General features: G+C 70.2%; 47 protein-coding genes, 2 tRNA genes and 2 pseudogenes (2 of these 51 running past the window's edge). 17 read left to right on the top strand and 34 right to left on the bottom strand.

Annotated features, from left to right (window positions below):
* The 10 genes from OHT74_RS25565 to folC form a co-directional block, all read right to left on the bottom strand.
* Window positions 1-1,445, bottom strand: the 5' portion of a protein-coding gene (locus OHT74_RS25565) for a TIGR03960 family B12-binding radical SAM protein (RefSeq protein WP_328621508.1). It extends 481 nt beyond the left edge of the window; only the first 1,445 of its 1,926 coding nucleotides appear in the window; the start codon lies at window positions 1,443-1,445; its stop codon lies beyond the left edge, outside the window.
* Between the two features lie 80 nt (window positions 1,446-1,525).
* Entirely contained in the window at window positions 1,526-3,049 is a 1,524-nt protein-coding gene (locus tag OHT74_RS25560) for a CYTH and CHAD domain-containing protein (RefSeq protein ID WP_328621507.1), read from the bottom strand.
* Window positions 3,050-3,132: 83 nt separating this feature from the next.
* Window positions 3,133-4,332: a rod shape-determining protein RodA gene (gene rodA / locus OHT74_RS25555; protein ID WP_266667081.1), complete on the bottom strand. Its 1,200-nt coding sequence runs from the start codon at window positions 4,330-4,332 to the stop codon at window positions 3,133-3,135.
* A 15-nt stretch (window positions 4,333-4,347) separates the two neighbouring features.
* Complete coding sequence (mrdA, locus tag OHT74_RS25550) at window positions 4,348-6,528, bottom strand: penicillin-binding protein 2 (RefSeq protein ID WP_328621506.1); 2,181 nt, start codon at window positions 6,526-6,528, stop codon at window positions 4,348-4,350.
* A gap of 13 nt (window positions 6,529-6,541) precedes the next feature.
* Complete coding sequence (gene mreD / locus OHT74_RS25545) at window positions 6,542-7,246, bottom strand: rod shape-determining protein MreD (RefSeq protein ID WP_266667077.1); 705 nt, start codon at window positions 7,244-7,246, stop codon at window positions 6,542-6,544.
* Between the two features lie 12 nt (window positions 7,247-7,258).
* Window positions 7,259-8,209, bottom strand: a complete 951-nt coding sequence (gene mreC / locus OHT74_RS25540) for a rod shape-determining protein MreC (RefSeq protein WP_266667075.1) — start codon at window positions 8,207-8,209, stop codon at window positions 7,259-7,261.
* 127 nt (window positions 8,210-8,336) lie between these two features.
* Window positions 8,337-9,356, bottom strand: coding sequence for a rod shape-determining protein (locus OHT74_RS25535; RefSeq protein WP_008738981.1), 1,020 nt, complete (start codon window positions 9,354-9,356; stop codon window positions 8,337-8,339).
* A gap of 293 nt (window positions 9,357-9,649) precedes the next feature.
* A complete protein-coding gene (ndk, locus tag OHT74_RS25530) occupies window positions 9,650-10,063 on the bottom strand; it encodes a nucleoside-diphosphate kinase (protein WP_266667073.1) in 414 nt (137 codons plus the stop codon).
* Between the two features lie 75 nt (window positions 10,064-10,138).
* Window positions 10,139-10,483 (bottom strand): DUF4233 domain-containing protein, encoded by a 345-nt coding sequence (locus OHT74_RS25525; RefSeq protein WP_328621505.1) that lies wholly within the window; start codon window positions 10,481-10,483, stop codon window positions 10,139-10,141.
* A 3-nt stretch (window positions 10,484-10,486) separates the two neighbouring features.
* Window positions 10,487-12,016, bottom strand: coding sequence for a bifunctional tetrahydrofolate synthase/dihydrofolate synthase (gene folC, locus OHT74_RS25520; RefSeq protein WP_328621504.1), 1,530 nt, complete (start codon window positions 12,014-12,016; stop codon window positions 10,487-10,489).
* A 117-nt stretch (window positions 12,017-12,133) separates the two neighbouring features.
* Between folC and OHT74_RS25515 the strand changes: the two genes are divergently transcribed.
* Complete coding sequence (locus OHT74_RS25515) at window positions 12,134-13,183, top strand: rod shape-determining protein (RefSeq protein ID WP_328621503.1); 1,050 nt, start codon at window positions 12,134-12,136, stop codon at window positions 13,181-13,183.
* A 6-nt stretch (window positions 13,184-13,189) separates the two neighbouring features.
* Here the strand turns inward: OHT74_RS25515 and OHT74_RS25510 are convergent, their stop codons facing one another.
* From OHT74_RS25510 to OHT74_RS25485, 6 genes are all read right to left on the bottom strand, one after another.
* Window positions 13,190-14,338, bottom strand: a complete 1,149-nt coding sequence (locus OHT74_RS25510; RefSeq protein WP_328621502.1) for a sensor histidine kinase — start codon at window positions 14,336-14,338, stop codon at window positions 13,190-13,192.
* A 96-nt stretch (window positions 14,339-14,434) separates the two neighbouring features.
* The gene (locus OHT74_RS25505; RefSeq protein WP_328621501.1) at window positions 14,435-15,751 is read right to left on the bottom strand and encodes a glycoside hydrolase family 113; all 1,317 of its coding nucleotides are present in this window, start codon (window positions 15,749-15,751) and stop codon (window positions 14,435-14,437) included.
* Window positions 15,752-15,768: 17 nt separating this feature from the next.
* Complete coding sequence (locus OHT74_RS25500) at window positions 15,769-17,217, bottom strand: glycosyltransferase family 2 protein (RefSeq protein ID WP_266667061.1); 1,449 nt, start codon at window positions 17,215-17,217, stop codon at window positions 15,769-15,771.
* Between the two features lie 21 nt (window positions 17,218-17,238).
* The gene (locus OHT74_RS25495) at window positions 17,239-18,009 is read right to left on the bottom strand and encodes a hypothetical protein (RefSeq protein ID WP_328621500.1); all 771 of its coding nucleotides are present in this window, start codon (window positions 18,007-18,009) and stop codon (window positions 17,239-17,241) included.
* An 8-nt stretch (window positions 18,010-18,017) separates the two neighbouring features.
* On the bottom strand, window positions 18,018-19,427 hold the full coding sequence (locus OHT74_RS25490) for a glycoside hydrolase family 26 protein (RefSeq protein WP_266667057.1): 1,410 nt from the start codon (window positions 19,425-19,427) through the stop codon (window positions 18,018-18,020).
* Window positions 19,428-19,582: 155 nt separating this feature from the next.
* On the bottom strand, window positions 19,583-22,204 hold the full coding sequence (locus OHT74_RS25485; protein ID WP_328621499.1) for a valine--tRNA ligase: 2,622 nt from the start codon (window positions 22,202-22,204) through the stop codon (window positions 19,583-19,585).
* A 129-nt stretch (window positions 22,205-22,333) separates the two neighbouring features.
* Between OHT74_RS25485 and OHT74_RS25480 the strand changes: the two genes are divergently transcribed.
* Window positions 22,334-23,269, top strand: coding sequence for a hypothetical protein (locus OHT74_RS25480; RefSeq protein ID WP_328621498.1), 936 nt, complete (start codon window positions 22,334-22,336; stop codon window positions 23,267-23,269).
* Window positions 23,270-23,321: 52 nt separating this feature from the next.
* Here OHT74_RS25480 and OHT74_RS25475 read toward each other — a convergent pair whose 3' ends face one another.
* The 6 genes from OHT74_RS25475 to OHT74_RS25450 form a co-directional block, all read right to left on the bottom strand.
* Window positions 23,322-23,597, bottom strand: a complete 276-nt coding sequence (locus OHT74_RS25475) for a hypothetical protein (RefSeq protein WP_328621497.1) — start codon at window positions 23,595-23,597, stop codon at window positions 23,322-23,324.
* A 167-nt stretch (window positions 23,598-23,764) separates the two neighbouring features.
* Window positions 23,765-25,051: an ATP-dependent Clp protease ATP-binding subunit ClpX gene (gene clpX, locus OHT74_RS25470; protein ID WP_030159377.1), complete on the bottom strand. Its 1,287-nt coding sequence runs from the start codon at window positions 25,049-25,051 to the stop codon at window positions 23,765-23,767.
* Window positions 25,052-25,204: 153 nt separating this feature from the next.
* Window positions 25,205-25,876, bottom strand: coding sequence for an ATP-dependent Clp protease proteolytic subunit (locus tag OHT74_RS25465; RefSeq protein ID WP_323139594.1), 672 nt, complete (start codon window positions 25,874-25,876; stop codon window positions 25,205-25,207).
* Window positions 25,877-25,961: 85 nt separating this feature from the next.
* Window positions 25,962-26,579: an ATP-dependent Clp protease proteolytic subunit gene (locus OHT74_RS25460; RefSeq protein ID WP_266667049.1), complete on the bottom strand. Its 618-nt coding sequence runs from the start codon at window positions 26,577-26,579 to the stop codon at window positions 25,962-25,964.
* 323 nt (window positions 26,580-26,902) lie between these two features.
* The gene (tig, locus tag OHT74_RS25455) at window positions 26,903-28,306 is read right to left on the bottom strand and encodes a trigger factor (RefSeq protein ID WP_266667047.1); all 1,404 of its coding nucleotides are present in this window, start codon (window positions 28,304-28,306) and stop codon (window positions 26,903-26,905) included.
* A gap of 163 nt (window positions 28,307-28,469) precedes the next feature.
* Window positions 28,470-28,546: transfer RNA gene (locus OHT74_RS25450), tRNA-Pro, on the bottom strand.
* A 169-nt stretch (window positions 28,547-28,715) separates the two neighbouring features.
* Here OHT74_RS25450 and OHT74_RS25445 point away from each other — a divergent pair.
* A tRNA-Gly gene (locus OHT74_RS25445) sits at window positions 28,716-28,786 on the top strand.
* Between the two features lie 568 nt (window positions 28,787-29,354).
* On the opposite strand, the gene OHT74_RS25440 is transcribed toward OHT74_RS25445, so the two are convergent.
* The gene (locus tag OHT74_RS25440) at window positions 29,355-29,804 is read right to left on the bottom strand and encodes a hypothetical protein (RefSeq protein ID WP_328621496.1); all 450 of its coding nucleotides are present in this window, start codon (window positions 29,802-29,804) and stop codon (window positions 29,355-29,357) included.
* Between the two features lie 686 nt (window positions 29,805-30,490).
* On the opposite strand from OHT74_RS25440, the gene OHT74_RS25435 reads away from it, so the two are divergent.
* Window positions 30,491-30,697 carry an Imm32 family immunity protein gene (locus tag OHT74_RS25435; RefSeq protein ID WP_266667044.1) on the top strand — a complete coding sequence of 69 codons (207 nt, stop codon included), beginning with the start codon at window positions 30,491-30,493 and terminating at the stop codon, window positions 30,695-30,697.
* A 533-nt stretch (window positions 30,698-31,230) separates the two neighbouring features.
* Here the strand turns inward: OHT74_RS25435 and OHT74_RS25430 are convergent.
* Window positions 31,231-31,485 carry a hypothetical protein gene (locus OHT74_RS25430; protein WP_266667043.1) on the bottom strand — a complete coding sequence of 85 codons (255 nt, stop codon included), beginning with the start codon at window positions 31,483-31,485 and terminating at the stop codon, window positions 31,231-31,233.
* Between the two features lie 311 nt (window positions 31,486-31,796).
* On the opposite strand from OHT74_RS25430, the gene OHT74_RS25425 reads away from it, so the two are divergent.
* Entirely contained in the window at window positions 31,797-32,291 is a 495-nt protein-coding gene (locus tag OHT74_RS25425; protein ID WP_328621495.1) for a DUF4231 domain-containing protein, read from the top strand.
* 7 nt (window positions 32,292-32,298) lie between these two features.
* Here OHT74_RS25425 and OHT74_RS25420 read toward each other — a convergent pair whose 3' ends face one another.
* From OHT74_RS25420 to OHT74_RS25410, 3 genes are all read right to left on the bottom strand, one after another.
* Entirely contained in the window at window positions 32,299-32,493 is a 195-nt protein-coding gene (locus tag OHT74_RS25420; protein ID WP_030297273.1) for a hypothetical protein, read from the bottom strand.
* A gap of 176 nt (window positions 32,494-32,669) precedes the next feature.
* Window positions 32,670-33,134 (bottom strand): HD domain-containing protein, encoded by a 465-nt coding sequence (locus OHT74_RS25415; RefSeq protein ID WP_266994473.1) that lies wholly within the window; start codon window positions 33,132-33,134, stop codon window positions 32,670-32,672.
* The gene (locus OHT74_RS25410) at window positions 33,131-34,519 is read right to left on the bottom strand and encodes a pyridoxal phosphate-dependent decarboxylase family protein (protein ID WP_328621494.1); all 1,389 of its coding nucleotides are present in this window, start codon (window positions 34,517-34,519) and stop codon (window positions 33,131-33,133) included. The genes OHT74_RS25415 and OHT74_RS25410 overlap by 4 nt, the downstream gene beginning before the upstream one ends.
* Window positions 34,520-35,030: 511 nt before the next feature.
* Between OHT74_RS25410 and OHT74_RS25405 the strand changes: the two genes are divergently transcribed.
* Window positions 35,031-35,408 carry a DUF4232 domain-containing protein gene (locus OHT74_RS25405; RefSeq protein WP_328621493.1) on the top strand — a complete coding sequence of 126 codons (378 nt, stop codon included), beginning with the start codon at window positions 35,031-35,033 and terminating at the stop codon, window positions 35,406-35,408.
* Window positions 35,405-35,533 (top strand): annotated as a pseudogene (locus OHT74_RS25400) (ATP-binding protein); the annotation flags it as partial. The gene OHT74_RS25405 and the pseudogene OHT74_RS25400, both read left to right, overlap by 4 nt.
* A 55-nt stretch (window positions 35,534-35,588) precedes the next feature.
* On the opposite strand, the gene OHT74_RS25395 reads toward OHT74_RS25400, so the two are convergent.
* Both OHT74_RS25395 and OHT74_RS25390 read right to left on the bottom strand, forming a co-directional pair.
* A complete protein-coding gene (locus OHT74_RS25395; protein ID WP_328621492.1) occupies window positions 35,589-36,452 on the bottom strand; it encodes an ABC transporter ATP-binding protein in 864 nt (287 codons plus the stop codon).
* 125 nt (window positions 36,453-36,577) lie between these two features.
* Window positions 36,578-37,720 carry a SpoIIE family protein phosphatase gene (locus OHT74_RS25390; protein ID WP_266667037.1) on the bottom strand — a complete coding sequence of 381 codons (1,143 nt, stop codon included), beginning with the start codon at window positions 37,718-37,720 and terminating at the stop codon, window positions 36,578-36,580.
* Between the two features lie 117 nt (window positions 37,721-37,837).
* Between OHT74_RS25390 and OHT74_RS25385 the strand changes: the two genes are divergently transcribed.
* On the top strand, window positions 37,838-39,073 hold the full coding sequence (locus OHT74_RS25385) for a GNAT family N-acetyltransferase (protein WP_266667036.1): 1,236 nt from the start codon (window positions 37,838-37,840) through the stop codon (window positions 39,071-39,073).
* Window positions 39,074-39,098: 25 nt separating this feature from the next.
* Here the strand turns inward: OHT74_RS25385 and OHT74_RS25380 are convergent, their stop codons facing one another.
* Window positions 39,099-39,905 (bottom strand): Fpg/Nei family DNA glycosylase, encoded by an 807-nt coding sequence (locus OHT74_RS25380; protein ID WP_266667035.1) that lies wholly within the window; start codon window positions 39,903-39,905, stop codon window positions 39,099-39,101.
* 72 nt (window positions 39,906-39,977) lie between these two features.
* Complete coding sequence (locus OHT74_RS25375) at window positions 39,978-40,463, bottom strand: ribose-5-phosphate isomerase (protein ID WP_266629240.1); 486 nt, start codon at window positions 40,461-40,463, stop codon at window positions 39,978-39,980.
* Between the two features lie 221 nt (window positions 40,464-40,684).
* On the opposite strand from OHT74_RS25375, the gene OHT74_RS25370 reads away from it, so the two are divergent.
* A complete protein-coding gene (locus OHT74_RS25370) occupies window positions 40,685-42,118 on the top strand; it encodes an amino acid permease (RefSeq protein WP_266667034.1) in 1,434 nt (477 codons plus the stop codon).
* Window positions 42,119-42,202: 84 nt separating this feature from the next.
* On the opposite strand, the gene OHT74_RS25365 is transcribed toward OHT74_RS25370, so the two are convergent.
* The gene (locus OHT74_RS25365) at window positions 42,203-42,784 is read right to left on the bottom strand and encodes a biotin transporter BioY (protein WP_266667033.1); all 582 of its coding nucleotides are present in this window, start codon (window positions 42,782-42,784) and stop codon (window positions 42,203-42,205) included.
* A 285-nt stretch (window positions 42,785-43,069) separates the two neighbouring features.
* Between OHT74_RS25365 and OHT74_RS25360 the strand changes: the two genes are divergently transcribed.
* Window positions 43,070-44,485, top strand: a complete 1,416-nt coding sequence (locus tag OHT74_RS25360) for an amino acid permease (protein ID WP_443047536.1) — start codon at window positions 43,070-43,072, stop codon at window positions 44,483-44,485.
* A 71-nt stretch (window positions 44,486-44,556) separates the two neighbouring features.
* Here OHT74_RS25360 and OHT74_RS25355 read toward each other — a convergent pair whose 3' ends face one another.
* Window positions 44,557-45,339: an SDR family NAD(P)-dependent oxidoreductase gene (locus OHT74_RS25355; protein WP_328621491.1), complete on the bottom strand. Its 783-nt coding sequence runs from the start codon at window positions 45,337-45,339 to the stop codon at window positions 44,557-44,559.
* Between the two features lie 182 nt (window positions 45,340-45,521).
* Between OHT74_RS25355 and OHT74_RS25350 the strand changes: the two genes are divergently transcribed.
* Window positions 45,522-46,922 carry an amino acid permease gene (locus tag OHT74_RS25350; RefSeq protein ID WP_328621490.1) on the top strand — a complete coding sequence of 467 codons (1,401 nt, stop codon included), beginning with the start codon at window positions 45,522-45,524 and terminating at the stop codon, window positions 46,920-46,922.
* A 185-nt stretch (window positions 46,923-47,107) separates the two neighbouring features.
* A complete protein-coding gene (locus OHT74_RS25345) occupies window positions 47,108-47,764 on the top strand; it encodes a superoxide dismutase (protein ID WP_266667030.1) in 657 nt (218 codons plus the stop codon).
* 153 nt (window positions 47,765-47,917) lie between these two features.
* Here OHT74_RS25345 and OHT74_RS25340 read toward each other — a convergent pair whose 3' ends face one another.
* Window positions 47,918-48,565, bottom strand: a complete 648-nt coding sequence (locus OHT74_RS25340; protein ID WP_266629226.1) for a mycothiol-dependent nitroreductase Rv2466c family protein — start codon at window positions 48,563-48,565, stop codon at window positions 47,918-47,920.
* Between the two features lie 124 nt (window positions 48,566-48,689).
* On the opposite strand from OHT74_RS25340, the gene pepN reads away from it, so the two are divergent.
* From pepN to OHT74_RS25315, 5 genes and pseudogenes are all read left to right on the top strand, one after another.
* Window positions 48,690-51,248 (top strand): aminopeptidase N, encoded by a 2,559-nt coding sequence (gene pepN, locus OHT74_RS25335; RefSeq protein ID WP_266667029.1) that lies wholly within the window; start codon window positions 48,690-48,692, stop codon window positions 51,246-51,248.
* A gap of 156 nt (window positions 51,249-51,404) precedes the next feature.
* Complete coding sequence (locus OHT74_RS25330; protein ID WP_328621489.1) at window positions 51,405-52,364, top strand: hypothetical protein; 960 nt, start codon at window positions 51,405-51,407, stop codon at window positions 52,362-52,364.
* A 68-nt stretch (window positions 52,365-52,432) separates the two neighbouring features.
* Window positions 52,433-52,861 (top strand): annotated as a pseudogene (locus OHT74_RS25325) (ABATE domain-containing protein); the annotation flags it as partial.
* 306 nt (window positions 52,862-53,167) lie between these two features.
* Window positions 53,168-56,497: a S8 family serine peptidase gene (locus tag OHT74_RS25320; protein WP_266667025.1), complete on the top strand. Its 3,330-nt coding sequence runs from the start codon at window positions 53,168-53,170 to the stop codon at window positions 56,495-56,497.
* A gap of 221 nt (window positions 56,498-56,718) precedes the next feature.
* Window positions 56,719-57,444, top strand: the 5' portion of a protein-coding gene (locus tag OHT74_RS25315) for an aspartate-semialdehyde dehydrogenase (protein WP_266667023.1). Its footprint extends 303 nt past the window's final position; 726 of the gene's 1,029 nt are visible here — the first part of the coding sequence; it begins with the start codon at window positions 56,719-56,721; the stop codon falls past the right edge of the window.

The following is a 57,444-nucleotide window of genomic DNA, read 5'->3' as shown; positions in this document are numbered from 1 at the left end:
AGGCGGGCGTCCGTCTCCTCGGCCGACAGCTGCGGCGCCCACTGGAACGGGGTGTGCGGCTTCGGCACGAACCCGCCGATGGACACCGTGCAGCGGATGTCGTTCTGTCCGGAGACCTCGCGGCCCTTGGCGATGACGTTGACCGCCATGTCGCCGATCTGGAGGACGTCCTCGTCGGTCTCGGTCGGCAGGCCGACCATGAAGTACAGCTTCACCTGGCGCCAGCCGTTGCCGTACGCGGTGGCCACCGTCCGGATCAGGTCCTCTTCCGAGACCATCTTGTTGATGACCTTGCGCATGCGCTCGGAGCCGCCCTCGGGGGCGAAGGTCAGACCGGAGCGCCGCCCGTTGCGGGTCAGCTCGTTCGCCAGGTCCACGTTGAACGCGTCCACGCGGGTCGACGGCAGGGACAGGCCCACCTTGTCGTCCGTGTAGCGGTCCGCGAGGCCCTTGGCGATGTCCGCGATCTCGGTGTGGTCCGCCGAGGAGAGCGACAGGAGGCCGACCTCTTCGAAGCCGGTCGCCTTCAGACCCTTCTCGACCATCTCGCCGATGCCGGTGATGCTTCGCTCCCGCACGGGGCGCGTGATCATGCCGGCCTGGCAGAAACGGCAGCCGCGGGTGCAGCCGCGGAAGATCTCGACGGACATCCGCTCGTGGACGGTCTCGGCGAGCGGGACCAGCGGCTGCTTGGGGTACGGCCACTCGTCGAGGTCCATGACCGTGTGCTTGGACACGCGGTACGGGACGCCCGACTTGTTCGGGGCGACGCGCGCGATGCGGCCGTCGGGCAGGTAGTCGACGTCGTAGAAGGCCGGCACGTAGACCTGGCCGGTCCTGGCCAGGCGGAAGAGGACTTCCTCGCGCCCGCCCGGACGGCCCTCGGCCTTCCACGTGCGGATGATCTCGGTCATGTCGAGAACGGCCTGCTCGCCGTCGCCGATGATCGCGCAGTCGATGAATTCCGCGATCGGCTCGGGGTTGAAGGCCGCGTGGCCGCCCGCGAGGACGATCGGGTGGTCGACCGTACGGTTCCTGGCCTCGAGCGGGATGCCCGCCAGGTCCAGGGCCGTGAGCATGTTCGTGTAGCCCAGCTCCGTGGAGAAGGACAGGCCGAACACGTCGAAGGCACCCACGGGGCGGTGGCTGTCCACGGTGAACTGCGGCACCTTGTGCTCGCGCATCAGCTCTTCGAGGTCGGGCCACACGCTGTACGTGCGCTCCGCCAGCACGCCCTCGCGCTCGTTCAGCACCTCGTACAGGATCATGACGCCCTGGTTGGGCAGCCCGACCTCGTACGCGTCCGGGTACATGAGCGCCCAGCGGACGTCACACGAATCCCACGGCTTGACGGTGGAGTTGAGCTCACCGCCGACGTACTGGATGGGCTTCTGCACATGCGGGAGCAGAGCTTCGAGCTGTGGGAAGACCGACTCGGACATCACGCGACTTTCGTGAAGCGGGCAGGGGGCGACTCTCAAGCGTAACCCGAGGCGCAGCCGCCGCCTGCCGCCAAGATCACCGCCTAGGTGGCGAGGTCCGCCCGGAGCGCGGGATCGGAGGCCTGCGCCCATACGTCCGGAAGTTCCCGTTCGCGCCGCTCGGCCAGGGCCTCCTCGCGGGCGTAGAGCACGCCCCAGGTGAAGGCGGACTCTCCCGCTCCGGCCGCTTGGACGCCGAGGCCGTGCAGGGCTTCGCGGGCGACGACGCTGTCCTGGTGGTCTCCGAGCAGGGTCTGGACCGACTTCATGGCCTTGGCCAGCTGTTTCGCCGGTTGACCGAGCGCGGGTGCGGCGGCCTCCGCCGCGTAGCGGGCGCGTTTGGCGGCCTTGCGTGCTTCGTGGAGGGCCAGGTCGCGCTCGTGGCCCGGTTCCAGGTCGAGGGCGTTCCCGACGCGGGTGGCGAGCCGCCCGTAGTCGCGCAGGGCGGCCTTGGGCAGGGCCCGGACGGCGGGCCTGGCCGCGCCGGGGAGCAGGGGCGGGTCGGCCAGCAGGGCGTCGAGGGCGTCGAGCAGGGCGGCGTACCGCTTGGCGTCGAGGGCGGCGAGGGCGCGGCGCCGGGTTCCCGAGCGGCGGGCGTTGTTCCAGACCCGCAGGCGCCCGCGGACGGGTCCGAGCATGAGGGTGCGGGGGAGCTCGGTGATGCGGGTCTGGATGCGCTCGGACAGGACTTCCTGGTCGCGGTCGAGGCCGAGCTCGGCGGCCAGCCAGCGCAGCTCTTCGCCGAGGGGGTCGGTGGCGGTGCGGTCGAGGACCTTGCGGTGGGTCTTGAAGGCGCTGCGCATGCGGCGGCAGGCGACCCGCATCTGGTGGACGGAGTCGGGCAGGTTGCGGCGGACGGCGGGGTCCTGGGCGACGAGGGCGTCGCGCTGTTCGCGCAGGTACGCGAGGACGTGCGCGCCCGCGGTGTCCTCGGCGGGGGCGGGTCCGGGCCGGGGAGGCGGTGCGGTGCCGGTCTCGGTGAGGGCGCGGGCGAGTTTGGAGGGGGCGTCGGAGACGTGGAGTCCGGCTTTGTGGAACTTCTTCTCGACGGCGTCGAGGAGGGCGGGGTCGACGCCGTCGGCGAGTTCGACCTCGACCTCGGTCCAGGCTGCGGCGGCCTCGTCGCGCTCTGCGCGGACGTCGTCGGTGGACAGTTCGGCGAGGAGGGCGCCGTCGGCGTCGAGGAGGTGGGTGACGCGACGGGAGGAGAGCAGCCGGACCTGGGGTTCCAGGGGGGTGTCGCGGACGCGGGAGCGGACGAGGGAGGCGAGGGAGCGGGGGACGGTGTCGCTGAGGGGGGCGGCGATCTCGTCGCGGACGCCCGGGGAGACGGGCAGTTTGAGGTGCCAGCCGGCGTCGGCGCCGCCGGTGCGGCGTCTGAGGGTGAGGCCGTCGGCGGCGAGCCGCTGGTCGGGGGTGTCGTAGTAGACGGCGTCGAGGTCGACGGTGCCCCGGTCGGCGACGGCCGCGATCGCGGCCGTGCCGGTCAGGTCCGGGACTCCGCGACGCGCGGCCTTGCTCGTCGTGAACTCGAATTTGCGCTCGATCTCGCGTTTCGTGTCCGCCATGGATCGAACTTAGTCCTGAACGGATCACGACGGCAGGGTGAACGGCGAATCGGTTGCGGAATGCGGCCGAAGACCGGCCCCCGCTAGGCCGACATCGGCCGTTGCACCCTGATCGACTGCAGCAGTCCGACCGCCACCCACACCGCGAACATGGACGAGCCTCCGTAGGAGACGAACGGCAGCGGGAGCCCCGCCACCGGCATGATCCCGAGGGTCATCCCGATGTTCTCGAACGCCTGGAACGCGAACCAGGCGATGATCCCGGCGCACACGATCGTCCCGTACAGCTCGGTGGTCTCGCGGGCGATCATGCAGGCCCGCCACAGGATGATGCCGAGGAGGACCAGGATCAGCCCGGCGCCGAGGAAGCCCAGCTCCTCCCCCGCCACCGTGAAGACGAAGTCGGTCTGCTGCTCGGGCACGAACTGGCCGGTGGTCTGCGAGCCCTTGAAGAGCCCGGAGCCGGTCAGTCCGCCGGAGCCGATCGCGATGCGCGCCTGGTTGGTGTTGTAGCCGACGCCGGCGGGGTCGAGTTCGGGGTTGGCGAAGGCCGCGAAGCGGTTGATCTGGTACTCGTCGAGCACGCCGAGCTGCCAGATCAGGATGGCCCCGGCCGCGCCGGAGCCCATCAGCCCCAGCACCCAGCGGTTGGAGGCGCCGGAGGCGAGCAGGACGCCGAGCACGATGATGACCATGACCATGACGGAGCCGAGGTCGGGCATCAGCATGACGATGCCCATCGGGGCGGCGGCCAGGCACAGCGCCTTGACCACGGTGCGGTGGTCGGGGTGGGCGAGGTCGCCCGCGTCCACCCGGGTGGCCAGCAGCATGGCCATGACCAGGATGATCGTGATCTTCACGAACTCGGAGGGCTGGAGCGAGAAGCCGCCGCCGATCACGATCCACGCGTGGGCGCCGTTGATGGTGGCGCCGAGCGGGGTGAGCACGGCGAGGATGAGCACCAGGGAGAGCCCGTACAGGATCGGCACGGCGCCGCGCAGGGTGCGGTGGCCGAGCCAGACGGTGCCGATCATCAGGACGAGCCCGATGCCGGTGTTCAGGGCGTGCCGGACCAGGAAGTAGTACGGGTCGCCCTGGTTGAGCTGGGTGCGGTTGCGGGTCGCCGACCACACCAGCAGGGCGCCGATGAAGGACAGGGCGAGCGCCGAGAGGAGTATCGGCCAGTCGAGCCGGCGCAGCACCGAGTCGCGCGAGGTCAGCTTGGCCATCGCGCCGCGCTCGGGCGCGTACCGGGATACGGAGAACTTGTTGGCGGTCTGCATGTCGGTTTTCGGTCCTCAGTCGGGCCGTGCGGGGGACGCGGCGGGCGGCCCGGCGAGCGCGGGCGGGTCCGGCTCTTCCGGCGACGGCGGCACGTACGGCCGGATCTCGGGGGATTCGATGGAGCCGTCGGGGTCGATCTTGGGCAGTTTGGTCTCCGGTCCCAGCAGCAGGGCCTTCTTCAGGTCCTGCTTGCCCTCCATGCTGAGACCGTAGATGGCGTTGTAGAGGTTGCGGACGGCGGGGCCGGAGGCTCCGGAGCCGGTGCCGCCCTGGGAGATCGTCATGACGATCGTGAAGTCCTTGGTGTAGGTCGCCAGCCAGGACGTGGTCTGCTTGCCGTAGACCTGGGCGGTGCCGGTCTTGGCGTGCATCGGGATCTTGTCCATCGGCCAGCCCATGAACCGCCAGGCGGCGGTGCCGCCGGGCTCGACGACCATGCGCAGGCCCTTGTCCAGGTTGGCGATGGTCTGGGCGTCGATCGGCAGCCTGCCGTGCGCCCGCGGCTTGATCATCTCGACGCGCTTGCCGTCGGGACTGATCACGGCCTTGCCGACCATGGGGTCGTAAAGGGTGCCCCCGTTGCTGATCGCGGAGTAGGCGGTGGCCATCTGGATGGGGGTGACGAGTACGTCGCCCTGGCCGATGGCGAAGTTGATGCTGTCGTAGGCCTTCAGCTGATTGCCTTCGAGGCAGCTCTCGTAGGCAATCTGCTCGACGTAGGTGCCGCCCTTCTTGCCCTGCTTGCACCAGGAGTCCTTGTTGGCCTTCCAGAAGCTCTGCTTCCACCTGCGGTCGGGGATGCGGCCGGTGACCTCGTTCGGCAGGTCGACGCCGGTCTCGGCGCCGAGTCCGAACTCCCGGGCGGTCCGGTAGAACCAGTCGTGGGCGTCCTTCTTGGGCGTGAGGCCGCCGTCGCGCTGCCACTCCTTGTGCCCGAGGGCGTAGAAGACGGTGTTGCACGAGAACTTGAGGGCTTCGCCCAGGGTGATGGGGCCGTGCCCCTTGGACTCGAAGTTCGCGAAGCTCCGGCCGCCCATGTTGTAGGAGGCGCTGCAGTTGTACTTGCCGTCGAAGTCGTAGCCGGCCCGCACGGCCGCGCTCGCCGACACCACCTTGAAGATGGAGCCGGCGGGGGCCTGGCCCTGGATTGCCCGGTTCAGCAGCGGGTAGTTGGAGTTCTTGCTGGTGAGCCTGGCGTAGTCCTTGCCGGAAATGCCGCCGACCCAGGCGTTGGGGTCGTAGTCGGGCTGGGAGGCCATCGCGACGACCCGGCCGGTCTTGGCCTCCATGACGACGACGGCGCCCGAGTCTGCCTCGTACTTGCGGCCGGTGATGTTGTCGGTCTCGTTGCGGACGGTCTTCATCGCCTGCTGGAGCTCGTACTCGGCGACGGCCTGGACCCGGGTGTCGATGCTGGTGATGAGGGTGGCCCCGGCCACGCCCGGGTCGGACTTGGTCTGGCCCATGACCCGGCCGAGGTTGTCGACTTCGTACGAGGTGACTTCCGCCTTGCCGCGCAACTGCTTGTCATATGTGCGTTCGATCCCGGAGCGGCCGACCTGATCGGAGCGCAGATGCGGCGAGTCGGTGTCCTTGGCCTTCTGGATCTCGTCGTCGGTGACCGGCGAGAGGTAGCCGAGCACCTGCGCGGTGCGGGCCCCGCCGGGAGCCGGGTAGCGGCGGACGGCGGTGGGCTCCGCGGTGATGCCGGGGAACTCCTCGGGGCGTTCGCGCAGCTGCAGCGCCTGCTGCGTGGTGGCTTCGAGGGTGACCGGAATCGGCTGGTACGGGGAGCCGTTCCAGCAGGGCGCGGGGGTCTGCGAGTCGCAGAGCCGGACCTTTTCCATGACCTCCTTGGGGCTCATGTCCAAGACGTCGGCGAGGCGGGTCATGACGTCCTTGCCCCTGTCCTTCATCTTCATGAGCTTGGTGCGGCTGGCGGAGACGACCAGGCGGGTCTCGTTGTCGGCGAGCGGGACCCCGCGGGCGTCGAGGATCGAGCCGCGCACGGCCGGCTGGACGACCCGCTGGACGTGGTTGCTCTTCGCCTCGTGGTAGTACTCCGCGCCGTCGCGGATCTGGAGGAACCAGAGCCGGCCGCCGAGGGTGAACAGCGTTGAGAAGACGAGGACCTGGATCATGATCAGCCGGATCTGCACCCGCGGGGTGCGGCCGGTCTCCGGAACATTGGTCACGTCTGCTCCTCCCTCACAGCTTCTTGACGCTCTTCACACCCTTGATTCCCTTGACGCCCTTTATCCGGCCGGCCTTGTTGGCGCGGCTGCGGGCCGTCTTGAGCCGCAGGCCGCCGCGCTGGCTGCCGATGCGCAGGCCGGTGCCGCCGGAGAGCCAGCCGGAGGACACGTCGGCGGCCTTGGCCTGTCCGCCGTTCGCCTCGACGGCCATCGGGTCGTTCTCGGCGCGCCGGGCCAGCGCCATGATGAACGGCACGGTGAACGGGGCGAGCAGCAGGTCGTAGAGGGTCGCGGTGAACAGCAGCCCGGTGAGCCCGACGTGGCGGGCGGCGGTGTCGCCGACGAGGGCGCCCACCCCGGCGTAGAGCAGGGTGGAGCCGATCGCGGCGGCGACGACGGTCAGCATCGGGCCCCAGGCGGAGCGGAACCGCCCGGAGTCGGGGCGGACCAGGCCGGCGGCGTACCCGATGACGCAGAGTACGAGCGCGTACCGCCCGGCGGCGTGGTCGGCGGGCGGGGCCAGGTCGGCCAGGAGTCCGGCGGCGAAGCCGATGAGCGCGCCGCTGAGGTGCCCGTACACGAGGGCGAGGGCGACGACGGTGAGCAGAACCAGGTCGGGCACGGCGCCGGGCAGTTGCAGCCGGCCCAGGACGGAGACCTGGACGACGAGGGCGACCACGATGAGCGTGGCCGAGAGCAGGATCCGGTTGAAGCGCATGAGGGTCAGCTCCTACTCGTCGGCCGGCTTGCCGGGCACGCTGGCGGACGGGGACGGTGACGGGGTGACCGTGACGGTGACCGTCGGGGTGGGCTTCGCCTCGGGCTTGGGGGGCAGGACGGCGTCGCGCGGGTCCTCGCGCGGCGGCATGACGACGACGCCGACGATGTCCAGGCGCGAGAAGCCGACGAACGGACGCACCCAGATGGTGCGGGTCAGGTCGCCGCGCGAGGGGTCGACCTTGACCACCTCGCCGATCGGGACGCCGGGCACGAACGGCTTGTTGCCGCGGGAGCCGAACGTGACGAGCCGGTCGCCGGGGCTGACCTTGGCCTTGCCGTTGAGCATCTGCACGGACAGGGAGCGGTCGCCCTGGCCGGTGGCGAAGCCGAGCTCGCCGGTCTTCTCCAGGCGGGTGCCCACGGTGAAGTCGGGGTCGTTGGCGAGGACGACGGTGGCGGTGTCGGGGCCGACGGTGGCGACCCGGCCGACGAGCCCGTCCCCGTTGAGGACGGTCATGTCGCGTTCGATGCCGTCCTTGCTGCCGGCGTCGATGGTGACGGTCCAGGAGAAGCCCTGGGCCGCTCCTATGGCGATGACCTCGGCGCCCTTGATGCCGTACTGTCCGGCGCCGGCCCGCTTGAGCATCTCGTCGAGCTCGCGGATGCGGCTGCGGGTCTGGTCGTCGCTGCCCAGCTTGGCCTTCAGTGCTGCGTTCTCGCGCTCCAGCGTGGCGATGCGGTTGTGGCGCTCGCCGGAGTCCCGTACCGCCCCTATGGCGTTGGCGACCGGATCGACCGCGGTCGCCACGCCTTCCTCGACCGGGCCGAAGACCGCTGCGGCGGCCTGCCGGGCGCCGTCGACCGGTGACTCCTCGCCTGCCCTGATGTCCACCGTGATCAATGCGAACGCGATGGCGATCAGGAGCACCAGGAGCAGCCGGCTTTCTCGTGTGTCCCTCACGTGCGGCGGCCGTGCCTTCCTCGTCGGATTCTTCTTCGTCTGTATATCAACGATCCGCCGCACGGGCGCGGCAGCACCCGTACGGCGGATCCTTGTGTTCCGCATGGCCCCCGGACGGGGGTCTGTATCAGCGCCGGGGCTGGGCGTCCAGGACCTGCTGGAGCGCCTCGAACTCCTCCACGCACTTGCCGGAGCCGAGCGCCACGGAGTCGAGCGGGTCCTCCGCGATGTGGATCGGCATGCCCGTCTCGCGGCGCAGCCGCTCGTCGAGCCCGCGCAGCAGGGCGCCGCCGCCGGTCAGGACGATGCCGCGGTCCATGATGTCGCCGGAGAGCTCCGGCGGGCACTTGTCGAGGGTCGTCTTGACCGCGTCGACAATGGCGTTGACCGGCTCCTCGATGGCCTTGCGGACCTCGGCTGCAGAGATCACGACCGTCTTGGGGAGGCCGGAGACCAGGTCGCGGCCGCGGATCTCGGTGTGCTCGTCCTTGTCGAGGTCGTAGGCGGACCCGATGGTGATCTTGATCTGCTCGGCGGTCCGCTCACCGAGGAGGAGCGAGTACTCCTTCTTGATGTGCTGGATGATCGCGTTGTCGAGCTCGTCGCCGGCCACCCGGATGGACTGCGCCGTGACGATTCCGCCGAGGGAGATGACGGCGACCTCGGTGGTGCCGCCGCCGATGTCCACGACCATGTTGCCGGTGGCCTCGTGGACGGGCAGGCCCGAGCCGATGGCGGCGGCCATGGGCTCCTCGATGATGTGCACCTGGCGGGCGCCGGCCTGCGTGGACGCCTCGATGACGGCGCGCCGCTCCACTCCCGTGATGCCGGAGGGTACGCAGACCACGACGCGCGGACGGGCCAGGTAGCGGCGCTTGTGGATCTTGAGGATGAAGTACCGGAGCATACGCTCGGTGATCTCGAAGTCGGCGATGACGCCGTCCTTGAGGGGCCTTACGGCGACGATGTTGCCGGGCGTCCGGCCGATCATCTTCTTCGCCTCGGAGCCGACCGCCAGGATGCCGCCGGTGTTCGTGTTGATGGCGACCACGGACGGCTCGTTCAGGACGATCCCCCGGCCCCTCACGTACACCAGCGTGTTGGCGGTCCCGAGGTCGATCGCCATGTCACGGCCGATGAACGACATGTTGTTCCCCTTGTTCCCCATGAGGAGCGTCTGGCCTTCCAGTTGATAGCGGCTGCTGTCAGGTCGGCGAGGTGGGTGTGTGGGTGGAGGCCCCATCGTAGTGCCGCAAGTGTGAACACCGCGCGACGGGACTCCGGCAATCCCGCCGGAACGGAAACCCGCCCCCTTAGTGGTGACGACGTGTCCTGCCCATGCGTTCCCGCAAGTGCCCGGCAATACCGAAGGGCGACCGAAATTACTTCGGTCGCCCCAGGTCATGAGCGCTATTCGGCTGATGTTACGTCAGGAAGGACTCATCCCAGGGTGGGGAAGAACAGCTTCAGCTCGCGCTCGGCGGACTCCTCGGAGTCCGAGGCGTGGATGAGGTTCTCCCGGGTGATCGTGCCGAAGTCCCCCCGGATGGAGCCGGGCGCCGCGCCGATCGGGTCGGTCGGTCCGGCCAACTGGCGGACACCCTCGATCACGCGTTCCCCTTCCACCACGAGGGCCACGATCGGGCCGCTCGCCATGAAGCCCATGAGGGGCTCGTAGAACGGGCGACCCACGTGCTCGGCGTAGTGCTGCTCCAGGATGCTCCGGTCGAGCGTACGCAGCTCCAGCGCCGGGATGCTCCAGCCGGCCTTGCGCTCGATACGGCCGATGATCTCGCCCACCAGGCCACGCCTGACCGCGTCCGGCTTGAGCAGGACGAGCGTGCGCTGGGTCATGTTGTAACTCCTTGCGGCAAACGGGTGCGGTTACCCGAGGCTACAGGGGCTGGACACGGCAGGCGCACGGGCCCGTCAGGCCTGCGCCTCGCTCTGCGCGGCCCAGCGGGCCTTGATCGCGTCGATCTTGCCGCCGTAGTGCACCGAGCACCACCACAGCCCCGCGAACACCGCACCGAGGAAGAACATCATCGGCACGAAGAACCCGCTCAGGATCAGGCCGATCTGCAGGGCCCAGCCGATCTGCACCGCGCCGGGACGCGACAGCATCCCGCACAGCACCACCGACAGCAGCATGGCGACCCCGCAGACCGTCCAGACCGTGGCCTGGGTCAGTTCCGGGTTCTTCATCGCGACCAGCCCCGCGAAACCGATCACGAAGAACTCGCCGATCAGCGTCGAAGCACACAGCGTGCGCATCTCTCAGCCCCTCTTCATCAGCAGGCGGGCCTCGCCCACCGTGATCACGGACCCGGTCACCAGGACCCCGGCCCCTCCGTACTCGGCCTCTTCCTCCGCGAGGGTGATCGCCGCCTCCAGGGCGTCGTCCAGCCGCGGCTCCACCTGCACCCGGTCCGGCCCGAAGACCTCGACCGCGACCGCCGCCAGCTCGTCCGCGGACATCGCCCGGTGGCTGGAGTTCTCCGTGACGACGACCTCCGCGAAGATCGGCTCGAAGGCCTCCAGGACCCCCTTGACGTCCTTGCCCTCGCTCGCGGCCATGACGCCGATCAGCCGGCTGAAGCCGAAGGCCTCGGTCACCGCCTCCGCCGTGACCTGCGCGCCCGCCGGGTTGTGCGCCGCATCCAGGACCACCGTCGGGCTGCGCCGCACGACCTCCATCCGGCCCGGCGAGGTCACCGAGGCGAAGGCCCTGCGTACGGTCTCCAGGTCCAGCTCCCGCGACTGCTGCGCGCCGACGCCGAAGAAGGCCTCGACCGCCGCCAGCGCCACCGCCGCGTTGTGCGCCATGTGGGCCCCGTACAGCGGCAGGAAGATGCCGTCGTACTCGCCGCCCACGCCGCGCAGCGTCAGCATCTGCCCGCCGACCGCCACCTCGCGCGCGACGACGCCGAACTCCATGCCCTCACGGGCCACCGTCGCGTCGACCTCGACGGCCTTCTTCAGCAGCACCTGCGCCGCGTCCACCGGCTGCTGCGCCAGGATCACGGTGGCGTCCTGCTTGATGATGCCGCCCTTCTCCCCGGCGATCTCGCCGGGCGTCGCGCCGAGGCGGTCGGTGTGGTCCAGGCTGATCGGGGTGATCACCGCGACCGAGCCGTCGATCACGTTGGTCGCGTCCCAGGTGCCGCCCATGCCGACCTCGACGACGGCCGCGTCGACCGGGGCGTCCGCGAAGGCCGCGTACGCCATGCCGGTGAGCACCTCGAAGAAGGACAGCCGGAACTCCTCGGCGGCGTCGACCATCTCCACGTACGGCTTGATGTCGTAGTACGTCTCGATGAAGCGCTCGGCGCTGATCGGCGCCCCGTCCAGACTGATCCGCTCGGTGACCGACTGCACGTGCGGGCTGGTGTAGCGGCCGGTGCGCAGCTCGAAGGCGTTCAGCAGGGCCTCGATCATGCGGGCGGTGCTGGTCTTGCCGTTGGTGCCGGTGACGTGGATGGACGGGTACGCGCGCTGCGGTTCGCCGAGGATGTCCATCAGTGCGGCGATCCGGGTGACGGACGGCTCCAGCTTGGTCTCGCCCCAGCGGGTGGCGAGCTCCTGCTCCACCTCCTGCAGCGCCGCCGTCACCTCCGGGTCGAGGGGGCGCGCGTGCACCGGGTCGCCCTGGGGCGGTCCGGCCTGGGCGCGCAGGGTACGGCTGCCAGCTTCGATCACCGCCAGGTCGGGGTCGCGGTCGGACTCTTCGGCCACGATCCGGTCGAAGACCTCGAGGGTCTCGTCGCGGTCGTCGGGTCCGTTGCTCTCGGGCTGCTGCTCACTCACGGGGCCAGTCTACGGACGGGGGGCCCGGGGACTTTCGACCCGGCCGTTTCAGGACGTTCGGCGCCCGTTGCGACCGGATCGTTATGCAAGCCTTGCGGGCAGGAGATAGGGGAACAAATGCCGCAGGCCAGCAGTAACACGCCCGCTTCCAGCCGCGACATAGCGATCGATCTGGGGACCGCGAACACCCTGGTCTACGCCCGGGGGCACGGAATCGTCCTCAATGAGCCGTCCGTGGTCGCCGTGAAGGCCGGCACCACCACCGTGCTGGCCGTCGGGACCGAGGCCAAGGAGACCATCGGCCGCACCCCCGGCTCCATCACCGCGATCCGCCCCCTGAAGGACGGGGTCATCTGCGACTACGAGGCCGCCGAGGAGATGATCCGGCACTTCGTCCGCAAGGCCGTGCCCGGGCGGCGGCCGCGCACCCGGATGGTCATCTGCGTGCCCTCCGGGGTCACCCCGGTCGAGCGGCGGGCCATCGTCCACGCCTCGACCCGGGCCGGGGCCAGGGCCGTCCACCTGATCGAGGAGCCGATGGCGGCGGCGATCGGCGCGGGCCTGCCGGTGGCCGAGCCGCGCGGCTCGATGGTGGTGGACATCGGCGGCGGCACCACCGAGGTCGCCGTCATCTCGCTCGGCGGGATCGTCACGTCCCGGTCGCTGCGGGTCGGCGGGGACCGGCTGGACGCCGCGATCACGGACTACGTACGCAAGGAGCACGGACTGCTCATCGGCGAGCGCAGCGCCGAGGACGTCAAGGTCGGCATCGGATCGGCCTGGCCGGTGCCGGACCGGCCGGAGCTGGAGACCCGGACGTTCACGGTGCGCGGCCGGGAACGGGTCGGCGGCATGCCGAAGACGCTCTCGCTGGGCGCCACGGACGTACGGGCCGCGCTCGACGAGCCGGTCGAGGCGATCATCGCCGCGGTGCGCACCACGCTGGAGGAGTGCCCGCCCGAGCTGTCCGGCGACGTGATGGAGCACGGCATCGTCCTGACCGGCGGCGGCGCACTGCTGCCCGGCCTGGACCTGCGGATGGCCTCCGCGACCGGGATCCCGGTGTTCGTCGCCGACGCCCCGCTGGACTGCGTGGCCCTGGGCTCCGGCAGGTGCGTGGAGGACCTGGACACCCTGAACAGCCTGCTGGTCCCGGCGAAGGCCTGACCGCGGCTACCCCCTGGGGAGGGTGGCCACCACCGTGTACGAGTCCTCCGTGCGCGTCGCCGTCAGGGTTCCGCCCAGGCTGCGCACGCGCTCGGACATGCTCGCCGTGCCCGAGCCGGCCGAGACGGGGGCGCGCGTGGGCGTACGGGCGGGCAGGCCGTTGCTGACCGCGATCCGCAGCTGCGGGCCGTCCGCCGCGATCGACACGTCGACGGTTTCCCCGCAGGCGTGCTTGGCCGCGTTGGTCAGGCATTCCTGCACCACCCGGTAGACCGCGGCCTGCCGCAGCGGCGACAGCCCGAGCACCTGCGGATCCAGGGCCAGCCGTACGGGCGAACCGGCCCGCCCGCTCTCCTCCGCGAGGGCCGGCAGACCGTCCACCCCCGGGGTCGCGGCCCGCTCCCCGCGCTGCACGATGATCTCGTTGAGCACCAGATGGGCCCGGCGCGCGGTGTCGGCCAGCTCCTCGAAGTCCTTGGCGTGCGCCGACGCTCGCGACCGCACCGACAGCACTTCGGAGCGCACCGTCAGCAGCGTCAGCTCCCGGCCGACGAAGTCGTGGACGTCGCGGGCGACCGAGGTGCGCTCCTGCTGGACCGCCTGCAGGACGGCCGATTCGGCCCGCCGGGCCGCCAGCTCGCGCACCAGGTCGTGCCGGTAGGCGGCGATGCCGACGGCCGAGGCGAGGACCCCGATGGGCACGACCAGACTCAGGAACGAGCTGAGGGTCTGGGCATGCGGTTCGGGCCAGCCCGGGACGCTGAAGACGATCAGCGCGAAGGCGATGTACCCGAGGGTGGCGAGGACCGCGGGCCGGCGCCCCCGGAAGCGGCCGACCGAGTAGAGCGCGAACTGGATCAGCGTCAGCTCGTGCAGCCAGCCGATGAAGAGCAGCGCGGTGAGGTACGAGATCCAGGGCGCCCGGCGGCGCACCACCAGGCTCGAGCACCCGGCGGCGAGCACGACGGCCGCCATCGGGCCACTGAGCGAGTTGTCCGCGGCGGCCAGGCCGGGCAGGTCCAGCGCCATCAGGGCGAGGCAGCTGACTGCGGTGAGCACGTCAAGCGCCCGGGGAGACCCGGTCCAGCTCTCGGCGAGCCGGCGGCCGGTGGCCGCGGCCCGGCGGAGCACCGGGGCGACGGGCGGGACGTGCATGCCCTCCATCATCCGTGCTCGCCGAGGGGGATCGGATCAGCCGACCGGGCCGAAAACGTGATATCCGACACTCCGGACAACTCGGGACACAACTCGTCAGGGTGCGGGATCGGTGCCCGGGCCCGCGTAGTCGGAACCGAAGCAGGACCGGATCTCCCGCTCGGAGTCCGGGCGCCCCGCGAAGTTGAGCCGGGAGTCCTCCTCCTTGGGGGCGGCCTTGGGGTCGGCATCGAAGGAGACCGACCACCAGTAGATGCCCGTCATCTTCCGCTCGCGGACGACCTGGCAGACCGCCTTGTACCAGTTGGCCTGCACCGCGGGGTTCAGCTTGCGCCGCGCATAGAAGTCGCCGGGTGCGTGGTACGCCCCGTCCATGGCGCTGATGCCCGCCTCGGCGAGCACGATCCGCGGCAGCGGGCCCTTGGTCTTCTTGTCGAGCCAGGTGTTCCAGCCGTCGACCAGCTGGTCGACGGGGGCGTCGTCGGCGACCTTGACGGGGAAGTACGCGTCGACGCCGAGCCGCTTGACGGGCACGTCGATGTGGCCGCCCACGTAGTTGTCCCAGTTCGCGTCGTAGGACACCTCGCCCTTGAACCGCTTCTCGGCCGCCGCGATCAGGCCCTTCCAGCCCGGGTGGCCCTCCATCGAGTTCAGCTCGGTGCCGATCACGAACGTCGCCGCCTGCCGGCGCTGGGCCGCGTCGAGGTACGGGCCGAGCAGGGCCTCGTACGAATCGAACCAGGCCTCCTTGTCGGTCGGCTTGATGTTGCCGCGCCAGCCCGCCGGAGGAACGAGCACCGTCTCGTCCAGCGTCGGGCGGACGGTGGTGCGCAGTCCGGCCTCGTGGAAAACGCGCAGCACCGTCTCGAGGTGCTCGGGCGTCGGGGTGCTCTTGCCGGCCGTGAGCTTCGTCGAGGTGCGGCCCTCCGTATAGAAGGGGAAGGAGACGGATACGGCGTTGGCCTTCAGCCCGACGAGGTAGTCGGCCTGCCTGCGCGCCTGCTTCTCGACGTAGGCGTCGCTGTGTTCCTTCTCGTCCTCCCAGAAGATCTGGACGCCCCACTCGGGCATGCCCGCCTTCCAGGGCTTGTCCACCTTCAGCGCGGGCCCGGTGGGCTGGGCCGCCTTGGTCTCCTCGGCCGCGCCGCCTCCGCCGTCGGCGGGGGCGGGGGCGTCGCCGCCTTTGGCGGGGGTGGAGTCGTGCAGGACCAGGACCGGCTTGAGAGAGCCCGACCTCCAGCGCAGCGGGTGGTCCCCGATCACGAACGGGAGGCCGATGACCAGGGACGTCACGGTCACCGGGAGGATCGCGAGCAGGGGGACCTTGGAGCGCTTCTTCTTCTCGTCCTGGTCCTTCTGGTCCTTCTGGTCCTTCTGGTCCTTCTGGCTCTTCTGGTTCTTCTCGTTGTTCACGAGGGACTCTCGTTTTCTCACGCGGGCTTGGCAATGACGACGAACTTGTTCTCTTCGCGCTTGATGAACTTGATCAGCCCGCGCAGGCCGCCGAGCCCTTCCATCACGGAGAACACCGGGATGAGGGCCAGCACGACGATCGGCTCCCACCAGAGCCGCCTGCCGTTCGCCGAGACCAGGGCGTTGAGCCGCAGCCCCTCCCAGTACGTCCAGATGACGTACGCGAAGTTGAGCGCCCACATGATCACGACGGACTGGGCCACGGGCGAGGTGTTGAAGTCGCCGATGAGCCAGGCCACGAAGATCACGGTCGCGATGTGCTGGAGCGGGCCGAAGACCCAGGTGGCCACGCAGAGCAGCAGGAACCAGCGGTACCGGAACGGCACCGTGCGGTTGAAGCACAGCGCGACCAGACCCCAGGACCAGCGCTCGCGCTGCTTGATGAAGTCCCTGGTGGTGGCCGGGGAGGCGCCGTAGCAGCGGCCGTTGAACCAGTCGCTGCGGCCCGGGTACTTGCGGCAGAAGGACAGCGCCAGCTGGGCGTCCTCGACGATGGCCTTCGGGCCGAAGTCCCAGCCGATGGTCGCCTCGATGGAGGCACGGAGCAGCAGCAGCTCCCCGTGCACGCCGGCGACCGGAGTGCCGAGACCGGTGAGGGCACGGAACCGGGCTATGTCGTCGGCGGGGCGGACCGCGTCGGCGAGCCAGGTGAAGCGGTTCACGGCGTTCTCGCGCGGGTAGGCGAGGATGCCCTGCGCCATGTGCTTGCCCTCGTCGCCGTCCCGCCGCTGGCGGTTGACGAACTGGGCCATGGATGCGGCGGTGTCGGGGCCGACCCCGGTGTCGTCGTCCATGTGCAGCACCCAGATGTCGTCGAGGGCCTCGCCCTCGTCGATCCGCAGCTCGTGCGCGTAGTGGTTGGCGCGGGCCTTGAACCGGGTCCCGTTCGCCGTCTCGTACGCCTTGGGCACGGTGACCACCCGGATCAGGGGGTTCATGGCGGCCAGGCCGTCGATCTGCCCGGTCGCCTCGCAGCCCTCCTCCGTGAGGACGTCGACCCGCATCCGGGGGAAGTACGGGGGCAGGTGCTCCACATAGCTGAGGACCGAGCGCTCCAGCGCCGGGTACGTGTCGTGGCGGCCGATGGTCGGCACGAGCACGATGAGGAAGTCCTCCTCCACCGGCGTCGGCGGGACCATCTCGTGCGACTTGCGCAGCCGGCGGCGGATCAGCAGGGCGCCCTGGAGTCCGACCATGACGCCTATGCCGGGCAGCGACCAGACGACCGACAGCGTCCAGCCCAGCGGGGTCGGATTCGGCTTGAACGACCACAGGCCGAAGCCGGCGAGGAGCAGGAAGGGCAGCAGGAAGGCCGCCACGCCGGGCTTCCAGTCGGCAAGGCGCTGCACCAGCTTCGCATCGCGCCGCGACGTGGGCGCGACCTCTTGTACGGGGGCGAGGGTCATGGAAGAGGTCCTTCGGTGTTCCTACTGCTGCTGTTGCTGCGGCGGCGACTGCCGGGGCTGCTGAGGCTGCTGAGGCCAGGCGGGCTGACTGCCGTACGGGCCTGGCCCGTAACCGGGCTGCGGCTGCTGGGGCGGGTAGGGCTGGGGCTGGGGCTGCTGGGGTTGCGGCTGCTGGGGCTGCGGCTGCCCGTAGCCCGTCTGCGGCAACTGCGGCCCGGGCTGGGCCGGGTAAGCCGGCGGAGCCCCGAACCCGTGGGACGGCTGCGGCGATTGCTGCTGCGGCACCTGCTGCGCCTGCCGGGCCTCGTTGGCCTGCTGGGTCCACGGGTTCACCGGCGGCTGCCACGCTTCGTACACCGCGAAGTCCCGCAGCAGCAGCACGATGAGCGTGCCGGTCACCAGGACACCGGCGGCGAAGGTCGCCAGCTTCAGCCCGCCCTGGACGGTCGTGGTGAAGTACTCGGCCTGCTTCTCGTCGAAGAGCGCACCCGACAGACTGCGCACCCGGTTGTAGCCCTCGATGGCTGCGCCGCCGATGATGATGCCCCGCCCGAGGGTGTTCCCCCGCAGGACCAGCAGCCCGCCCGCCACATAGACGACACCCCAGTTGAGGTTGAACGTCTCTGCGGTTCCGGAGCCGTCGCCGGTGCCGTAGTACACGATGCCCTGCAGGAAGTCGGCGACGCCGACCTGCCAGAAGCAGTTGTACAGGGCCCAGAGGAGCAGGATTCCTGCCCAGCCCATGGCCACGAAGGCGGCCACACGGTGGGCGCGTGGCGTTGACGCGCTCAACTTCACTCCTATTCGAATGTTCCGTCGTGCAAGGCGAGCCATTGCACGCCCGCGGGGCCGGATTCCCGGCCACCGGTGATCGTTTTGGGGTCGTCGTACGTCTGCTGCACATCGGCGTCCGCGTTCTTCGCCGTGAGTCCGTCCCCCCACACGGTCCACAGCACCCAGGGAGCCTTGTCGAGCGTCGCTCGCTGCTTCGCGCCCAGCGGCACGTGGAAGGACTCCGCGAGGATCCGCGGCTTGCCGTAGTCCTCGAGGCCGCGGTGCCACGTCGATGTCCAGGCGGCCGGGTCGAAGGGGTTGTCCGGGGTTCCGCTGTAGTCGTCGACCCCGACCACGTCCACGTACTCGCCGCCCGGGTAGAAGTCCCAGGGTTCGCTGCCGTGGATGCCGTCCCAGGCCGTGGGAGCCCACACGAAGATCAGGTTGTGCAGCCCACGGGATCCCACCAGGTAGTGGTAGAGCAACTCCCAGAGAGCCGTGTACTGCCGGGGCTTCAGACCCGCCCACCAGAAGCTCTGCTCCCCGCCGAGCGAGTTCATCTCGTGGTACGGGCGCAGCAGTACGGGTACGTCGTACGCGGCCAGGTAGCCGAGGTGGTCCGCGAGGAACGACAGGTCGAGCAGGAGCGCCGCGTGCTCGGCGGAACCGGGCGTGAGCACCCGGTCGATCCAGCCCGGGTCCTTCGCCGAGGGCGCGCTGCGGCGCAGTGTCTGCTCGTAGCTCTTGACCGGACTGCCCGGCCACGGCTGGTGGAACGACATCCCGACCAGGCCCGCGGGCGCACCCCCGTTGGCCGGCAGCACGGTCTTGGTGCCGTTCCAGAGGGGTTCGGTGCCGGTCGGGTTGTACGAGCCGTCGTCCTTGCGGGGCAGTCCGTGCCAGACGCCCATGGCGAGGTCGACGACGTCGTTGGTGTAGGTCCAGAACTCGCGGCGGGCGGGCCAGGCGGCGCGCGAGTAGTCCCGGGCCTCGCCCACGCCCCAGCTCTCCTGCTGGTAGCCGGGGCCCAGGTCCAGTTCGAGGAAGGCCGGCAGCTTCCCGGTGATGTCCTGGGGCTTGCGGTAGTAGTAGCCGGGCGGTTTGGGACCGGTGTGGTCGCCGTACTCCGGGTTGTACCGCTCGTTGTGCACCTCGGCGTGCTGGCCCATGAGGGTGCCGCGACGCCGGCCGGCCCGGGCGTCCGCCTCCAGCCCGGCCAGTAACCGGTAAACGGACCGGGCCGCCTTGGAGGCCTTGGGGTCCCGCGACAGCAGGTCCTTCTGGAGTGCGGCGGCGGGCGCGCGCGAGGTGCTGAAGGCCGCCACTCCGGCGAGAGCGCCGCCGGTGGCCGCGGTGGCCGCCGCGCCCAGGAGGAGATTGCGGCGCTTGAGCTCGCGGCCTAAGACCGGGCGGCCCGGCACGTCACGACCCAACATTCCGAGACCCCCCTCGGTCGACACCGGCCGACGATGGCCCCGGCTGGTTGCGCGGAACCCCTGGGGCCGCTGTCACCCTACGCGTCGGCCCCCGAGCGATGCACTCGGGGGCCGAAGGTTCACCGTATGTACGTGTGGTTCACCGTTTGTACGTGTTACGCCGCGGGCAACGTGTCCAGCTGGGCCTGGATCCGGGCGATGTCCGCCACGGCCTTGGCCAGCCGGCCCTTGATCTTGTCCACGACGTTGTCGGGGGCCTTGGCCAGGAAGGCCTCGTTCCCGAGCTTCGCCTCGGCCTGCTGCTTCTCCTTCTCCGCGGCCGCGAGGTCCTTGGAGAGGCGCTTGCGCTCGGCGGCCACGTCGATCGTGCCCGACAGGTCGAGCGCGACGCTGGCACCGACGACCGGGAGCGTCGCGGTGGCGCTGAAGGCGTCGCCCTCCGGCTGGAGGCGCAGCACCTGGCGGATGGCGGCCTCGTGGGCGGCCAGCGCGGTGCCCGACAGGTCCAGGCGGGCCGGGACCTTCTGCTTGTCGTCGAGACCCTGCTCCTTGCGGAACCGGCGGACCTCCCGGACGAGGTTCTGGACGCTCTCGATCTCCGCCTCGGCGGCCTCGTCGCGGAAGCCGCTGTCCTTGGGCCACTCGGCGATGACGAGGGACTCGCGGCCGGTCAGCGTGGTCCACAGCGTCTCGGTGACGAAGGGGACCACCGGGTGCAGCAGCCGCAGCATGACGTCGATGACCTCGCCGAGCACGCGGCCGGAGACCTTGGCCTGCTCGCCGCCCGCGAAGAACGTCGTCTTCGACAGCTCCACGTACCAGTCGAAGACCTCGTCCCACGCGAAGTGGTACAGCGCCTCGCTGAGCTTCGAGAACTGGAAGTCCTCGTAGTACGCGTCGACCTGCGCGACCGTCTTGTTCAGGCGGGACAGGATCCAGCGGTCGGTGGCCGACAGCTGCTCGACCGGCGGCAGATCGCCCTCGATGGTGGCGCCGTTCATCAGCGCGAAGCGCGTGGCGTTCCAGATCTTGTTGGCGAACTTGCTGGACGCCTGGACCCAGTCCTCGCCGATCGGCACGTCGGTGCCCGGGTTGGCGCCCTTGGCCAGGGTGAAGCGGACGGCGTCGGAGCCGTACTTGTCCATCCAGTCCAGCGGGTCGACGACGTTGCCGAAGGACTTCGACATCTTCTTGCCGCGCTCGTCGCGGACCAGGCCGGTCAGCGCGATGGTCTTGAACGGCGCCTCGCCGTCCATGGCGTACAGGCCGAACATCATCATCCGGGCGACCCAGAAGAAGATGATGTCGTGGCCGGTGACCAGGACGTCGGTGGAGTAGAACTTCGCCAGGTCCGGGGTCTTCTCCGGCCAGCCGAGCGTGGAGAACGGCCACAGGCCGGAGGAGAACCAGGTGTCGAGGACGTCCGTGTCCTGGTGCCAGCCCTCGCCGGTGGGCGCCTCGTCGTCCGGGCCGACGCAGACGATCTCGCCGTCCGGGCCGTACCAGACCGGGATCCGGTGGCCCCACCACAGCTGGCGCGAGATGCACCAGTCGTTGAGGTTGTCGACCCAGTCGAAGTAGCGCTTCGACATCTCCTCGGGGTGGATCGAGACGCGGCCGTCGCGGACGGCGTCGCCGGCGGCCTTGGCCAGCGTCTCGACCTTGACCCACCACTGGAGGGACAGGCGCGGCTCGACGGTGGTGGAGCAGCGCGAGCAGTGCCCGACGGAGTGCATGTACGGACGCTTCTCGGCAACGATCCGACCCTGCTGGCGCAGGGCGCCGACGACGGCGGAGCGGGCCTCGAAGCGGTCCAGGCCGAGGAAGGGGCCGTGGACGGTGATGACGCCGTGCTCGTCCATGATCGTCATGGAGGGCAGGTTGTGGCGCTGGCCGATCGCGAAGTCGTTCGGGTCGTGCGCCGGGGTCACCTTGACGGCGCCGGTGCCGAACTCCGGGTCGACGTGCGTGTCGGCGACGACCGGGATGGTCCGGTCGGTCAGCGGCAGCTTGATCTGCTTGCCGATGAGGTGCGCGTACCGCTCGTCGTCCGGGTGGACGGCCACGGCGGTGTCACCGAGCATCGTCTCGGCGCGCGTGGTGGCGACGACGAGGGTGTCCTCGCCCTCGCCGTACTTGATCGAGACGAGCTCGCCCGCGTCCTCCTGGTACTCCACCTCGATGTCGGAGATGGCCGTGAGGCAGCGGGGGCACCAGTTGATGATGCGCTCGGCGCGGTAGATCAGCTCGTCGTCGTAGAGCTTCTTGAAGATCGTCTGGACGGCCTTGGAGAGGCCCTCGTCCATGGTGAACCGCTCGCGCGACCAGTCGACGCCGTCGCCGAGGCGGCGCATCTGGCCGAGGATCTTGCCGCCGTACTCTTCCTTCCACTGCCAGACGCGCTCGACGAACTCCTCGCGGCCCAGGTCGTGGCGGGACTTGCCCTCCTCGGCGAGCTGCTGCTCGACCTTGTTCTGGGTGGCGATACCGGCGTGGTCCATGCCGGGCAGCCACAGGGACTCGTAGCCCTGCATGCGCTTGCGGCGGGTCAGGGCGTCCATGAGCGTGTGCTGGAAGGCGTGGCCCAGGTGCAGGGAGCCGGTGACGTTCGGCGGCGGGATGACGATGGTGTACGCGGGCTTCTCGCTCGCGGGATCGGCCGTGAAGTACCCACGCTCCACCCAGCGCTCGTAGAGCTTCCCCTCTACCTCGGCCGGAGCGTACGCGGTCGGCAGTTCGGAGTTGGGGCTGCTGGGTGTCTGCGTGTTCTCGGTCACGAGGCACAGTTTAGTGGCGTAACAGTCAAGTCATGAAACCGGTAATGAGGGGGCCCGGCGCCATGCGCGACTCCGGCTTCCGCCAGGATGTCTGAAACGCATAAAGGATTCCTGAAGGGGGACGCGGGCATGAGTTACAACCAGCCGGGACCGTACGGGGCCCAGCCGCCGCAGCAGCCGGGACCGTACGGGGGCCAGCCGCCGCAGCCGGGTCCGTACGGCCAGCCCGCGCCTCAGCCCGGCTACGGCTACCCGCAGCAGCCCCCGCCGCCGGGCATCCCCCCGCAGGGCTACCCCCAGCAGCCCCAGCCGGGCTACGGCTACCAACAGCCGGGCATGCCCCAGCAGCCCCCGTACGGCGGAATGCCGCAGCAGCCGAAGAAGTCGAAGGCGGGCGTCATCATCGGCGTGGTCGTCGCGGTAGCGGTCATCGCGGGCGCCGGCTGGTACTTCACAAAGGGCGGCGGCGCCTCGGGCTCGGTCTCGTCCGCCACCAAGGGCTACAAGCTCGTCGCCCCGGCGACGGTGGACGACTTCAAGAAGGACCCGAAGTACAAGGGCGACCAGCCAATCAGCGACAAGGACCGCCAGGAGCTGGAAGGCATCGGCGTCAAGAACCCCACCAAGGTGGGCATGGACTACAAGTCCGGTGACCCGGCCAACCCGCTGACGGCCAAGAGCCTGAACTTCCAGGGCCTCTACGGTGAGCTGACGGACCCCGAGAAGACCGTGGACGCGTACTTCGCCACCGCCAAGCTCAAGGCGGGCGAAGACAAGTCCGCCTCGGTCGAACTGATCGGCAGCCCGAAGGCGATGACCCCGTCCGGGTTCAGCGGCGCCGTGATGAAGTGCCAGGAGATGAAGTTCAGCTTCAAGTCCACCACGACGACCAAGGGGCCGAAGGAGCTGACCGTACCGATCTGCATCTGGGGTGACTACAGCACCCTGGGCATGGTCAGCGCGTCTGACGCGGCGTCCCTCCTGGCCGGCAAGCCGGGCTCCACCCTGGAGCAGACCGCCGACCTGACGGCGAAGCTCTACAAGACCGCACGCGTCAAGGCTTGATCACGCCTGCGGCCGGCACGAGCATCTTCCCGCGCATGCCGGCCGCGGCGCGTCAGGTAAGCGCCGAGCTACACGCCGCGTCGGCGGCTTCGTGCCTGACCCCTATGTTGATCAAGCTGAGGTAGCAACCGGCGTAAGGTGCCCCGTTGAACGGATCGGCACCGATCTTGCAGGCAGCCTCAATCTTCGGGCCGACGTCGTAGCCCGCTTGATGCAGCGAGTACTGGCAATCTCCCTGATCGGCAGACGCAGGCGAGGCCGCCACCATGGGCAGCGCAGCAGCGACGAATACCGCCGCCAGGACTCCCCCAACACGCTTCATCTTCATGCCTCGTTGCCCTCTCTGTAAGACGATGTCGAGGCAAAGTTGATCAAGAAAGGGGGCCGCCACGCCAGGCCGCACGAACTTTTGTCCGATTGCCGGTCAAGGTAGTCCGGAATGCGAGGAGGGGCGCCCCGGGTAGCTTGGGCGCCCCTCCTCGTACAGCATGACAGTTACGCCGACTTCTCCTGCGGGCCCTGGTCCTTCGGGACGATGCGGGGGACCAGCGTCGGGTTCACGTTCGAGCGGACGACGTCCGAGGTGATGACCACGCGGGCCACGTCCTTGCGGGACGGGACCTCGTACATCACCGACATCAGGACCTCTTCCATGATGGCGCGCAGGCCGCGCGCGCCGGTCTGGCGGAGGATCGCCTGGTCCGCGATGGCTTCCAGCGCCTCGCGCTCGAAGTCCAGCTCGACGCCGTCGAGTTCGAACAGCCGCTGGTACTGCTTCACCAGCGCGTTCCGCGGCTCCACCAGGATCTGCAGCAGCGCCTCGCGGTCCAGGTTGTGGACCGAGGTGATCACGGGCAGACGGCCGATGAACTCCGGGATCATCCCGAACTTCACCAGGTCCTCCGGCATGACCTCCTGGAACTGGTCGCTCGCCTCGATCTCGCGCTTCGAGCGGATCGTCGCCCCGAAGCCGATGCCCTTGGCGCCCGCACGCGACTCGATGATCTTCTCGAGGCCGGCGAAGGCGCCGCCCACGATGAAGAGCACGTTCGTCGTGTCGATCTGGATGAACTCCTGGTGCGGGTGCTTGCGGCCGCCCTGCGGCGGGACCGAGGCCGTCGTGCCCTCGAGGATCTTCAGCAGGGCCTGCTGCACGCCCTCGCCGCTCACGTCGCGCGTGATCGACGGGTTCTCGCTCTTGCGGGCGACCTTGTCGATCTCGTCGATGTAGATGATCCCGGTCTCGGCCTTCTTGACGTCGTAGTCGGCCGCCTGGATCAGCTTGAGCAGGATGTTCTCGACGTCCTCGCCGACGTACCCGGCCTCCGTCAGCGCCGTCGCGTCGGCGATGGCGAACGGGACGTTGAGCATGCGCGCGAGCGTCTGGGCGAGGAGCGTCTTGCCCGAGCCCGTCGGGCCCAGCAGCAGGATGTTGGACTTCGCGAGCTCGATCGCGTCGTCCCGGCCCTGCGCACCGCCGTTCTCGCCGGCCTGGACGCGCTTGTAGTGGTTGTAGACCGCCACCGAGAGGGCCTTCTTCGCCGGCTCCTGGCCGACGACGTAGCTCTCCAGGAACTCGTAGATCTCACGAGGCTTGGGGAGTTCCTCCCACCGGACCTCGGAGGTCTCGGCGAGCTCCTCCTCGATGATCTCGTTGCAGAGGTCGATGCACTCGTCGCAGATGTACACACCGGGTCCTGCGATGAGCTTCTTCACCTGCTTCTGGCTCTTTCCGCAGAACGAGCACTTGAGCAGGTCGCCGCCGTCACCGATGCGTGCCACGAGGTGCTTCCCCTTCGCCTGGGAGACGCTTGGTTCAGCGCTCCTGGTGCCTCATATCCGACGGTACCTTGCCGGGGGCCCCGTGCGGGGCCCCCTTGACGTGGTTCACATCGCCGAATGTGACGACGTGCCCACGCCAATTGGCGGCAAGGATCAGTGGGAGTTCTTGCGGGTCGAGACGATCTGGTCGATCAGGCCGTACGCGAGCGCGTCCTCGGCCGTCAGGATCTTGTCGCGCTCGATGTCCTCGCGGATCTTCTCGATCGGCGTGGTCGAGTGCTTGGCCAGCATGGTCTCCAGCTGGTCACGCATGCGCAGGATCTCCCTGGCCGCGATCTCCAGGTCGGAGAGCTGCTCGCGGCCGGTGCCGCCCGACGGCTGGTGGATCAGCACGCGGGCGTTCGGCAGCGCCATGCGCTTGCCGGGGGTGCCGGCGGCCAGCAGTACCGCGGCGGCGGAGGCCGCCTGGCCCATGCAGACCGTCTGGATGTCCGGCTTCACGAACTGCATCGTGTCGTAGATGGCCGTCAGCGCGGTGAAGGAGCCGCCGGGGCTGTTGATGTAGATCGAGATGTCGCGGTCCGGGTCCATCGACTCCAGGCACAGCAGCTGCGCCATGACGTCGTTGGCGGAGGCGTCGTCGATCTGCACGCCGAGGAAGATCACGCGCTCCTCGAAGAGCTTCGCGTACGGGTCGTACTCGCGCACGCCCTGCGAGGTGCGCTCGACGAAGCGCGGGATGACGTAGCGGTTGTCCACCGGCGCGCCGGTGTAGAGGCCGCTCGCGGGAGAGAGGTTGTTCATGTGCATCTGGGTGTTCACCATCCTGGTGGCGTTCTGCGGGCTGGGGCTTGCCGGTGCGGGCGGGCGTACGGGGCCTGGTACGAGGTCCCGTATGCCGGGGCCGGGATCAGGCCCCGGTGCCGCCGCCGCCCGGGACCAGCGACGCGGCGGAGATGATCTCGTCGATGAGGCCGTACTCCTTGGCCTCCTCCGCGGTGAACCAGCGGTCGCGGTCGCCGTCGCGGATGATCGCCTCCACGGTCTGGCCGGAGTGGTGGGCGGTGATCTCGGCCATGCGCCGCTTCGTGCGCAGCAGGTACTCGGCCTGGATCTTGATGTCCGAGGCGGTGCCACCGATGCCGGCGGAACCCTGGTGCATCAGGATGTCGGTGTTCGGGAGCGCGAAGCGCTTGCCCTGGGCGCCGCCGGTGAGCAGGAACTGGCCCATGGAGGCCGCCATGCCCATGCCGATGGTGACGACGTCGTTCGGGATGTACTGCATGGTGTCGTAGACCGCCATGCCCGCCGTCACCGAGCCGCCCGGGCTGTTGATGTACAGGTAGATGTCCTTCTCCGGCTCCGCGGCCAGGAGGAGGAGCTGCGCCGTGATCTTGTTGGCGATGTCGTCGTCGACCTGCTGGCCGAGGAAGATGATGCGCTCGCCGAGCAGCCGGTTGTAGACATGGTCGCCGAGGCCGCCACCGATGGACGGCTCACCCGCGGCGTAAGGCTTCAGATTCGTCACGTATCCACCTGCTCGTCTCCGACGGCCACATGCCGTCTCAGCGTCTCGTTCTGGGGCGCGGACCGATCGGGGCGGCGGTGGCCGCCGGCTTCCGGGTACTCCCGTGCCCTCGTATTCATGGACCCTAACGCGCAGGTCGGACAACGCCATCCCGCTTCCCGAACTGTTCGCTCGGAGCGCAAGGTCCATGGGCCCTTCGGGGACCGGGCGCAGGCCCTGTGGACGGCGCCGTGCACGGAGTGCGCGAAGGGCCCGTACACGGCTGCGTACGGGCCCTTCGGGGTGCTGCTCAGCGGGCGCCGCGCGGGGCGGCGCCCAGGGTGTTACTTGGCCTCGTCGGCCTGCGCCTCGGCGGCGTCGGCGTCACCGTCGACGACGGCCTCGACGGTCTCGGCGGCAGCCTCGACCTCGTCCTCCTCGTCGGAGAGGTCGACGACCTCACCGTTGGTGTCGACGACCTTGGCGGCCTCGACGACGACCGCGAGGGCCTTGCCGCGGGCGACCTCGCCGACGAGCATCGGCACCTGGCCACCCTCGACGACGGCCTGGGCGAACTGGTCGGGGGACATGCCGGAGGAAGCCGCACGGCGCATGAGGTGCTCGGTGAGCTCCTCCTGGTCGACGCCCAGCTTCTCCTTGTTGACGAGCGCGTCCAGGACGAACTGGGTCTTGATGCCCTTGATCGCCTGGTCCTTGGTCTCGGCGTCGAACTCCTCGACCGTCTTGCCCTGGAACTCCAGGTACTTCTCGATGGTCAGGCCCATCTGGCCGAGCTGGTGGTGCTCCAGGTTGTGCTTGCGGGTGTTGACCTCGTCCTCGAGCAGCTTCTCGGGGATCGGCACCTCGACGAGCTCCAGCAGCTTCTCCAGGACGCGCTCCTGGGCCTGCGTGGCCTGGTCGTACTGCTTCATGTTCTCGAGGCGCTTGCGACTGTCGGCCTTGAGGTCCTCGAGGGTGTCGAACTCGCTCGCCATCTGCGCGAACTCGTCGTCCAGCTCCGGGAGCTCCTTGGCGGAGACCTTGGTGACCTTGACGGTGACCTCGGCGTCCTGGCCCTCGGCGGAGCCGCCCTTCAGCTGGGAGGTGAAGGTGGCCTCGCCACCGGCCTCCAGGCCCTTGACGGCGTCGTCGATGCCCTCGAGGAGCTCGCCCGAGCCGATGGTGTAGGAGACGTCGGAGGCGACGCCGTCCGGCAGCACCTCGCCGCCGACCTTGGCCTCCAGGTCGATGGTGACGACGTCGCCGTCCTCGGCCGCGCGCTCGACGTCGTTGGTGGACGCGAAGCGGCCGCGCAGCTGCTCGACCGACTTCTCGATGTCCTCGTCGGAGACCTCGACCGCGTCGACCTCGACCTCGATGCCGGAGTAGTCCGGGATCTCGATCTCGGGGCGGACGTCGACCTCGGCGGTGAAGGCCAGCAGCTCGCCGTCCTTCAGCTCCGTGATGTCGACCTCAGGCTGGCCCAGCGGGTTCAGGTCGGCCTCGTTGACGGCCTCGGTGTAGAACTTCGGGAGGGCGTCGTTGACGGCCTCCTCCAGCACCGCACCGCGGCCGAAGCGCTGGTCGATGACCCGGGCGGGGATCTTGCCCTTGCGGAAGCCCTTCACCGTGACCTGCTGGTTGATCTTCTTGTACGCCGCGTCGAGGCTGTCCTTGAGCTCCTCGAAGGGCACCTCAACAGTGAGCCGAACCCGAGTCGGGTTCAGGGTCTCCACGGCGCTCTTCACGGTTCGGTCTCCTTGTGGCTGACTGCTTGGGGTTCTGCGTCCGCGCTGCGATTCAGCGGTTCGGCGGATTCGGCCCGGTACATCAGACACACGGGCACGCAGCTTGCATAGTAACCGCAAGCGGCAATCAGCCCACAACGCGATCTTGTGATGGCGGTGCTGGTGGTCGGGGTGGCCGGATTCGAACCGACGACCTTCCGCTCCCAAAGCGGACGCGCTACCAAGCTGCGCCACACCCCGTCGGTGCGACACGTAGGGTACATGCCCGGAGACCCTCTGATGCGCGGGGTTTTGAGCGAACGTTTCCGGACGCCGCACCGCGGGCGCGTAATGCGGTGTGCACTCCCCCGGACCGACCCGCTAGGATGCTGTCCGTGCCGCGGTCCCCCGGACCTGCGGCGCACGCGTTGCGGGCGTAGCTCAATGGTAGAGCCCTAGTCTTCCAAACTAGCTACGCGGGTTCGATTCCCGTCGCCCGCTCTGAACGACGAAGGGCCAGGTCAGAGGACATTTCCTCCGCCTGGCCCTCAGTCGTTCCCGGGGGTCGTCATCAGGCCCCCGTGCCCCCAGCGTGCCCCGTGCCCTTCGTCGCGCCCCGCGTGCCCTTCTGCACGGGCTTGCCGAGCGCGTCGGCGATCAACCGATCCCGGTCGGCGCTCGCGTGCTGGTGGATCAACGCGTCCCGGGCGGCGCTGTGCCCTGTCCGGGCCCGTGAGCTCGCGCGTACTCGCCCTTGACCTGGCAGAGATTCCGCCGGATCAGCTCGTCGGACACGGCCGTGCCCAGGATGGCCCGGAGCAGGGCGTAGGCCTTGGCCACCGTGGTGGGCCGGGTGCCGGCGGCCGGCTGGTCGGCACGCCGGCTCCGTACGGGGTGCGGGCAGATCTCCGCCAGGTTGACGGCGCCGAGGACCGGCTCCAGGTGGTGCTTGACGAGCGAGCCGTAAAGCGGCCCCGTGGTGCTGGTCAGCTCGCGCTCTTCGATCCAGGCGCCAATGCAACCTGTTTCTTGCCCCCGTATCGCTCTCCTACGACCGGGGAAATGATCCTTACGCAGTTCGCTTCGATGCGGGTCCGGAGACTGGGATTCGCGGATCGTCGATGTCGACTGAAATCTCAAACCCCGAGGTCGAGCTAAAGGTGGCGACGTTTTCGGACAGCTGAATCCGATCAAATGGATTGGATTCCATAAAGAACATCACCCAAATCAGCGCACGGTCAACAGTCAAACGTGCAATGAACCCCTCCGAGCCGTACGAACCCTCGCCGCCCCACAGCATCCCCTTCTCTCTCAGGTCTACGGCGGCAAGCCCATCGACCGAAGACACCCAAGACGGATCGCTTTCCAGCATCTCATCGAGGTCAAAGGGGGCGAGCACCGTGAAACCCCTCGGTGCGGCGCGGTCGAGGGCGACATCGTAAGAGTGCCCGCCGGCGTAGTGGAGGGCATCTTTGATGGGAAGCTCAAAGTCTTCCCACAGACTTTCGATCGCGGTCATCTATTCCTACACTTCCCGTTGCGTACGCGCTCTGGCCTCTCCTGAAGTCCAGTCGGGAGAACTGACTCACCTGGTTCACTTCTGTTCCGCGAAGAATTGATGAGCCTTCGAGCCCCAAGTGGTCAGCCCAGCCATGGGGGTTACGAACCTACGCCACTGCATGGGGTGCCGGAAGTAGTTGCAGTGGAGGCCGGTTTCCTCGTCCGCGTACTGGCCGGGAAAGCGGAGCGGGCAGTCCCCCATCCCCTGATGCGGGGAGGGGCGTGCCAACCAGGTCTGTGACGATCGCGAGGAAGCGGGCGTCGAATTCGGACCGGGGGTTGGTGTCGGCAACAGCGAGGGGGGCGTGAGTCCATTCCCCACTGTCCGGGGTGGTGGCCCTGGTGAGGCGGTTCTCCGCGTTCCAGGTGCTCGGCTCGGCAGCGCCGTGGGAGACCTGTGCGTTCGTACCGTTCACGAGTTAGGTGGACCACACGCCGGCGTTGGCGTCGTGAACCGGATGGCCGCGGAGACGGCGGACATCGTCATCCCCGCCGCGCTGTGCGAGATCGTGTACGAGATCCCTGTCGATCGCCAGCGCGGCTACGCGACGCCCCGTTTGTGGCCGGGACCCTCGCCTGACAGCAGGCAGCGCCGCATGGCGCGAGAGACCAGTCACTCGATCGGCCGCAGGCTAGCGTGGCGGCATGGACGAACCGCTGATCAAGGTGCAGAGCTCAACCGGCGAGGCTCTCATCAAGGCCAACGCGGAGGGGCTTCGCGTCCTCGCCGAGCGACTGTTGGAGCTCGCCGACCCTGGCATACGGAGCGGGCACCACCTGCACCTCGATGCGGGCGTTGACCTTGAGGACGGCTCGTCCGGCCTCGTTCTGGAGCGCGACGACTCGCTCTAGGCGCGCCCTCACGCGCTCACAGGGCCCTCGAAGATGCCGACACCGCTCGTTCCCATCCCAGGGTCTCGGCGCCCTTCCGCCGCATGCACCGAAGTCGGATCGCGAAGATCCCTGCATGAGCCTGGGAGGGCCTTCTCCCGCCCTCCCATACGGCGTAGGTGGCGCCGTCCAGGAGAGCCGCCAGCGCCGCCTTGGTTGCCTCGTCGTCACCGGTCAGCAGGCGCACCAACTGATGCCGTTCCATAGCCACCCCCGCTGGCATCCTGCGGTGGGGTAGCCATGCGCCGCAACCGCGTATCCGCGGCCGCAGATACCGCCCTGGGGTTCAGGGGGGAGTCGCGGGGAACGCCAGGGAGGTGCGCGGGAACGTGCAGGTCAGCCAGTTGAGAGGTCGGCGTGCAAGTGCGTACGCGATCTTCCGAACCAGCTACGCGGGTTCGATTTCCGTCGCCCGCTCTGAACGGCGAAGGGCCAGGTCAGAGGGATGTTTCCTCTGACCTGGCCCTCGGTCGTTCACGGTTCTGCGAGCGCAGTCAGTGTTGGAGCACGGTGCAGTTGACGGTGGTGCCATCGGCCGTCTTGACGACGTACTTGCTCCCGCTGAGACCTCCGAGGTCGAACCTTCCCGACTTGTCGATGGGGACGGAACCCGAGGTGGAGCCGGAGTAGGTCACCGTCGTGGTGGCGGGGAATCCCTCACCCCACAGGTGGTACTTGCCGGCCGAATCCGTTTCGACCTTGCACGTGGCGGCGGTGGTCGAGGCGTGTGCGGCGACGGCGGGTCCCACCGCGAGAGCGGGGACCGCAAAGAGCGCGAGTACTGCAAGACGACGTGTCCGGTTCATCATTCAACCTGCCTTGGACGCTGACGGTGCGGCCGGTGGGGCGTGACGGCTCCGATACCCGCGGCAGTGGTCGCACGGGACGCCGGGGGGAGGGTCTCGCTCCGTTACGCCGTGCTCATATCGCCCCACATGGACGCGTGAGGTCGATGGCGGTTTTCATCCTATCGTCCGATTTGCCGCATGGCATCTCGCAGGCTCCCCGGGGCTGTTCCTCGCCCTTGACGGGGGTGAGGGGAGGTTGTGTACTCGCCCGCATGTCAGGGGCGGGCGGGAGCCGGGGCGCGGCGGCGCGGGAGTACGTCGAGACGCGACTGTGCCAGTACCAACAGTGGTACGACCGCAAGGCCGTACGGAGCAAGGCCGCGCATTTACGGATGCGGACCCTGTCGGTCGTCGGCGGGGCGCTCGTGCCCGTGCTGGTCAATCTCGACGCGCCGTTCTGCCGGATCAGCGCCACCGTGCTCAGCCTGCTCGTGGCCGTCTCCGTGTCGCTCGAGAGCGTGTACCGGCACCGGGAGCAGTGGAAGAACTACCGGTCGAACGAGCAGTTGCTGGGGCATGAGCGGATCTACTTCGAGACCGGGGTAGGTCCGTACGCCGGACTGTCCGAAGCCGATGCGTTCACGGTGCTCGTGTCCCGGGTGGAGAAGGCGATCGCCAACGAGAATTCGGCCACCCTCGACGTCATGGCGCTGGGCGGCCAGGTGAACGCGGACCTGGAGTACCGGCGGGCGGCCGGCACTCCCTGAGCTTCCCCTAGAGCTTGATTCCCGCGATGGTGTCGGCGAGGGAGTTGAGGAAGCGGTTGACGTCCGGGGCGATGGAGCTGGACGCCAGGAAGAAGCCGAAGAGGACCGCGACGATCGCGGGGCCGGCCTTGATGTGGTTCCCGCGGACGAGCACCACCAGGATGACCGCCAACAGAACCACCACTGACAGCGAAATGGCCACTACTGATCACACCTTCGGTCGTCCCCTGGTCGGCCTGGGGCGCACGGCCGCGCGCGCCCCCACATGGACCATCCTCCCACCAACGGACCCCGGCTATCCGCCCCGTGGCGAATCGGCGTCGGCGCTTTCCCGCCAACCGCCCGCGCACCGGGCATATTTCGGGCACGGGGCCGGGGTCATGGCGCGGTGAGGCCGAGGAGGGAGCGGACATATGCATACTTCGCGGACAGCCGTTCCCGGGTGGGGCCGTCCAGTACGGAGAGCCGTACGGGGTCCGCGTTGTGCGCCAGGTCGGCCTCTTTGACCAGGAGGGCGCCCGGGGTGGCGAGGATCCGGGCCGCGTACTCCTCCACCGGTTCGCCGGGGCGCTTGGTGACCGCCAGGACCATGTCCTTCACCGGCTGGGGCAGTGCGGCGGAATCCAGCCACTGCCGGCTGAGCGCGTCGTCCTCGACGGCGTCGTGGAGCCAGGCCGCTGCCTGCTGCTCCGCGCTGCCGCCGCGGGCGCGGACTCCCTCCGCGACGGCCGCGAGGTGCTCTGCGTACGGCCGGCCGGCCTTGTCGGTCTGGCCCTCGTGCGCGGAGCGCGCCAGAGCCTCGACCTCGAGCAGGGTCAGCGGTTGCTGCTGCCGTTGCGTCATACCGTCCCCTTCGCCGCCGTACGGAGGGCCTGTGCGGCCCGGCGCACATCCGCTTGCGTGGTGCGCCAGTTGGAGAACGCTGCGCGCAGGGCGGGGGTTCCCGCGTAGACGGTGGGGGTGACGAAGACCTCCTCCTGCGCCGCCTCCCGGAGGGCCGTCAGGCGGGCCGGGGTGGGGTCCTCGGCGAGGGTGAAGCAGACGACGTTCAGGCGGACCGGGGCGAGGAGGCGGAAGGCCGGGTCCTGCTCGAGTGCGGCGCCGAGGGCTTGGGCGCAGGCGATGTCCCGCTCGACGATCTCGCGGTGGCCTTCGCGGCCGTACGCGCGCAGGGTGAACCAGGCGGCGAGGGCGCGCAGCCGGTGCGAGTTCTCGGGGGTGAGGTGGACGAGGTCCGGGCGGTCGCCGAGGGGGCCGAGGTAGGCCGCCGCGTTCTGGAAGACGCGGGCCTGGAGGTCTTGGCGGCGGGTGAACTGGACGGCGCTGTCATAGGGGACGTTCAGCCACTTGTGCAGGTCGATGCAGAGGGAGTCGGAGGCGTCGAGTCCGTCGGCGAGGTGGGCGTGCTCCGGGGAGAGGGCGGCGAAGGCGCCGAAGGCGGCGTCGGTGTGGAGCCAGAACGCGTGGCGTTCGCGGAGGGCGGCGATGGCGCGGAGGTCGTCGAAGTCCACGGTGTTGACGGTGCCGGCGTTGGCGACGACGACGGCCGGGCCGGGTGTGTCGGCGAGGGCGCGGTCGAGGGCGGCGGGGTCGACGGCCTCGCGGCCGGGGAGGGTGGGGACGGCGACGAGGGAGCTGCGGCCGAGACCGAGGACGGAGAGGGCCTTGGCGATGGAGGAGTGCGGGGCTCCGGAGAGGACGCGGACGGGGCCGAGGGCTGCCGCACCGTCCTCGGCGGGGGAGATGCCGAGGCGTTCGCCGAGCCACTCGCGGGCGATGGCGAGGCCGGTGGTGTTGGACATGGTGGCGCCGCTGACGAAGGTGCCGGTGTGGGCGTCGGTGAGGCCGAAGAGCTCGCGGAGCCAGGTGACCGTTTCGCGTTCGAGGTCCTGGCCGGCGCCGTCCAGGGCGGAGTTGGAGTTCTGGTCGTGGACGGCGGTCAGCCAGTCCCCGGCGAGGGCCGCCGGGGTGGCGCCGCCCGTGACGAAGCCGAGGTAGCGGGGGCCGGCGGAGGCGGAGAGGCGGGGCTCCCACCGGTCCCGGAAGGTGGCGAGGGCGGCGTCCGCCCCGGCGGCGTGCTCCGGCAGGGACTCGGGGTCCCGCGGAGGCCCGGCGGGCGGTACGACGGGACGGGCGTCCAGGGCTCCGAGCGCGTCGGCGGCGGTACGGCGGGTGGCCTCCAGGAGGTCGGGGAGGCGGGCGAGGTCGGCGGCGAGCGTGCGGTCCATGAGGGCACGGTAGGGATCCGCCGGGCGCGGCGGACCGGCCAATCGGGGGTGATTGGCCCGGCCCGGTCTCCGGGGCCCGCCCCTGGGGCCCGCGCGTGATGCGCGGCGCCGCTGCGCGAGCGGCCCCGGGCCGGCGCCCGGGCCTTCCGGGGCTCCGCCCCGGGCCCCGCGCCTAGAACGCCGGCGGGGCCGGATCTGCCGCTGCACGGCCCGGAGTTGGGCGGGGCAGGGCGCGGGCGAGCGGAGCAGGGCGCGTGGCGGGTGGGGGTCGTAGGGTCGGGGGATGGTGAGCGTGCGGTGGGTGGCGGGGATTGTCGGGGGTGCCGTCCTGGCGGGGGTGGTCGTGGGGTGCGATACGCCGCCCGCGCCCGAGGCTGCGCCGGGGCCCACTTGGGCGGGGGCTGCGCCGTCCGTCCGTGCCACCCCGTCGGGGGGAGGGGCGCAGGAGGGCTGTTCCGAGGGCGGGGTGCGGTTGCTTGAGGGGGACGGGAATGCCGCGATGGGGCTTCGGGTGACCGACATCCAGCTGGTCAACTGCGGCACGCAGCCGTACGTGCTCGAGGGCTATCCGGAGATCCGGCTGCTGGACAGGAAGCGGGTCCCGGTGGAGGTCGCGGTCGTGCACGGGTCGGAGGAGATGACGTCCGCGCCGACCGGCGTGGAGGGTGCCCCGCAGAGGCTGGAGCTCCGGCCCGGCCAGGCTGCCACGGTCATGATGGTGTGGCGGAACCTGGTGACCGATGCGACGGTGCCCGCCGCCGAGGGGTGGGTGCTGGACGTGACCCCGCGGGCGGGCGCGCCCCGGGTTGAGCTGGAGCTCGGCCACCCCGTCGACCTCGGGAACACCGGGAAGCTCGGGATCGGCCCCTGGAAGGCGCCGGCCCGGTGACCATCCGGCTCAACGGACCCTTCGGGGGCGGGAAGACGCAGACCGCGTACGAGCTGCACCGGCGGCTGCCCGGCAGCGTCGTCTGCGATCCGGAGCCGTGTCGGGGCTGCGGGCGGCCCCGGACACCGACGGCGCGCTCCGCGGACGGCCGCGGCGCGCACTGGTCAAGGCGGGGCAGCATCAGGCGGCCGCTCCCGCGTACGCCGGGGCGGTGAGGGCGGTCATCCGGTCGGCGATGGTCGCAGCGGAGCTGTGCGGCAGCCGGTCCGCGATCAGCCCGTCGGCGAGGAAGAGCACCTGGTCTGCGTGGGCTGCGGCAGCCGGGTCGTGGGTGACCATGACGATGGTGGCGCCCATGGAGTCCACGGCGGCCCGGAGCAGCCCGAGGACCTCGGCGGCGGTGGTGGTGTCGAGGGCGCCGGTGGGCTCGTCGGCGAAGACGACGTCGGGCCGGGTGATCAGGGCCCGCGCGATGGCGACGCGCTGCTGCTGGCCGCCGGAGAGCTCGGCGGGGCGACGCCGGCCCTTGCCCTCGAGGCCGACGCGGGCGAGCAGGTCGGCGGCCCGGCCCCGGTCCTGGCGGCCGCCGGCGAGCCGCATCGGGAGCAGCACGTTCTGCTCCACGGTGAGGGAGGGCAGCAGGTTGAAGGCCTGGAAGACGAAGCCGAGGCGGCTGCGGCGCAGTTCGGTGAGCTCGTTCTCGTTCATGCCGGTGATCTCGGTGCCGCCGAGGCGGACGGAGCCCGCGGTGGGCATGTCGAGTCCGGCCGCGCACTGCAGGAAGGTGGACTTGCCGGAGCCGGAGGGCCCCATCACGGCGGTGAAGCTGCCGCGGGGCAGGCCGAGGTCGATGCCGCGCAGGGCGTGCACGGTGGCGGCCCCCCGCCCGTACTCGCGCCGTACGCCGCGCAGCTCGACGGCGGCGGTGCTGTCGTAGCCCGTGCCGTACGGCGCACCGGACGCCGTGCCGTGCCCCGTGCCGTACGGCGTACCGGACGCCGTCTGCCCCGTCTCGCGCTGCCGCCTGCTCCGCCGGAGCCCCATGGTGTGCCGCCTTCCGTGTCCGTCGATGACCGTGGTCTCGACGCTACGGACGGAGGTACGGGGGCGGACATGGCGCAGCCGGGCGGATCACTGGTGGGGAAAACCCCACCCCGAGCGATCCGGGCTCAGGGTGAGCGGCGGATCAGGAGGAGCGCGCGGTCGTCGTTGACGTCCTTGGCGACCTTTTCGATCAGGTGCCAGGCAGCGCCGTCCCAGCCGGCGGCGACGTAGCGGTCGGCTTCGCCGGTGAGGCGGTCGATGCCCTCGCTGATGTCCCGGTCGGCGGTCTCGACGAGGCCGTCCGTGAAGAGCATGAGGACGTCGCCGCGGCGCAGGTTGCCGCGGGCGGGTTTGAACTCGGCGCCGTCGTAGACGCCGAGCAGCGGGCCCTCGCCGGACTTCTCCTGCCAGCGGCCGGTGCCCGCGGAGAGCTGGAGGGCGGGCAGGTGGCCGGCGGACAGGAGTTCGTAGTCGCCGGTCTCCAGGTCCAGGACGAGGTGGATGGAGGTGGCGAAGCCCTCGTCCCAGTCCTGGCGGAGCAGGTAGCCGTTGGCGGCGGGCAGGAAGCCGTGCGGGGGCAGGGCGCCGAGCAGGCCGCCGAACGCCCCGGACAGGAGCAGGGCGCGGGAGCCGGCCTCCATTCCCTTGCCGGAGACGTCGGTCAGGACGACCTCGAGGGTCCGGCCGCCGTTCGTGCGGGCGGCGACGACGAAGTCGCCGGAGAAGGACTGGCCGCCGGCCGGGCGCAGGGCCATCTCGCGGTGCCAGCCGCGCGGCAGGGCGGGCAGCTTGCTCTGGACCCGGATGCGTTCGCGCAGGTCGAAGAGCATGGTGCCGCCACGCCGCCAGGGCACGCCGACGCGGCTGCGGAACTGTGCGATGACGAGTCCGAAGAATCCGCAGGCGGCCACGACCAGGACCGTGCCGGGGGTGACCCGGGCGGGGCCGAGGGTGTACGGCCCGAGGACCAGGGCCTCGACGATGAGGGCCGCCGCGGAGGCCGCGTACAGCGCGAGCAGGCTCGCGGGGCGCAGCAGCAGCCCGCCCGCGACGATCGGCAGGACGAGGGCGGAGGGCGAGAACCAGACCGGCAGCATGATCGTGCCGCAGGCGATGGCGGGGATGGTCAGGAGCAGCCCGGCGAAGGCGAGCCAGTCGGAGGCGTCCCCGCGGAAGTAGTCGACGGCGGATTTGCGCAGGGCGGTGCGAGCCCGGTGCGACAGCATGCGCGTCCGGGCCATGAGCGTCTCCATGCGTGCTCCGGCCATTGCTTCGGGACCTTATCCATCCTGGCTGTGCATGCGCAGGGGGACCCCCGGACCCGAGGGCTCCGGCCGGTCGAAAACCCTTCGACTGTGACGGAATGCCCTGGTAAGGATGGCCGTATGGCTCTTGAGATGCGCGTATTGCAGGCTGATGAGTGGGATGTCTGGTACGACCACCTGGAACTGGCGTTCGGCGGGGTGCCCGAGTCTCCCCAGGAGCGGGAACTCTACAAGTCTCTGACGGAGCTCGGGCGCTCGCTGGGCGTCTGGGACGGCGGGACCTGCGTCGGCTCGGCCGGTGCCTTCTCGTTCCGCCTGTCGGTGCCGGGCGGCGCGGTGGTGCCGGCGGCCGGGGTCACGATGGTGGGCGTCGCGCCGACGCACCGCCGCCGGGGCGTGCTCACGTCGATGATGCGTCGCCAACTGGACGACATCCGGGCGGGTGGCGAGCCGCTCGCCGTGCTGACGGCCTCGGAGGCGGCGATCTACGGGCGGTTCGGCTACGGCATCGCGTCGTACGCGCTGGCCCTGGCCATCGACAGCACGCGCGTCCGGCTCTCGGTGCCGCCGGGGACGGACGAGGTGCGGCTGCGGCTCGTCGATCCGGAGAAGGCGCTGCCGGACTGCGAGCAGGTGTACGCGGAGCTGGTCGCGCGGCGGCCCGGCATGCCGGCCCGGCAGCCCGGCTGGGAGCGGCTGGCGGTACTGGATCCGGAGGTGATGCGCGAGGGCGCCTCGCCGCTGAGGTGCGTGGTGGCGGAGCGGACTGACGGCGGGGTGGCCGGGTACGCCCGCTACCGGGTCAGGGCCGACTGGGAGCCGCAGGGCCCGGAGGGCAAGGTCGAGGTGGCCGATCTCGATGCGCTGGACCCGGCGGCGACGGCCGCGCTGTGGCGCTACCTCTTCGAGATCGACCTGACCTCCACCGTGCGGGCCGGCAGGCGGCCGGTGGACGATCCGGTGCTCCATCTGGTCAGCGACGTCCGGCGGTCACGGCCGGGCCTGCGGGACTCGCTGCACCTGCGGCTGGTGGACCTGCCGGCCGCCCTGGAGGCGCGGTCGTACGCGGCCCCGCTGGACGTGGTGATGGAGGTCGAGGACGCGTTCTGCCCGTGGAACGAGGGGCGGTGGCGGCTGGTCTGCGACGCGCAGGGCGCCGCCCGCGTCACGCGGACCGCGGACCCGGCGGACCTGGAGCTGTCGGCCCGGGAGCTGGGCTCGGCGTACCTCGGCGGGATCACCCTGGCCGCGCTGGCGGCGGCCGGCCGGGTACGCGAGCTGCGCCCGGGCGCCCTGGCGGCGGCCTCGCGGGCCTTCACCGCCGATGTGGCCCCCTGGCTCCCGCACGGCTTCTAGGCCGCGGGCTTCACCGGGTCCGGCCTCACCGGGTCTGACACGACGGGCACCAGAAGAGGTTCCGCGCCGCCAGGTCGGCGGTGCGGACCTCGGCCCCGCAGATGTGGCAGGGCATGTTCGCCCTGCGGTAGACGTACACCTCGCCGCCGTGGTCGTCCACGCGCGGCGGGCGGCCCATGGCCTCGGGCAGGTGCTCGTCGCGGACCGTGTCGATCCGGTTGTTCCGTACGCCCTCGCGCATCAGCACCGCCAGGTCCGCCCACATGGCGTCCCACTCACCGCGCGCGAGGTCCTTGCCCAGCCGGTACGGGTCGATGCCGTGCCGGAAGAGGACCTCGGCGCGGTAGACGTTCCCGACGCCCGCGATCACCTTCTGGTCCATCAGCAGGGCGGCGACGGTGGTGCGGGAGCGGGAGATCCGCTTCCATGCGCGGTCCGGGTCGTCGGCCGGGCGCAGCGGGTCGGGGCCGAGCCGCTCGTGTATCGCCTTCTTCTCGGCCTCGCCGATCAGTGCGCAGGCCGTGGGGCCGCGCAGATCGGCCCAGTGCTCCGCATTGAGCAGCCGCAGCCGGACCGTGTCGGTGGCCGGGGGCGCCGGGGCGGGGCCGAAGCCGAGCTTGCCGAACAGGCCGAGGTGGATGTGGATCCAGGCGTCGCCGAGTTCCAGGAACAGGTGCTTGCCGTGTGCCTCGGCGCTCTCCAGGTCCCGCCCGTCGAGCAGGGCGGCGCTCTCTGCGAAGCGGCCCTGCGGGCTGCTCACCCGGACCGGCCGCCCGGCGAAGCGCTCGGTGTGGTCCTGGGCGAGGCGGTGGATCGTATGCCCCTCGGGCACTGCACTGCTCCTACCTCTGGAAACGGCCGTGCCGCCGGGCCGGAAGCCACGGCGGCACGGCGAAGCGGAAGATCAGCCCTGCGGGTGGTGGGCGGGGATCGGGGGGAGCTCGCCGGTGGTCTCGTACGCGGAGAGCATCTCGATGCGGCGGGTGTGGCGCTCCTCGTCGGAGTACGGGGTCGCCAGGAAGGCCTCGATGAAGCTGACGGCCTCGTCCTGGGTGTGCATGCGGCCGCCGACGGAGATCACGTTGGCGTTGTTGTGCTCGCGGCCGAGCTTCGCGGTCTCGACGCTCCAGGCCAGGATGGCGCGGACGCCCTTGACCTTGTTCGCGGCGATCTGCTCGCCGTTGCCGGAGCCGCCGATCACGATGCCGAGGCTGTCGGCGTCCGCGGCGGTCTTCTCCGCGGCGCGCAGGCAGAACGGCGGGTAGTCGTCCACCGCGTCGTAGATGTGGGGCCCGCAGTCGACGGGCTCGTGGCCGTTGTTCTTGAGCCAGTCCACCAGGTGGTTCTTGAGCTCAAAGCCGGCATGGTCGGATCCGAGGTACACGCGCATGCGACGAGTGTGGCACGAGCGGCCCGGAAGATCCGCGGAGGGGTGTCGCGTAAGTCACTTCTAAAGCTCAAGTAAACCCAAAGAACGCAGATGGGACAGGGCGGGACCCACGTCCTGGACTTTCATCCCAAGGCAACGATCCGGACTGAGGTCTTCCGTCCTGCGTTCATCTCAGGTTTGAATGCCGGGGCCTCGCAACCCGAGAACCTAAGGATCCGTCCATGAGCTCCACGACGACCCTTCAGAAGGAAGGCAACCCCACCGGTAACTCCGGTGAGGGCCTGCCCTCCGACGGTCTGAAGGCCGGTCTCAAGAACCGCCACCTTTCCATGATCGCCATTGGCGGCGTCATCGGCGCAGGTCTCTTCGTCGGCTCTGGTGGCGGCATCGCCAAGGCCGGCCCCGCCATCCTGATCTCCTACGCGCTCGTCGGCGCGATGGTCGTCTTCGTGATGCGGATGCTGGGCGAGATGGCCGCCGCCAGCCCGAACTCCGGCTCCTTCTCCGCCTACGCCGACCGCGCGCTCGGCCGCTGGGCCGGCTTCTCCATCGGCTGGCTGTACTGGTTCTTCTGGGTCGTCGTGCTGGCCGTGGAGGCCACCGCGGGTGCGCAGATCCTCGAGGGCTGGGTTCCGGCCGTCCCGCAGTGGGCCTGGGCGCTCATCGTGATGGCGGTCCTGACCGTCACCAACCTCGGCTCGGTCGCCTCGTACGGCGAGTTCGAGTTCTGGTTCGCGGGCATCAAGGTCGTCGCCATCGGCGCGTTCGTGATCATCGGCATGCTGGCCGTGTTCGGCGTGCTGCCGGGCTCGGACAACCCGGGCGCGGGCTTCGCCCACCTGACCGACGCCGGCGGCTTCATGCCGAACGGCTGGGGCTCGATCCTCACCGGTGTGCTGATGGTCGTCTTCTCCTTCATGGGCAGCGAGATCGTCACGCTGGCCGCCGGCGAGTCCGAGGACCCGCGCCGCGCGGTCACCAAGGCCACCAACTCGGTGATCTGGCGCATCGGTGTCTTCTACCTGGGCTCGATCTTCATCGTGCTCACGCTGCTGCCGTGGAACGACAAGTCGATCGTCGACAAGGGCTCGTACGTCGCCGCCCTGGACTCCATCGGCATCGCGCACGCCGGCCAGATCATGAACGTGATCGTCCTGACGGCCGTCCTGTCCTGCCTGAACTCGGGCCTCTACACCGCCTCCCGCATGGCGTTCTCGCTGGGTGAGCGCGGTGACGCCCCGAAGGCGTTCGCCAAGGTCAGCAAGAACGGTGTGCCGACGATCGCGATCCTGGGCTCCGTCGTGTTCGGCTTCGTCGCCGTCTACTTCAACTACGCCTTCAAGGACACCGTCTTCAGCTTCCTGCTGAACTCCTCGGGTGCGATCGCGCTCTTCGTGTGGCTGGTCATCTGCCTGACCCAGCTGCGCATGCGCAAGATCCTCGTCCGCGAGGCGCCGGAGAAGCTGACGGTCAAGATGTGGCTCTTCCCGTACCTGACGTGGGCCACCGCCGCGATGATCACCTTTGTCCTGGCCTACATGGTCTACGACAAGGACAACCGCGAGACGGTCATGCTGTCGCTGCTGGTCGCCGCCGTCGTGCTGGTCATCGGCGTGGTGCGCGACATGCGCCGCAAGGCTGCCGAGCGCGTCTAGGCAGGCATGCAAGCAAGCACGGCAGCCCCGGACCACTTCGCGTGGTCCGGGGCTGCCGTGCTTGCAGCGCTTGCCGTGCGGGGGCTACTTGCGGCCGGCCAGCTTCCAGGTGGCGGGCAGCAGACCCATGGCCAACGCCGCCTTGAGCGCGTCGCCGATCAGGAACGGGGTCAGACCCGCCGCGACGGCCGCGCCGAACGACATCCCGGTGGACAGCGCCAGGTACGGGACGCCGACCGCGTAGATCAGGGCGGAGCCCAGCGCCATCGTGGCGGCCGTACGGAGCACCGAGCGGTCGGCGCCGCGGCGGGCCAGGGCGCCCACGACGGTGGCGGCGAGCAGCATGCCGAGCACGTAGCCGAAGGAGGCGCCGCCCGCGCCGGAGGTACCGCCCGCGAACCACGGCACGCCCGCCATGCCGACGAGCGCGTAGAGGGCGAGCGAGAGGAAGCCGCGGCGGGCACCGAGGGCGGTACCCACCAGCAGGGCCGCGAAGGTCTGGCCGGTGACCGGGACCGGGGAGCCGGGGACGGGCACGGAGAGCTGCGCGGCCAGGCCGGTGAGCGCGGCTCCGCCGACGACGAGCGCGATGTCGCGGACGCGGCTCGCGGGCAGCAGGTCGGCGAGGACGGCGCCGGGGCGGAAGGAGACGGAAGCAGTGCTCATCGGAGGCTCCGCGGAGTGAGGGTGACGGGACGATCACCGACGCTAATGCGCGGCAGGGCGCCTCCCCACCACCGGCCGGGACAAAGCCCTACTCACCGGTTTGGTGGGGAGTGCACAAAGAGGCCGGTTCACACCTGACATGCAGTGATCCACGTCACGAGCCAGATTCAGACAACACGTCCGTTTTGCACGGAGGGGCGCCGTCCGGCGAGACTGTAGGGTCCCGCCAATCCTCTGCGGAGCCCCCACCGCCGCTGCCGAGCACGAGAGTACGAGCACCCACTCATGCGCGACCGCTTGCCCACCGCACCGCCCGCCGGGCCCACCCCGCCTCCGGGGACCGAGATGCCGACGGAACCCCTCAGCCACAGCCTCAAGCAGCGCCACCTGACCATGCTGGGTCTCGGCGGCGTGATCGGCGCCGGGCTGTTCGTCGGCTCCGGCGCCGGCATCGGCATCGCCGGCCCCGCGATCATCTGCTCGTACCTGCTGGCGGGCGCCCTCGCCATGCTGGTGATGCGCGCGCTCGGCGAGATGTCGGCGGCGATGCCCGCCTCCGGCTCGTTCTCCGTGTACGCGGAGCGGGCGCTGGGCCGCTGGGCCGGGTTCTCCGCGGGCTGGCTCTACTGGTTCCTGCTGGTCGTGGTGCTGGCCGTGGAGGCCACCGGCGCGGCGAAGATCGCGAACGGCTGGCTGCCCTCGGTCGACCAGTGGGTCTGGGTGCTGATCTTCATGGTGGTCTTCACCGTGAGCAACCTGGCCGCCGTGAAGAACTTCGGCGAGTTCGAGTTCTGGTTCGCGGCCCTCAAGGTCTGCGCGATCGTGCTGTTCCTGATCCTCGGCACCCTCGCGATCTTCGGCGTGCTGCCGGACACCGACCCCATCGGCATGGCCAACCTCACCGGCCAGGGAGGCTTCTTCCCCGAGGGCTTCGGCGGAGTGGTCGCCGGCATGCTCGCCGTCATCTTCGCCTTCGGCGGCCTGGAGGTCGTCACCATCGCGGCAGCCGAGTCCGACGACCCGGCCAAGTCCGTGGCCCGCGCGGTGCGCAGCGCCGTGTGGCGCATCCTCTTCTTCTACGTCGGCTCGATGGTGGTCATCGTCACCCTGCTGCCGTGGCACTCGCTGAAGCCGGGCGAGAGCCCGTACGTCGCGGTGCTGGACTCCATCGGGATCCCGGCGGCGGGCCAGATCATGAACATCGTGGTGTTCGTGGCGCTGCTCTCCGCGCTCAACGCCAACCTGTACGGCTCCTCCCGCATGGTGTTCTCGCTGGCCGAGCGCGGCGAGGCGCCCAAGGCGCTGCTGAAGGTGTCCGGCGGCGGAGTGCCGCGCCGGGCCGTGTTCGCCTCGGTGGCCTTCGGCTTCGTGTCGGTGGTGCTGAACCTGCTGTGGCCGGAAACCGTCTTCCTCTACATGCTCAACGCGGTCGGCGCGGTGCTGCTGTTCGTGTGGGCGCTGATCGCGGTCTCGCAGCTGAAGCTGCGCCGCGCGCTGGAGCGGGACATGCCGGAGCGCCTCACGCTGCGGATGTGGTGCTTCCCGTACCTGACGTGGGCGGCGCTGGTCGGCATGGCTGCGGTGCTGGTGCTGATGCTGTTCGACGACTCGGCGCGGCCGCAGCTGCTGTGGTCCACGGGTGCGGCGGGCGCCGTGCTGGTGGTGGCCTGGGTGCGGGAGCTGCGGGCGCCGCGGGCGTGATCCCGCGGCAGCGGTGAAGGAGCAGGCCCCCGTGCCCGGCGCGCGGGGGCCTGCTGCGTGTTCCGGGGCCGTCAGGTCCGCAGGTACGAGGCGCCGTTGACGTCGAGCACGGTGCCCGAGCTCCAGCGCGCGGCGGGCGAGGCCAGGTGCAGCACGGCCGCGGCGACCTCCTGAGGGGTACCGACCCGGCCGAAGGGGCTCTGCGCCCGGATCCGCTCGCCCTCCTCCCCTTCGAGCCTCCCGGCGACCCGTTCGGTGGCCACGAACCCGGGCGCCACGGAGGCCACGGCGATGCCGTGCGGGGCCAGGGAGACGGCGAGGGACTGGCCGAGTGCGTGCAGGGCCGCCTTGGTGGCGCCGTATGCCGGGTGGTCCGGCTCGCCGCGGAACGCCCCGCGCGAGCCTATGTTGACGACGCGGCCCTCCCGCCGGCCGGCGATCATGTGGCGGGCGACGCAGTGGGTGAGGTTGGCCGGGGCGAAGAGGTTGACGGCGGCCGTCTGCCGCCAGGCCTCCTGCCAGTCGGCGTACGAGGTCGTGGGCAGCGGGTGCGCGACCATCACGGCGGCGTTGTTCACGAGGACGTCGATGCCGCCGAGCGCCTCCTCGGTCTCGGCCGCGAGGGCTTCCACCCGGGCCGGGTCGGCGAGGTCGCCGCTGACGAGGACGTGCCCCTCGCCCGGCAGGTCCGCGAGGGTGCGCTCGGCGTCCGCCTGCCGGACCGTGCAGTGCACCGCAACCCGGTCGCCCCGCTCGGCGAAGGCCGTGGCAATGGCCCGCCCGATCCCCCGGGACGCCCCGGTGACGAGCACCCCCCGGCCCGTGGCGGTCAATTCCCTTGTCCCGTGGTCCATTCGGCCGTCCACCGGTCCCCCTGTCATCATGCCTCCCGCGTCCTGTCGGCAGCGTACGGGGATGATCACGGCCGGTCATCCGGTTGTCCGCATATCGGACGTCGACCGACCGAAGATCGGACAGGGGTGAGACTGGGGCACCTCATCACGTCCCCCCGCACAACCGGACAGGCACACCCCCAATGAGTCAGAGCACCCTGACACCCCCCGAAGCACCGCAGACCGGCGCCGGATCCCCCCTCGGCAACGGCCTCAAGCAGCGCCACCTCTCGATGATCGCCCTCGGCGGGGTCATCGGCGCCGGCCTCTTCGTCGGCTCCGGCGCAGGCATCGCCGCCGCGGGCCCCTCGATCGTGATCGCGTACGCCGCGTCCGGGCTGCTCGTGATGTTCGTGATGCGGATGCTCGGCGAGATGTCCGCCGCGAACCCCGCCTCCGGCTCGTTCTCCGTGCACGCGGACCGGGCGATCGGCCCCTGGGCCGGGTTCACGGCCGGCTGGATGTTCTGGACGCTGCTGTGCGTGGGCGTGGCCGTCGAGGCGATCGGCGCGGCGCACATCATGACCGGCTGGTTCCCCGGCACTCCGTCCTGGATCTGGGTGCTGGCCTTCATGGCCCTGTTCTGCGGCACCAACCTGGCCGCCGTCTCCCACTTCGGCGAGTTCGAGTTCTGGTTCGCCGCCCTCAAGATCGGTGCGATCGCGCTCTTCCTGGGCCTGGGCGTGCTGGCCGTCCTGGGCCTGCTGCCCGGCACCTCCTCTCCCGGCGCCGCCAACCTGCTGCACGACGGCGGGTTCCTGCCGGGCGGCATGGACGGCCTGCTGGTCGGACTGCTGGCCTCGGTCGTCGCGTACGGCGGCCTGGAGACGGTGACCATCGCGGCAGCCGAGTCCGACGACCCCGTCAAGGGCGTGGCCAGGGCCGTGAAGACCACCATGTGGCGGATCGCGATCGTCTACGTCGGCTCCATGCTGGTCATCGTCACGCTGCTGCCGTGGAACGACCCGGCGGTGACCGGGGAGGGCCCGTACGCGGCCACCCTGGACCACCTGGGCATCCCGGCCGCCGGCGAGATCATGAACGTGGTCATCCTGATCGCCCTGCTGTCGGCGATGAACGCCAACGTCTACGGCTCCTCGCGGATGGCCCATTCGCTCGTCTCCCGCGGACAGGGCCCCAAGGCGCTGGGCAAGGTCAGCGGCCGGGTGCCGCGCCGCGCGGTGCTCGCCTCCTGCGGGTTCGGCTTCGTCACCGTGCTGCTGTCGTACTGGTACCCGGACACCCTGTTCGCCTGGCTGCTGAACATGGTCGGCGGGGTCATCCTCGTCGTCTGGGGTTTCATCGCCGTCTCGCAGTTCGTGCTGCGGCGCCGACTGGGGCGGGAGGCCCCCGAGAAGCTGGTCGTGAAGATGTGGGGCTTCCCGTACCTGACCTGGGTGGCGCTGGCCGGGGTGGCCGGGGTCCTGGTCCTGATGGTCCTGGGCGAGGACACCCGGCTCCAGGTGGTGTTCACCGGCGGCCTCACCCTCGCCTTCGCGGCGACGGGCTACGTGATGCAGCGCCGGGCCGCGGCCCGGGCCTGACCGTCCCTCACACGACGAAGGCGCTCCCCTTGCCACCGGGCACGGGGAGCGCCTTCGTCGTACCCGGGGCACACGCGACGAGGTCAGGTAACCCTTACGTGATCACCGGAATAGATACTGCTAGCGTGCAGTTGCGCATTGATTGCAATAAGCAGTTGGCACGCTGAGGGGACCGGATAACACGCATGGCCATCTACACGCTTCCTGAGCTTCCGTACGACTACGCGGCGCTCGAGCCGGTGATCAACCCGCAGATCATCGAGCTGCACCACGACAAGCACCACGCGGCCTACGTCGCCGGCGCCAACACCACGCTGGAGCAGCTGGAGGAGGCGCGCGACAAGGAGAACTGGGGCGCGCTGAACGGCCTGGAGAAGAACCTGGCCTTCCACCTCTCCGGCCACATCCTGCACAGCATCTACTGGCACAACATGGCCAGCCCGAAGACCGGTGAGGGCGGCGGCGAGCCCACCGCCGCGGACGGCATCGGCGAGCTCGCGGACGCCATCACCGAGTCCTTCGGCTCCTTCGCGAAGTTCAGGAAGCAGCTGACGTTCGCGTCCTCCGCCACGCAGGGCTCCGGCTGGGGCGTGCTCGCGTACGAGCCGGTCAGCGGCCGCCTGCTCGTCGAGCAGATCTACGACCACCAGGGCAACGTCGGCCAGGCCTCGGTGCCGATCCTGGTCTTCGACGCCTGGGAGCACGCCTTCTACCTGCAGTACAAGAACCAGAAGGTGGACTTCATCGAGGCCATGTGGAACGTCGTCAACTGGCAGGACGTGGCCAAGCGCTACGCCGACGCCAAGGCGAACACCCCGCTGCTGATCCCCGCCAAGGGCTGATCACAGCCCCGTGAGCCTCCCCCAGCCTTCGGCCGGGAGGTGCCCCCAGCCTCGTGATCGTCTTCTCAGCCTTCGCGTATGGGGGTCCAACGGAAGACCCCCGCAAGGACGTGACTTGCGGGGGTCTTCCGTACTTTCTGCGTCCCGGGAGGCCTACTCGAAGATCGGGCCCTTGGTGCGGGTGCGCTTGATCTCGTAGAAGCCGGGGGTGGAGGCGACCAGCAGGGTGCCGTCCCACAGCCGGGCCGCGGCCTCGCCGCGCGGGGTCGGGGTGACGACCGGCCCGAAGAAGGCCACCTCGTCGCCCTCGGCGCCGGGTACGGAGATCACCGGGGTGCCGACCTCCTGGCCGACGCGCTCGATCCCGTTGTTGTGGGAGTCGCGCAGCACCTGGTCGTACTCGTCGGAGTCGGCGTAGGCGAGCAGCTCGGCCGGGAGGCCGACCTCCTCCAGCGCCTCGGCGATGACCTCGCGGGTCGCGCCCTTGTCCTCGTTGTGGATCCGGGTGCCGAGCGCGGTGTAGAGCTTGCCGGTGATCTCGTCACCGTGCTTCTGCTGGGCCGCGATGACCACGCGGACCGGCGCCCAGCCCTTGGGGCCGAGGATTTCGCGGTAGCGCTCGGGCAGTTCGTCGAGCTTGTTCTCGTTGAGGACGGCGAGGCTCATCACGTGCCAGCGCACCTCGACGTCGCGGACCTTCTCGACCTCCAGCATCCAGCGGGACGTCATCCAGGCCCAGGGGCAGAGCGGGTCGAACCAGAAGTCGACCGGGGTCTTCTCTCGCACCTGGGTGTCGGCCATGTCTCTCCTCGAGTCGCTTGGGTACCTCGCGTCGTGTTCCCCCTCGCCAACCAGGCCAGGACCTTCCGCATTCCCCCATGGGAGGATTCGATCAGGTATCGCGATCACGCACGAAGGAGTGCACGTGCCCGGAGAGAATCTGTCCCGTGACGAGGCCCGCGAGCGGGCCGAGCTGCTGTCCGTCGACGGGTACGAGGTGGTCCTCGACCTGAGGTCCGCCGTGGACGAGGCCGAACCGGCCCAGGGCCCCCGGACCTTCCGCTCGGTGACCACGATCCGCTTCCGGGCCGCGGCCCCCGGCTCGGCCAGCTTCGCGGACCTCGTCGCCCCGTCGGTGAACTCCGTCACACTCAACGGGCGCGCACTGGACCCGGCCGCCGTCTTCGACGGGGCGCGGATCGCCCTGGCCGGGCTGGCCTCCGAGAACGTCCTGGTGGTGGACGCGAACTGCGCGTACAGCCGGACGGGCGAGGGCATGCACCGCTTCGTGGACCCGGAGGACGGCGAGGTCTACCTCTACACCCAGTACGAGCCGGCCGACGCCCGCCGGGTGTACGCGAACTTCGAGCAGCCGGACCTGAAGGCGCCGTACCGCTTCGAGGTGACCGCGCCGGAGGGCTGGCAGGTGTGGAGCAACGGGGCGGAGGAGTCCCGCGAGGGGCTGACCCGGCGCTTCGCCGAGACTGCGCCGATCTCCACGTACATCACGTGCGTGGTGGCGGGCCCGTACCACTACGTGACGGACACCTACACGCGCGGGGACCTGACGATCCCGCTGGGCGCGATGTGCCGCAAGGGGCTGGCGAAGCACTTCGACGCGGACGACGTCTTCCTGGTCACCAAGCAGGGCTTCGACTTCTTCCACGAGCACTTCGACTACCCGTACCCGTTCGGGAAGTACGACCAGGCCTTCGTGCCCGAGTACAACCTGGGCGCGATGGAGAACCCGGGGATGGTGACCTTCCGCGAGGAGTACATCTTCCGCGGCAAGGTGACGCGGGCCGCGTACGAGCGCCGCTGCAACACGATCCTGCACGAGATGGCCCACATGTGGTTCGGCGACCTCGTCACCATGAAGTGGTGGGACGACCTGTGGCTGAAGGAGTCCTTCGCGGACTTCATGGGCTCCTTCTCGCAGGTGGAGGCGACCCGCTTCGACCAGGCGTGGGTGACCTTCGCCAACAGCCGCAAGGCGTGGGCGTACCGGGCCGACCAGCTGCCCTCCACGCACCCGATCACGGCCGACATCCGTGACCTGGAGGACGCGAAGCTCAACTTCGACGGCATCACGTACGCCAAGGGCGCGGCGGTGCTCAAGCAGCTGGTGGCGTACGTGGGGCGGGACGCGTTCCTCGAGGGCGCGCGGCGCTACTTCAAGGCCAACGCGTACGGGAACACCACGCTGGACGACCTGCTGGCGGTGCTCGGGGAGGTCTCCGGGCGGGACATGGCCGAGTGGTCGCGGGGGTGGCTGCAGACGGCCGGCGTGAACGTGCTGACGCCGGTGGTGACGTACGACGCGGGCGGCCGGGTGACCGAGCTGGCGGTGGTCCAGGAGGGCGAGGAGCTTCGCCCCCACCGGGTCGCGGTCGGCCTGTACCGGCTGGAGGACGGCTCGCTGGTCCGCTACGCGCAGGCCGAGGCGGACGTGGCGGGGGTCCGGACGGTCGTGGCGGAGCTGGCCGGGCAGGAGCGGCCCGACCTGGTGCTCGTCAACGACGAGGACCTCACCTACTGCAAGATGCGCCTCGACGAGGGCTCGCTGGAGACCCTGCGCGTGCGGCTGGGAGACGTGGCGGACCCGCTGGCGCGGGCGCTGTGCTGGTCGGCGCTGTGGAACCTGACGCGGGACGGGCTGATGCCGGCGCGCGACTTCGTCTCGATGGTGCTGGCCCACGCCGGGCGCGAGAGCGACGTCGGCGTGCTGCAGATGGTGCACGCGCAGGCGCTGACCGCGGTCACGCACTACGCGGCGGCCGACTGGCGCGAGCAGGGCGGCCGGGTGCTGTCGGCGGTCGCGCTGCAGGAGCTGCGGATGGCGGAGCCGGGCTCGGAGCACCAGCTGACGTGGGCCCGCTTCTTCGCGGCGAGCGCGGCGACGGAGGGCGACTTCCAGCTGCTGCTGGGGCTGCTGGACGGGTCGGCGCGGATCGACGGGCTGGACGTGGACCAGGAGCTGCGGTGGGACTTCCTGCTGCCGCTGGCCGCGCACGGCGCCGTGGACGAGGCCGTGCTGGCGGCGGAACTGGCGCGGGACGACACCGCGTCGGGCAAGCGGCACCAGGTGCGGTGCCTTGCGGCGCGGCCGTCCGAGGCGGTCAAGGACCAGGCGTGGGCAGCGGTCGTCGAGTCGGACGCGCTGTCGAACGCTCTGGTGGAGGCGACGATCGCGGGCATGCAGCAGTCTTCGCAGCGGGCGCTGCTGGCCCCTTACGCGGAGCGCTACTTCGAGGTGATCGAGCGGATCTGGGCGGAGCGCTCGATCCAGATCGGCATGCACGTGGTGAAGGGGCTGTACCCGTCGCTGGAGGACTCGCCGGCCACGCTGGCCGCGACGGACGCCTGGCTGTCGGCCCACGAGTCGGCTCCGCCGGCGCTTCGCCGCCTGGTGCTGGAGGCCCGTGACGACCTGGCCCGCGCCCTGCGCGCGCAGGCCTGCGACGCGGCGGCCGGCGCGGTGTAGCGCACCGTCGGCGGGGCTGGTCGCCGGCCCCGCCGACGGAAGCGAACGACGGTATCGGCTTTCGAACGGCCGTACTTTAGTGCGGGGTTGTCCGGATTTGTCGACGGGAACGTAACAGGGGTTAGCAGGGCGGGTGCGAGCGGGAATCTCCGCCGCATGAACCACAACGCACCCCTCCCCCTCGCCCACCTCACCGGCAGCCGCCCCCGCGTGCTGAGCCTCGCCCAGCTCCGCGAGCACGGCGTGAGCGCCTCCGACGCCGCCGCGCGGCCCTGGCAGGAGATCCTGCCGGGGGTGTTCCTGCTCCACCCGGGCGCCGCGACCAGCGAGGAGCGCCTGCACGCCGCCCTGCTGTACGCGGGCCGCCGCGGCGGCGAGGCCATGATCACCGGGCTGGCGGCCCTCGCGCTGTACCGGTTCGGCTCCGCCCCCGCGCTGACGGCCCTCGCGCAGATCGACGTGCTGGTGCCCCACACCCGCCGGCTCCGCTCCGTCGGCTCCGTACGGATCGTGCGGTCACACACCCCGCCCCGCGCGCAGCAGGTGACCGGGCTGCCCGTCGCGCCCGCGGCCAGGGCCGTGGCCGACGCCGTCGCCCACCTCTCCGACGCGGGCACCGTACGCCGCCTGCTGAGCGAGGCCGTCCGCGGCGGGCACTGCGAACCCGGCGCCGTCGTACGGGAGCTGACGGTGGCCCGGCTGCTGAACCGCCCCCACGTGGTGGACGCCGTCGAGTCCCTGCTCGCCGAGGGCCGGGCCCTCGCCGAGGACCGGCTGTACCAGCTCGTACGGGGCTACGAGCTGCCCGAGCCGGCCTGGAACGTGGACCTGCGCCTGCCCGGCGGCCCGCACCTGGGCGGGGTCGACGCGTTCTGGCCCGAGCAGGCAGTCGCCGTGGAGATCGACACCCGCGCGCCCCGGCAGGGCGAGGACGAGCAGTTCTCGGAGGCCGTCCGCAAGCGGGAGACCCTGGAGCGGCTCGGGGTGACCGTCCTGCACATCACCCCGCGCAAGCTCCGCGACTGGCCCGAGCAGCAGGCCGCGGTCGTCCGGACCGCCCTGACGGCGTCCGCCGACCGCGAGCCCGCCGCCTACCTGGTCGTACTCCCCCGGTGAGGGGCGACCAGCACGGGCCGGTCACGTACGCTCCACGGATCGGCAGGCATGCACGGAGGAGCGGTGGGATGGCGGCAGAGACGGCGGATCCCCGCCCGCTGACGGGCGGACCGATCGCCCTGGACCTGCTGAACACGCGCTGGACCCAGGACGGCGAGCCCGCCGACCTCTTCGCCGGGGCCTTCGGGCTGACCCGGGTCGAGGGGCTCGCGATCTGGCTGCGCAGCGCCGGGCTGGCCGACCGCTTCCGCGCCGACGCCGCCACCCTCGTCCACCTGCTGACCGCCCGCGAGGCGCTGGCCCGCGCCGTCGCGGACCCGGCCGACGCGAGTGCGCGCGCCCTGATCGACGCCGTCCTGGAGCACGGGCGGATCCGGGTCACCCTGACCGCCGAGGGCCCGGGCGAGCGGGCCGAGTTCGACGACCCGACCTGGGGTCCGGCCTGGACGGCCGCCCGCGACTACCTGGAGCTGCTGGTCTCTGCGCCCGAGCGGCTCCACGAGCACTACGCGCGCACGCGCGAGCGCTGAGAAGCCTGAAGTTGTCACACCCGGTCTGAGACCGGGCGCCGCCTCACCTCCGCCAAGAGGTCGGGAAGTCGACAAAGCAACTCTCTAACCCCTGTGATTCGTACGAGTACGCCCCGGTACGGCCTTGATGGCACATCCCCTGAGCTGGCGGGAGTCCGCCATGTCAGGTCTCGGTCAAGACAACGCTCCCCAAAGAGCTGTCACTTGCGCAAAGCTGACCGGTCATCCGGCACCGAAATCCGGACCGTATCTTTCACTTATCCAGGGATGCTGATGACCCTCGAATCCCCCAGCTCCATATCCGGGGCCAGACGCGTTGCACGCGTCGCGGCCGCGGCCGGTCTGGTCGCCGCGCTCGCGACCGCGGGCGCGATGCCCGTGTTCGCGGCCACCGGTCCCGCAGCCGGCACCCCGGGCACCGGCCCGGCCGTCAAGTCCGCCGACCAGAAGATGGGTTCGGCGGACGCCGAGCTTCTTCAGGACGCCAAGGCCAAGGGTGACGCGACCGTCACCGTCATGGTGGCCACCGCCCCCGGCCAGACCAAGCAGGTCGCGGACCAGCTCGGTGCGGTCCAGGGCGCCTCGGTCGGCCAGACGAACGACAAGCTCGGCTACGTGCGGGCCACGCTGCCCACCGGCAAGGCCGAGGCCGCGCTGAAGGCGGCCGCCAAGCTGTCCTCGGTGCACGCCATGGACCTCAAGCACGAGATCCAGCTGTCGGACCCGCGCCCCGACGGTGGCAAGGAATCGAGCTCGGCGAAGAAGACCGCCTCCGAGACCTACCCTGGGCCGGACAAGAACACCCCCGCGAAGAACCCGTACAACCCGTCCTTCGAGACCGGTGCGGTGGACTTCGTCGCCAAGAACCCGCAGGCCGACGGCCGCGGCGTGACCATCGGCATCCTGGACTCGGGCGTCGACCTCGGCCACCCGGCGCTCCAGAAGACCACCACGGGCGAGCGCAAGATCGTCGACTGGGTCACCGCGACCGACCCGATCACCGACAACGACGCCACCTGGCGCGCGCAGATCACCCCGGTCACGGCCGCGGGCGGCACCTTCAGCGCGGGCGGCCAGAGCTGGAAGGCTCCGGAGGGCTCGTACCAGTGGAGCCGGTTCAGCGAGTCGATCACCGCCACCGGTGACATGAAGGGCGACGTCAACCGGGACGGGGACACCACCGACCGGTTCGGCATGCTCTACGACGCCGCCGCCGGCACCGTCCGCGTCGACACCGACCAGGACGGCGACTTCACGAACAACGAGCCGATGAAGCCGTACAAGGACGGCTACCAGATCGGCTACTTCGGCACGGACAACCCGGCGACCGACGTCGCCGAGCGCATCCCGTTCGTGATCCAGATCCGCAAGGACGTCCCGATGGACCCGCTCGGCGGGGACTGGGTCGGCAAGAAGGCCGACTTCGTCAACATCGGCATCATCGAGTCCGAGCACGGCACGCACGTCGCCGGCATCACCGCCGCCAACAGCCTCTTCGGCGGCAAGATGAACGGCGAGGCGCCCGGCGCGAAGATCGTCTCCTCGCGCGCCTGCTCCTGGTCCGGCGGCTGCACCAACGTCGCGCTGACCGAGGGCATGATCGACCTCGTCGTCAACCGCGGTGTGGACATCGTCAACATGTCCATCGGCGGCCTGCCGGCGCTGAACGACGGCAACAACGCCCGCGCCGAGCTCTACAAGAACCTCATCGACACCTACGGTGTCCAGCTCGTCATCTCGGCGGGCAACGAGGGCCCCGGTGTCAACACCATCGGCGACCCCGGTCTCGCGGACAAGGTCATCTCCGTGGGTGCCGCGGTCTCCAAGGAGACCTGGGCCGCCAACTACGGCTCCGGCGTGACCAAGAAGTACAACATGTTCCCGTTCTCCTCGCGCGGTCCGCGTGAGGACGGCGGCTTCACGCCGACCATCACCGCCCCCGGCGCGGCCATCAACACCACGCAGACCTGGCTGCCCGGCGGACCGGTGAAGGAGGCCGGCTACAACCTGCCGGCCGGTTACTCGATGCTGCAGGGCACCTCGATGTCCTCGCCGCAGGCGGCGGGCGCCGGCGCCCTGCTGATCTCGGCCGCGAAGCAGCAGCACATCGCGCTCACCCCGGCGGGCCTGCGCGTCGCGCTCACCAGCACCGCGAAGAAGATCGACGACGTCCCGGCGCACGCCCAGGGCGCGGGTCTGATCGACATCAACGGTGCGTGGGAGTCCATCCAGCGCGGTGCCAAGGCGAACGAGTTCACCGTCAAGGCGCCGGTCGACACCGCGATCGACCAGTTCCTGAAGACCCCGGGCTTCGGCACCGGCCTCTACGACCGCGAGGGCGGCCTCAAGGTCGGCCAGAAGAAGGTCTACGACGTCGTCGTCACCCGCACCACGGGCGTCAAGTACGGCACCCGGCACAACCTGAGCTGGCGCAACAACGACGGCACGTTCAAGGTCGTCGGCGGCTACGACTACGTCACGCTGCCGCTGAACAAGCCGGTCACCATCAAGGTCGAGGCCAAGCCCACGACGGCCGGCGTCCACAGCGGCATCCTGCAGCTGGACGACGAGACCACCGAGGGCATCGACAAGCAGATCCTGACCACGGTCGTCGCCTCCACCCCGCTGGCGAAGCCGTCGTTCACGCTGTCGGACACCTCCTCCGTGCAGCGCAACAGCCACAAGTCGTACTTCGTCACCGTCCCGCAGGGTGCGAAGTCCCTCGAGGTCGCCCTCGGCGGTCTCGCGGCGGGCAGCCAGACGCGCTTCATCTCGATCCACCCGTACGGTGTGGGCGTCGAGGACAGCGCGACCACCATGTGCTACCCGAACTACGACAACCCGGCCAACAAGTGCCGCCCCGACCTGCGCTCGTACGAGAACCCGCAGCCGGGCGTCTGGGAGATCGAGGTCGAGTCGCGCCGTACGTCGCCGCTGCTCGACAACCCGTTCAAGCTGGACGTCAGCGTCCTCGGTGCGGCCTTCGACCCGGCGGTCAAGGTCCTGCCCGAGGTGAAGCAGGGCACCCCGGCCCCGGTCCAGTGGACGATCAAGAACGATGCCGCCGCCATCTCCGGCGGCAAGCTCCAGGGCGGTCCGCTCGGCTCCGCGAAGGTCGCCAAGCCGACCATCGCGAACGGCGAGACCCAGACGAGCACCGTCACCATCGGTGAGGGCGTCTCCCGCCTGGACGTGGCCATCGGCGGTGTCTCCGACACCGGTGCCGACCTCGACCTCACCGTCCTCAAGGACGGCGTGAAGGTCGGCTCGTCCGCCGACGGCGACTCCGAGGAGGCCGTGACCCTGCTCAACCCGGCCGCCGGTACCTACACCATCCAGGTGGACGGCTACGCCGTTCCGTCCGGGTCCACCACGTTCAACTACCGCGACGTGTACTTCTCGTCCGCCCTGGGCTCCGTCCAGGTCGACGAGGGTGCCGCGGTGAACCTCGCCAACGGTGCCTCGGCCTCCGTCACGGCGAACGTCCTCGCGGCCGCTCCGGCCCCCGAGGGCCGTCAGTTCTTCGGCGAGGTCAAGCTGCTCAACGCCCGCGGCACCGCCGCCGGCACCGGCAGCGTCCAGATCGAGAAGGTCACCCCGTAGTACCTCCGGTTCCACGGTTCCGGACCGAAGGGGCGGTGCTCTTGCGAGCACCGCCCCTTCGGGCTTCTCCTGGCCGGCGAGCCACGGCTACCGGACGGTAATCAGGTTCACATCCGCAGGAAACCGTCCGTTCCTCGGACAATGGATTGGACAAGCCTCGTGGGGTCGAACGCATGATGGCTTCACGCGCGCACGCGTCGTACGGAGCAGAAGGAGTCACCGTGAGGGTCGGAATCGTCGGAGCCACCGGTCAGGTCGGCGCAGTCATGCGCGGCATCCTCGCCGAGCGCAAGTTCCCGGTGGACGAGCTGCGGCTGTTCGCCTCGGCCCGTTCCGCGGGCTCGACCCTCGAGTGGGAGGGCAAGGAGATCACCATCGAGGACGCCTCCACGGCCGACTACACCGGCCTGGACATCGTCCTCTTCTCCGCGGGCGGCTCGACGTCCAAGGCCCTCGCCGAGAAGGTCGCCTCCCAGGGTGCGGTCGTGATCGACAACTCCTCCGCATGGCGCCGCGACCCCGACGTGCCCCTCGTCGTCTCCGAGGTCAACCCGCACGCGATCAAGAACCGCCCCAAGGGCATCATCGCGAACCCGAACTGCACCACCATGGCCGCGATGCCGGTGCTGCGCCCGCTGCACGACGAGGCCGGCCTGACCGCGATGGTCGCCACCACCTACCAGGCCGTCTCCGGCTCGGGCCTGGCCGGTGTGGCCGAGCTCAAGGGCCAGGCCTGCGCCGTCTCCGAGGCCGCCGACCAGCTGACCTTCGACGGCGGCGCCGTGGACTTCCCGGAGCCGGCCGTCTACAAGCGCCCCATCGCCTACAACGTGGTCCCGCTCGCGGGCAACCTCGTCGACGACGGCTCCTTCGAGACCGACGAGGAGCAGAAGCTCCGCAACGAGTCCCGCAAGATCCTGGAGATCCCGGAGCTCAAGGTCTCCGGC

Origin of the sequence: Streptomyces sp. NBC_00354 (genome assembly GCF_036106915.1) — a bacterium.
In the GTDB taxonomy this organism is placed as follows: domain Bacteria; phylum Actinomycetota; class Actinomycetes; order Streptomycetales; family Streptomycetaceae; genus Streptomyces.
Note: the sequence above shows the minus strand (reverse complement) of the source record. Positions and strands in the feature narration are given on the sequence as shown.

Bases quoted from the DNA above. Each gene is read 5' to 3' on its own strand.
- OHT74_RS25560 (WP_328621507.1), bottom strand. From the start codon at position 3,049: ATGGCGGACACGAAACGCGAGATCGAGCGCAAATTCGAGTTCACGACG.
- rodA (WP_266667081.1), bottom strand. From the start codon at position 4,332: ATGCAGACCGCCAACAAGTTCTCCGTATCCCGGTACGCGCCCGAGCGC.
- mreD (WP_266667077.1), bottom strand. From the start codon at position 7,246: ATGCGCTTCAACCGGATCCTGCTCTCGGCCACGCTCATCGTGGTCGCC.
- OHT74_RS25535 (WP_008738981.1), bottom strand. From the start codon at position 9,356: ATGTCGTTCATCGGCCGTGACATGGCGATCGACCTCGGGACCGCCAAC.
- ndk (WP_266667073.1), bottom strand. From the start codon at position 10,063: ATGACCCAGCGCACGCTCGTCCTGCTCAAGCCGGACGCGGTCAGGCGT.
- OHT74_RS25525 (WP_328621505.1), bottom strand. From the start codon at position 10,483: ATGCGCACGCTGTGTGCTTCGACGCTGATCGGCGAGTTCTTCGTGATC.
- OHT74_RS25515 (WP_328621503.1), top strand. From the start codon at position 12,134: ATGCCGCAGGCCAGCAGTAACACGCCCGCTTCCAGCCGCGACATAGCG.
- OHT74_RS25510 (WP_328621502.1), bottom strand. From the start codon at position 14,338: ATGCACGTCCCGCCCGTCGCCCCGGTGCTCCGCCGGGCCGCGGCCACC.
- OHT74_RS25500 (WP_266667061.1), bottom strand. From the start codon at position 17,217: ATGACCCTCGCCCCCGTACAAGAGGTCGCGCCCACGTCGCGGCGCGAT.
- OHT74_RS25490 (WP_266667057.1), bottom strand. From the start codon at position 19,427: ATGTTGGGTCGTGACGTGCCGGGCCGCCCGGTCTTAGGCCGCGAGCTC.
- OHT74_RS25480 (WP_328621498.1), top strand. From the start codon at position 22,334: ATGAGTTACAACCAGCCGGGACCGTACGGGGCCCAGCCGCCGCAGCAG.
- OHT74_RS25475 (WP_328621497.1), bottom strand. From the start codon at position 23,597: ATGAAGATGAAGCGTGTTGGGGGAGTCCTGGCGGCGGTATTCGTCGCT.
- OHT74_RS25465 (WP_323139594.1), bottom strand. From the start codon at position 25,876: ATGGTGAACACCCAGATGCACATGAACAACCTCTCTCCCGCGAGCGGC.
- OHT74_RS25440 (WP_328621496.1), bottom strand. From the start codon at position 29,804: ATGACCGCGATCGAAAGTCTGTGGGAAGACTTTGAGCTTCCCATCAAA.
- OHT74_RS25435 (WP_266667044.1), top strand. From the start codon at position 30,491: ATGGACGAACCGCTGATCAAGGTGCAGAGCTCAACCGGCGAGGCTCTC.
- OHT74_RS25425 (WP_328621495.1), top strand. From the start codon at position 31,797: ATGTCAGGGGCGGGCGGGAGCCGGGGCGCGGCGGCGCGGGAGTACGTC.
- OHT74_RS25415 (WP_266994473.1), bottom strand. From the start codon at position 33,134: ATGACGCAACGGCAGCAGCAACCGCTGACCCTGCTCGAGGTCGAGGCT.
- OHT74_RS25410 (WP_328621494.1), bottom strand. From the start codon at position 34,519: ATGGACCGCACGCTCGCCGCCGACCTCGCCCGCCTCCCCGACCTCCTG.
- OHT74_RS25395 (WP_328621492.1), bottom strand. From the start codon at position 36,452: ATGGGGCTCCGGCGGAGCAGGCGGCAGCGCGAGACGGGGCAGACGGCG.
- OHT74_RS25390 (WP_266667037.1), bottom strand. From the start codon at position 37,720: ATGGCCGGAGCACGCATGGAGACGCTCATGGCCCGGACGCGCATGCTG.
- OHT74_RS25385 (WP_266667036.1), top strand. From the start codon at position 37,838: ATGGCTCTTGAGATGCGCGTATTGCAGGCTGATGAGTGGGATGTCTGG.
- OHT74_RS25375 (WP_266629240.1), bottom strand. From the start codon at position 40,463: ATGCGCGTGTACCTCGGATCCGACCATGCCGGCTTTGAGCTCAAGAAC.
- OHT74_RS25370 (WP_266667034.1), top strand. From the start codon at position 40,685: ATGAGCTCCACGACGACCCTTCAGAAGGAAGGCAACCCCACCGGTAAC.
- OHT74_RS25365 (WP_266667033.1), bottom strand. From the start codon at position 42,784: ATGAGCACTGCTTCCGTCTCCTTCCGCCCCGGCGCCGTCCTCGCCGAC.
- OHT74_RS25360 (WP_443047536.1), top strand. From the start codon at position 43,070: ATGCGCGACCGCTTGCCCACCGCACCGCCCGCCGGGCCCACCCCGCCT.
- OHT74_RS25355 (WP_328621491.1), bottom strand. From the start codon at position 45,339: ATGGACCACGGGACAAGGGAATTGACCGCCACGGGCCGGGGGGTGCTC.
- OHT74_RS25350 (WP_328621490.1), top strand. From the start codon at position 45,522: ATGAGTCAGAGCACCCTGACACCCCCCGAAGCACCGCAGACCGGCGCC.
- OHT74_RS25345 (WP_266667030.1), top strand. From the start codon at position 47,108: ATGGCCATCTACACGCTTCCTGAGCTTCCGTACGACTACGCGGCGCTC.
- OHT74_RS25340 (WP_266629226.1), bottom strand. From the start codon at position 48,565: ATGGCCGACACCCAGGTGCGAGAGAAGACCCCGGTCGACTTCTGGTTC.
- OHT74_RS25330 (WP_328621489.1), top strand. From the start codon at position 51,405: ATGAACCACAACGCACCCCTCCCCCTCGCCCACCTCACCGGCAGCCGC.
- OHT74_RS25320 (WP_266667025.1), top strand. From the start codon at position 53,168: ATGACCCTCGAATCCCCCAGCTCCATATCCGGGGCCAGACGCGTTGCA.